The sequence below is a fragment of the Xanthocytophaga agilis genome (genome assembly GCF_030068605.1).
In the GTDB taxonomy this organism is placed as follows: domain Bacteria; phylum Bacteroidota; class Bacteroidia; order Cytophagales; family 172606-1; genus Xanthocytophaga; species Xanthocytophaga agilis.
The window spans coordinates 57,672-115,342 of the sequence record NZ_JASJOU010000008.1; the positions used below are offsets into that span (position 1 = coordinate 57,672).

Genomic DNA, 57,671 nt, shown 5'->3' on the forward strand with positions numbered 1-57,671 from the left:
TATATACCTACGGATAAGCTGGACAAATTTCAGCATTCTATCCTGACTCCATCCAGATTTGTGCTGGTACGCTATCTCTCTGTGATGGCAACACTTGTTTTAGCTCTATGTACTTACTTAATCTGGAAAAAAATACCACCAGCTATACAACTAACAACTGAATGGGCACTATATCTCTATAGATTAATACAAAAGACATATTATAAGACAACTAGTATAGAACGAGTATGTTTACTGAGCTTAGCTCTACTAATTTGTATCTGTAGAATATACTTTCTCACTAAACTCCCACTACATGTAGACGAACGGTTTACCTATCTGTACTTTGTAAGTAAAGGATGGATTGTTTCGGCTATATACTATCCAGGTCCCAACAATCATATTCTGTTCTCTTTACTTTGCACAATATTCAATTTTTTTCTCCAAAGTCCGTTGTGGGTATTACGCCTTCCAGCATTACTATCTGGTGCATTAGCACTTTTTGGGATTTGGGTTCTTATACGTCATTATTTTTCAGCATTCATTGCTATCGGTTCAGTAAGCTTACTGGCTTTCTCACCACAAGTTTTTGGATATAGCATTCAGGGGCGTGGATATAGCCTGCTGCTTTGCTGGATAATACTGGCGACAGGTTGTCTACTTTCAATTCTGTCTGCAAAAAAGATAAGTAGTATTACTTCGTTTCTATTTGTTATCAGCTGTTTTCTAGGATTTTATACTATCCCGATTTTTCTCTATCCATTCGCCGGCCTGAGTTTATATCTGATGCTTTTCTTTCTGACACAAAAAAATATGCATCAACTTATTCGTCTTCTTTGGATGGAAATCTGTGTTGGTATATTAGTAGCTTTAGTGTACCTCCCTGTAACATTGCTCAATGGTTGGGGTGCGGTTACAGCAAATACCTGGACAACCCAGTTGGAATGGCCTACATTTTTGGAGGGTTTACGTACTACCCTTACTGACTTAGCAGACTTTATGTGGAATAGTATTCCTTATTCTACCTGGTTTACGCTGATTATCAGTACAGGCAGTATACTTCTGATCTTAACTCGCCAGATTACTGGTTTCCAGAAACACTGGCTGCAACTGTATCTTCTTACACTATGGATCATCATTCCCATTATGGTTTTACAAAGAGTATTACCTTATGGTCGTATTATGATCTATATCCTGCCTCTGCAATGGCCTGCCATAGCAATCTTAGGACAGCATGTATTTTCTTATTTCCAGTATTATCGTGTTTTTATAATAGGTGGGCTTATAGTATATGCCTTATCATGCATTGACACCTTTCAGCAATTAACGACGCCAGAAGGCAAAGGAATATATAACAGCCTGGACAATGTCAGTCACTGGCTATACGATCATCAGGCAGATGGAGTATTTGTACAATATTATGAATATGGATTGTGTATTTTGTTTCAATATGAAACGAATCACCGAACAATTCAGTTAGATATTGGCGCAGATCGGTTTTCCACGAAAAAAAAATATAATTTTGTCGTGGTTCACAAGGATCATCTATTTCCGGCATCTTTATCAATGTCTTCATATCAGATTGTATACAAAGACACGGATGCCACCATTTATCAATACAAACATTGAAAATGGATTTCAGAATCTTTACTTTTATTAGTTAATTTATGGAAAACCCGGTTATTATTTTTGGTGCAAAAGGTCTGGGACGTGTAGCATTGGATATTTTTCAGAGTAATGAAGTGGTAGTATATGGATTTCTGGACGATGACAAACAGTTACACAATACAGAAATTATGGATATCTCTGTACTTGGAGATACAGATGATGATGGCTTTCTGAAGCTGATTGGCAAAAAATGTGAAGCATTTATAGCGACAGACGACAATAAATTACGAAAGCATCTGGTGGAAGTACTACTGGAGAGACGTAAAACAATGCCTGTTAATGCTATTCACAAACAAGCCTATATTGCCCCTTCTGCATCAATCAGTCATGGAAATTTAATCAGTGCAGGTGTAATCATCAATTCAGCTGCCAGCGTAGGCAGCCATTGCATTTTACATGCTAATACCGTAGTTGACTATGAAGCTACACTTGGTGATCTGGTACAGATAGGCACAGGTAGTATTATTGGCAGTGGTGTAACTATTGAAAGTGGTGCATTTATAGGAAGTGGCGTTACTATTGTTTCAGGAATTACCATAGGCAAAAATGCCCGAATTGGCGCGGGATCTGTAGTTATTGAGAATGTTAAAGCAGGAGCAACCGTATTTGGTAACCCGGCAAAGGTTATCGAAAGATAAATGAATGATGGCTTGATGGATGCAAGTTTTCTTGTACTACTATTCTGCCATTATTCTATTCATAAATCACTCAGAAAATGAAACTCAAAAACTTCAATCTTACTTTCGGAAGTCAACTATTCAAAACTTTCAGTGACGAATCCCGGGTACGCATTTTATTTCTTCTTTATAAAAACAAAGAAATGTGCATATCTGATCTGGAACAAATTCTGGACTTTACACAGGCTAAAACATCCCGTCATGTGTTATACCTGAAAAATTCCGGACTATTGAGTTTCAAGAAAATGGATCAATGGGTATACTATTATCTGAAAGATGAGTTTACTGAGATTGTAGGACAGTTGTTTCAGTATATGAGCAAAGATACCACTTTGCAAAACGACTATGAGACTTTTCAGGTGCTGTATTCTAATCGTGAGTTAGCGATTAACAAACTTCATCAGGATCGGCAACGAATGAAAGAGTTTCGTTTACGTGGGAAAGAATAATCAACCAATTTATTACTTATCTATACCAACAATTTATCATGAAATTTAAGAAGCACGTATTTATCTGCACAAATCAGAAAGAAGCACCTAAGAAGTCGTGTGGAGAAGCAAACGGGATGGCTTTGGTAGAAGAATTTAAAAAAGAATTGAAAGAAAGAGGTCTTCAGATCGAAATCAGAGCACAGCGTGCAGGCTGCCTGGATGCCTGTGCATTTGGCCCAAGTCTGGTTGTATATCCGGAAGGCATCTATTATGGCAATGTACAGCTGACAGACGTAAAAGAAATTGTTGAGGAACATCTGGTAGCAGACCGCCCTGTTCAACGATTGGTTCTGCCCTTTTAAAGAAAGCAATTGCTTTATACATAAACTGTCTATCCGAAATCTCTCTTCCGGATAGACAGTTTTTAGCTTTACTCATCAAGCCTGCTTATCTACCAAACTTATTTTGGCTATCATAAGCCAATCCAAGCCCTACACTGGATAATTTGTTTTCATCAGCTATGGCAGCATTTGGGAACAATAGCTTAAATTCCTGTTGCACTAATGGCACTTCTGTAGTTCCACCAGTAAGTATAACCAGATCAATATCTTCCCGCTTCACTCCTGCTTCCTGGACGCATTGTCTGGCAGAATCAGAAATCTTCTCTACCTCTTCCCGTATAGCATCTTCGAATAATTTCCGTTTGATCTGAATAGAAAAGCTGTTCTCAATAAAGTCAAAAGAGGCATTATATTCTGCCTGCTCGGTTAAGGCAATCTTTGTATCTTCAACACTTGCCAATAATGCATGTCCACTCTCCTGCTCTAACACACGCAACAATCTGCCAAACCGTGTCTTGTCATGTGACTGAAACAACATTTGACGTGTTTGCACTACCATCTTGGTCGTATATAGAAAGTTAATTTTACTCCATTCCGAAAGATCAAAATAGGGTTTTAAAGGCACTTCCAGCCTTTTATCGCCATAGGTAGTTTTATAGCCCAGCTCTGGCATTACAGCAGCCAAACTCAAATCCTTATCAAAATCGTTTCCGCCAATCCGAACACCAGTATTTGCCAGTATATCTGAAGTTCGGTCTGTTTTATGTACATACTGGTTAGACAAACGAATTACTGTAAAATCTGAAGTACCTCCACCCAGATCTACTACAATAGCCAGCTTTTCACCTGATAGCTTGACTTCATGTGCAAATGCAGCCGCAATAGGTTCAAACTGAAAATCTATATGTGCAAACCCTACACTACGAGCCACCTCACGTAATTCGGCCTCTGCTCGTTTATCAGCCTCTGGATCATTGTCAACAAAGTGTACAGGGCGTCCCATAACTACATGCTCTATTCCCTGACCTGCCATACTTTCTGCTTTGGCCTTCAGATTAATCAGGAACTCTGCTATGATCTTTTCAAACTTCATCGGACGACCATTGATGATTGTTCCTTGTTTCATCACAGATGTACCCAGCACACGTTTCAAACTACGCATAAAGCGTCCTTCTTTCCGTTCAAAGAACATGCTAATGGCCGCTTTGCCATAATGAGGTATATTCTCTTTATAAGGATAAAAGATTGCACTGGGAATGGTTACAGACGTTCCTTCTATAGGAACCAAACTGATATTTCCATTATTAGCAACAGCGATACTTGAATTGGATGTTCCAAAATCAATTCCACAGGATATATTTGTCATAGTAGGAGGTTTTAGCAATCTCAGAGAAAACATGTAGATCTGTGGAGTAGTATAAAGACGATGATACCACTATAAATATGAACTCCATATTTATAGTGGTACATGTATTTCAAACTATACCTAATCAAATCTTACCCTTATTTGCAGTAAGTTAACTCAGTAACTTATATTTCAGAGAAACTTGTTCAGTCGAATCCGCTATGCTTTGCAAAAAGGGGGGGCAAAAATAAGAAATATAAATTTATTTTCCTGTATCCATGCCCTATTTTCATTGAATGTGGAGAGAGTGTACACTGAAAAGTAGGCTCAAACTACTTTTTACCAGAACATTTCCTGACTATCTATTTCACCTTCCACTAAGGGTACCAACTGAAGTTGCTTCATTACATCGTATTGCTCTTTACTCATTAGCCCAATACAAGTCCAGTCGCTGACATGAAATTGAGAGAATCGCAACGAACAGGTTGTACGTTCACAGAGAAACAGATTTAGCTTATCACACAATTGATCATCCGAATAGTGGGTATCCTCTTTTTCATAAATAAGTTCCTCTCCATCTATGAGCAGATAGATAAAAGGACCATCATAAGATAGAACCTGAAAATCAAGATCAGGCTTGCAGAAAGTCGAAAATTCGTGAAACACACTTACATAGCTTTCTGTATCGTAGAAAGATTTATAATCCAGAAAACAATAAAACTCTCTTTTTAACAAGCACTTTGCCCAAGTCATATTCTTAAGACTGGTATCCTTAAAAGGCTCATACCATTCCTGTCCCTGAAAATCTTTTTCAAATAACATAGTTGTGAAAAGTCCTGTTTATAAAATAACACTTTGAATCTATATAAACGAAATACGGAAAAGGTAAACGCACTGAATCAAATTACCATTTTATCAGCCGCTTAGGGTAATGACAAAATAAAACCCTCTGCCTTGTGATTAAGACAGAGGGTTTCTATATGTAGTAGAATACTACAGTTTATTTTACAGCTTTTCGCTCAATTTCACGTAAATTTTCCATTTTCTTATTTCTCAGGAAGCCATTAATATCTTCAAAGTGTTCCTTAATACGTTTATTACCAAACTCAAATACTTTATCAGCCAAACCATCCAGGAAGTCACGGTCATGCGATACCAGAATCAATGTACCATCAAAAGCCTTGAGTGCATCTTTCAGAATATCTTTTGTTTTGATATCCAGGTGGTTGGTAGGTTCATCAAGGATCAAAAGGTTTACAGGCTGTAACAACAGCTTAATCATAGCCAAACGCGTTCTTTCCCCTCCGGATAGTACCTTTACCTTCTTATCTATAGTTTCCCCACTGAACATAAAAGCTCCCAGAATATCTTTGATTTTTGTACGAATCTCTCCTACTGCAATCTGGTCAATAGTCTGAAAAACAGTTAGTTCACTATCCAGCTTGGAAGCCTGATCCTGTGCAAAGTATCCAATCATACTATTATGTCCTACCTGAAGTTTTCCTTCAAAATCAATTTCTCCCATGATTGCCTTCACCAGTGTAGATTTCCCTTCACCATTCCGACCTACAAATGCTACTTTCTGCCCACGTTCGATAGTTACAGAAGCATCCGCAAATACCACATGATCTCCATAGCGCTTGGTTAATCCTTCTACCACAACAGGATAGTTACCTGAACGAGGGGCTGGAGGAAACTTCAGATTCAAATGTGAAGTATCCACTTCATCCACTTCAATGATCTCAATCTTTTCCAGCATCTTCACACGAGATTGTACCTGAAGTGTTTTGGAATAGGTTCCTTTGAACCGATCTATGAATTCCTGAATCTCAGCAATCTGCTTCTGCTGATCATCATATTGTTTTTGCTGCTGTTCGCGACGTTCTTTCCGCAACTGAAGATAATGAGAGTATGTCGCTTTGTAATCATATATGCGTCCCATAGTTACCTCTATGGTCCGGTTTGTGATATTGTCAACAAACGTTTTATCGTGGGATATCACAATTACAGCTTTGGCATTATTTACCAGAAATTCCTCCAGCCACTGAATAGATTCAATATCCATGTGGTTAGTAGGCTCATCCAACAGAATCAGATCCGGTTTTTGCAACAAAATCTTAGCAAGCTCGATCCGCATACGCCACCCACCACTAAACTCATTGGTAGGACGGGTAAAATCACTACGTTGAAAGCCTAATCCCATCAACGTCTTTTCTACTTCTGCATCAAAATTGCTATCTTCTATCGAATAGTATTTCTCACTAAGTTCAGATACCTGTTCTATGATCTTGGCATATTCATCTGATTCATAATCCGTGCGTGTCTCCAATGCCAGATTCAACTCATCCATCTGCTTTTTCATTTCCAGTATTTTTCCGAAAGCTTTGGAGGCTTCTTCAAATACAGTACAATTGTCTTCTGTTAACAAATGTTGAGGCAGATAGGCAATTACGGCATCTTTGGGAGCAGATATTTTTCCGCGTGTGGGTTTATTTACACCAGCGATAATTTTCAATAAGGTTGATTTTCCTGCACCGTTTTTACCCATTAAGGCAATCCGGTCATTCTCATTAATATTAAAGGTAATGTTGCTAAAAAGAGCGGCACCGTTAAACTCTACTGTAATCGAATCAACTGAGATCATGAGGATAAAGATTTTAAACTACAAATATAGAGTATATCCTTGGAAATATTCTATTATTGTTTTCAACACAACTGCCTATGTGATAAATTTCCTAAAACCGCATTTGTTTCACCTGACTATCAGGTACATTCAATGTGAAACAGGCGTCTTATTGGAAACAGTACTGATCCAGACTCCGATCAAAACAAATACAGTTCCTGTAACTTGCCACAAAGAAACAGGCTCATGCAAAAAAACAACTGCAATAACGGCTCCCATTACCGGGTCAAGATTGTTAAATATACCTACCTCAACCGCATTCAGGTATTTCATGGCATCATTATACCAGAAATAGCTTAATGCAGAAGCCAGCACTCCCAGATAGAGAATTTCAACCCAGCCTTGCCAGGAAATAACAGGTAATGGCTCATAGGATAATTCTACACCCATCAGAGGAATAAAACATATCGTTCCTATAATAGTAGACCATGTAGTAAGATGTGTAGAATCCAGATGTGCTAATTTTTTGGAAATAATGGTGTAGATTACCCAGCATAATGCAGATAGAATTACCAGGATATTTCCGACAATCACAGAAGACATCCCCCAAATGGAAGCCTGTAAAAAATCAGCAGTTTCTGGATTAGATACAAACCCTATACAAATTACTCCAATAATGGAAATCACCACACCAACAAGTTGAATCGATTGCAGTCTCTCTTTCAAATAAAGAGCAGCCAATACTACCACACCCACAGGGATAAATCCCTGGATCAAAGAACCCATGGCGGCAGAAGTATATCGTAATGCCAGATTAAAGAATGTATAATATAAGGTCACTCCCATAATACTCATACCTATTACTTTATACCAGACAGACCGATTCCAGCCAGGAGACATTGGAAGTGTTTTGTTTCGTTCTTTTACAAACAGAATGATTAGTAAGATAATAGATGCGAGAGCGAAACGCAGAAATGCAAAAAACACAGGTGGAATATGATAAATTCCTGCCTTAGTTACTGAAAATGAACCTGCCCAGACAAGCATTACCAAAGTAACCTTAACAACAGCTTTACTATGTATAGACATAAAAAGTAAGAATACAGGCACAAATATACCTGAAAGTTTTTCTATAGTTGTTACTAACCTAATAATCAACTACTAACAAAATGTCTAGGCTTTTAGTATAAAAGTAAGATATCTCTTCCTGCTAAGTGCTATTTCATCCACCCAATTTGCAAGTATGGAGAGTCATTATTTAGTTCATCGAATAAAGTCTTATGTCTACCGAAAAACGTTTCAGTTTGGTGGGATTTTAAAAGTAGGAATTCACGAAAAGGTTAACTTTAGATATAAGCTTCAACAACTATCATGTAAGTTTTAAATCATTTTTGCACAACTATGAAGTCTATACAACTTGACGCATTAAGCCAGTATTTCCCTCAATTACTTTCTAAATCTATTAATGAGCTTTACCAAAGTTCTTTTGAGCCACAACAAATAGTGTTGTTCTTTGAAGGATGGGAGTTTTATGAACCTTACAATCGTTATATTGATGATACAGAGAGCCGCAATATTGTATGGTTTAATGAATCAACCTATTGCATTAACGGGACTGAGTTGAAATGGCCTGCAACCCTGAATGACTTTATCACTGATTGCCATTCATTTAACGTAGATCTACGCTGGAATCCAGCTATTCAGGAAAGATTTTAGTGACCAATTTATATTTCTATAATAATAATATCCAACTTCCATAACTATCTATTAATCAAGCCTATTATTTTAATAGGCTTTTTTTATGACAGTAGTTAATCTGAACTTCAACAAAACGAAACTGTAAAGTTTCAATATATCCAGACATTTGTTTACTCATGTATTCACCTATAGGCTATGAAGAGGTCTATAGGATGAATACATGAGTAAATACAATTTATTTCCCTGCTACTTTTTTTAACCAGTCTCCTATTGCAGTGAGTGCAGTCGGGTCGATTGTCTGCTCAATAGTACCATATTCGCCAGGAAATCCACTATCAGCTTTCTGAAACAAGTGATTGAGTCCTTCCAGCTTTTGTACCTGATACTTTTTGTTTCCTCCTTGCTTCAATGCAGTTTCAATACCTTTCAAATTGTTATCCGCCAGTACCTGAACATCTTTACTCCCGTTGATAGCCAATACAGGTATACGTACTTGTTTAAGAACAGGAATTGGATCAAAATGGATGAAGTATTTCATCCAGGGAGATTGAGCAAGTTCTACACTTTGTAAAAAGGCATCTTCCGTGATTTCCAACTGTTTTTTACGAGAATCACTTATGCCTGCCGCTTTGTCTTTTATGAGCTGAACAATACCTTCTTTACGTTTTTGTTTATCTGTACTATTGCTCTCAGCAAGTTTGTCGACGGCATCTGATAACTCCAGAATAGTTTTTATTTCGCTATCACTAGCACCCATTTTCTTATAAAAAGTAATTGCCTGGGTTCTGAGAATTTGTTCTCCGGTTATTCCGGGTCCAGCCATTAATACAATAAAAGCTACATCCGGACTTTTGGAAGCAACCATTGGTGCTATCATTCCTCCTTCACTATGCCCTATCAAGCCAATCTTCTGGGGATTTATTTCTTTTCTTGTTTTCAGATAAGCGATTCCGGCTTTGACATCTTCTGCAAAATCAGCACTTGTCGCAGTAGAAAAACTTCCTGTAGATTTCCCTACGCCCCGATCATCCACCCGAAGGACGGCAAATCCTTGTTTTGTCAGATAATCCGCTAATACAAGGAATGGTTTATGGGCAAAAAGTGTCTCATCCCGATCCTGTGGCCCAGAACCTGAAATCAATATCACAACAGGAAAAGCAGTTCCTGTTTGGGGTAAAGTCAATGTTCCGGCAAGTTTAGTATGGGTAGATGGATTCTCGTAAACGACATCCTCTTCTTTATATGGAAAAGGACGTACAGGAAGCTGAGGTCTGTTTACAGTAATTCCCTTTTCGCTCTTCTGCATAACAAGTGGAAAACTGTGTCCATTCTGAGTGAATAGGCCTTGTATCAAAACACTGTCTTTACGATACAACCCTTTATACACAGCCCCTAGCCGATTCATGATCAGAGTCAAACTATCGTTCTGAAATGTAACAATATCAATAGGGATATCTTTAGCACCCTGATCTGGACTATCCAATGTTGCCTTATATCCGTTGGCCTCTGTATGAATATGTGTTACCAATCGCAATTTAATGCCAGATACGGCTAATGTCCCTACCCAGGAACCTTCCACAGGTGAGATTTGCTGGGCCTTCACAGAAAGGCATAAGCAGACCAATAAGAAAAATCCAGGTATACATCTTTTCATACTTGTCTTGTGTGGTTATTTACTGTTTGTAACACTTTCGGTAAGTAATCCAGTAAATTAGCAGAAGCTATATCAGTAAAACTATGGAATAGAACATTGTATCAAGTTATTTTTTTACGAAAGGCTATTTTGTTATACATACTTCAAGTAATCAAGTATAAATACATATTCTTTCCTATAGTTTACTACTCACTACCAACTCTAGCGATCATGAACCTCACCTATCGCCTGGCATTAAAGTCAGATCTGATTACAATTGTACAAATGCTGTCTGATGACAAACTGGGAGCAGAAAGAGAAAACCTTCAGATTCCATTACCAGTATCTTATTTAAATGCATTTGAGGCAATTACCCGTGATCCCAATCAAGAGTTAACTATAGTAGAAAAGGCTGGAGAAATAGTGGCTACATTTCAGCTAACCTTCATCCCTTATCTAACTTATCAGGGAAGTCCCAGAGCCCAGATTGAGGCTGTACGGGTTAAATCTGAGTATAGAGGACAAGGAGTAGGAACTGAAATATTTCAGTATGCTATCCAGCGAGCAAAAGACAAAGGAGCTCATTTGCTTCAGTTAACAACTGATAAAAAACGTCCAGAGGCCAAAAAGTTTTATGAGTCGCTTGGCTTCGTTGACTCACATGAAGGAATGAAACTGCATTTTTAGTAAAGAATGCAACTCTATTAATCAATCAACTGATTTATAATAATCAGTTGATTGATTATCCAATCTATCTATCTGTATTATGTACTTTGAATGTCATAAAATGCAGCACTAAAATTTCGGTTTTCCAGATCTTCTTTTGAGATACCAATATACAAAATTGCCAGACTATTAAAAGGCGTTGCACCTTGGTAAAGAAGTACATGCGAATCGTTTAAAGTCTTCATCTCTGACTCATATTTCTCATTCCAGACTTTGTATTTTTCCGGATCACTGGGAGCACGGCCATGTAGCTTCCATATATTCTGACGAAAATGATAGAACCAGGGGTTGTACTGTGTTTGTTGTGGATGCCCTAGCAAGTTGCTGCTATAGTCATCTGAGCCATCTATTTCTTGTATGGATCTGACTACCTTTTGTAGAGTATCAAAGTCTTCACCCAAATTTAATTTCTCATATTCTGAAGATTTGTATCCAGGTAACGTATGCGATATCTCAAAGCTCATCCTTTTACCATCAGTCGACCTGTTTGACTGAATAGACTCTGGAATGTAAATTAGCTTAAGATCCTCTTTTGCATCCGGATATGCACCATTTGATTGTAATCCTTTGAGAAATACATATAGCATTCCTTCCGTTGGTAATAGATTCTGACTATCAAAAGGAGCAATCTCGGCGAAATTGAGTTGAAACAGAAAGTTATCCTCTCTTCCTATATCTAATACCATATTGTCAGGTGTATCTGGAAAACCTCTGAATTTAGACTGACCAAATTTGGGTTGACCTGCTTCACTTATTACAATAGTAGGTTTCAAGGCTTGGATGACGGATTGCTCTCCTGCCTTCCAGGAATAATGACGAATGCAATCAGTGGCTGCATCCAAAGGTACAGATGCCATAGCTAAGTAGTTATTCTGTCTGAGATAATTAACACAGGCAGAGAGTAAAAAATAAAAATATGACGTCTAAATTCAGAAATTAGTACTTAACCCATACAAAAATATTCAATCAATATCTACACATGTTATATTATCTTTAATTTCCCACTATATACTAATAGTATAGGAATGAAATCCCGAAGTATTATGAGAGATTAAAAGGCGCCAGCAATATTGAAGCAGTTACGCCTTTTTCCTTAAATTTTAGTAATAGATTGTTGATTACCACTGTATCTTCTCTAGTATTATGTTCTGACATATCATTTTTTTGTGTAGGTATAATTTCTATCACAAAAGTATTGTCTGCATGATTCTGAAACAGATAAGTTCCAGAACGATGCTGATTGGGACTTACTATAATGTGGAAGGATAAATTAGATGTAATCTCTAGCTCTCCACTAAACCATTTGTCAAAATTAAACCAGCCATACCGATCTGTCGTATGCTCCTGAAATTTCACACTCCATTGAACAGCCAATACATCAATAATCGCATCAATACTTAGTGAAGATCTGATACCTATATAAAAGCTAGTAGATTCATATCCATAATAAACAAGTTCACTAACTAGCTTTTCAAATGATTCAACTCTTAGATACTCTTCAAAACCATTCCCACGTTCCATATCAAAGAAACAAACTTCCGGCTCTGACCTCACTGTTTCTTCCTGCCAGCCATAGTCGAAACACATATATGAATGTCCATACATACTTGAAACAATAATCAGACGATCCATATGATTAATTTCTGTTTGTGCTAGTTCTTCAATTTCTTCTTCATCCATAAACTCACTTAATTCCTGAAGAACATTTACTACTGAACCAACAAAAATCGGATCAAGTTTGGCATTGTTGTAGAATAATTCCTGTATACCATCTTCGAAAGGATAAGCACGTCTTCTGAGATGGCCGCCATTCTGAATCTTCATCAAATCTCTATACAATTCCGGAAAGCGAAATCCAATAGTGGATTCTATTTTAAGAATTTCCTCTTCTGTTCTTCCTCTGGTACGGTCTGTAAATCCCTTAGCTGGCTGAATCCAAAAATCATCTGTAAGCATTATCAAAAACATTTATGTGTACACAATACATTTTCAAACATAGATTTTTTTTGGAGATTTACAATTTCCTTATTGACTCACATGAAGGAATGAAATTGCATCTATAGTAAATATGTAACTCTATATCATCCACATTACTAGCTTTTTAATCAGCCAGCCATTTCTTTTTCGAATTGTAATGTATTCGTCTCCTCCAAACATTTGGTATATCGAAAATGTATACCAGTTTACCTTTTTATCAATTCTAAAAAGAGGCGTAATACCATAATCTTCAATTGAATTGACATTGTATTTGCGATATTGAGCGTATTGAGCAGTAGTCATAATCAAATATCGGTTCTCAACACCAACCAATTCTTTTAGTGCTGGATTTTCTGTCACAAGGCAAATTGTACGACGGGGCACAGGTCTCCTTTCTTTCATTTTCCGAAGAAACTCAGGCTCACAAGCAAATGTTGTATCATCAAATTGAACAAAACAACTATCTATACCAATGTGCTCTAATAAATATTGATATAATACAGTATACTTATTTCGTTTAGACTTATTTAATGGATTAGTGTCCATACTATCAGAGAGTCCATCGTTGTCTGTATCTGCATCCAGAGGGTTTGTGAAGCATCTTTGTTCCCAAATATCTTCCAATCCATCCTTGTCTGAGTCTTTTCTAAGTTCATCCAGATGAAAAGTAAGTACCCCACAATCTTTGAGTAACTCATACTCTGGAGATATTGCAGGCAAAACAGCTTGCTTCACCATACGAATCTGAGCAACTTCAATCTGAAAAGTAGAATCATTGACAATAAAAGGTAACTGAGAACGAGATTTAAGAAAGTAAAAACTTTCAACAGCTAAACCTGTAAAGTAATGCCTCCACTGCCCATGTTGAAAGATACCGATAGTATAATATCCATCTCTTCCATGATAAAGCATTGCCTTCATAGTACTCACCGAAGTCATCCGAACAATCCAGCTTTTACGTACTGTTTCAATAGTATCAGATTCCTCAAGTTCCCATATCGATTGAAGGCAGGAGTCGCTTTTACTGCCTTTGCTCTGAACAAAAAAATCCTGCGCCATCTGCCCATACTTTTTTCTGATAGGTGTAGGTTCCCAAGCCGATGTGAATGGCACTGAAGTCTGATTGAGAAAAGTAATATCTATTCCAATAAACCGAATAGAATCTATATAACTTTGGGAAACGGGTTCAAACTTTTTACTGTATCGGTGCAAGTGATTATAGTATTTTTCTTTTTCCTTACTTCCCAGGGATACTTTTCGAAAATCTATAGCTCCTTCTATATCCAGAAACCAAGAATATTGGAAATTAATCAGTATAAATGCAGTAATAATACAGAAAAACGTATATTTCATACAGGAGTCAGTTCACATCACATAGATGCAGATGAAGTTACTATTTCACACAATAGGAAGAGATTTTATAGCTGTAAGGAAAGTACCTTTCACAATGCCTTCGAATTAAACTTTTTTATCATTTTTCAATCAAAACATCTGACTAAACAATTTACTAGGCGCCATATGATGAGAACCGGCATATACATCTCTTTGACTATAGTACTCTTCACTATCTTTTCTTTTACAGGTTGTCGACGAAGAGATTCTATTCCTATCGACAATGTGTTTCGTTTTAAAGAGATACTAACTGTAGATGGTCTGCAAAGAACCTATACATTAAATCTACCTCCCACCTATTATACTTCTTCTGATTTTTCACTGGTTATTGCTATGCATGGAGGCGGAGGAAATGCAGACCAGTTTGAAACCACCTCCAAACTAACCGATAAGGCTAATACTGCCGGATTTATTGTGGTGTATCCGGAAGGAGTTCAAAGCGATGGACTGCTGAAAGCTCGTACATGGAATGCAGGTGGATGTTGTGATTATGCCCGTGATCATAACATTGATGATGTAAACTTTATCAGGCAGCTTATCAACCATCTGATAAGTACCTATAAAATAAATCCCAAAAGAGTTTATGCTACAGGGCATTCCAATGGAGGTATGTTGTCTTATCGTCTAGCCTGTGAGATGCCTGAAAAAATTGCAGCCATTGCAACCAGTTCCTGTACAATGGTAGTAAAACAACCTTGCAATCCATCTCGTCCGGTTCCGGTGTTGCATATGCATTCTGTAAAGGATGAACATGTTCCCTATAAGGGAGGTGTGGGTATCAGCAATGCGTATTTCCCTCCAGTTGATTCAGTATTGAATGTATGGTCAGCCATTAATGCCTGTTCTAACCCTGCTCAGGTTCTGGTCAATGACAACAGATACAAGTATACCAAATGGTCAGACTGTGAAGACAATGCAACTATACAGTACTACCTCACCCAAGATGGCGGCCATGGTTGGCCAGGAGGATTACCTGGAGGTCCTAATAGTGATACACCTTCGACAGTAATCAATGCCAATGATTTACTCTGGGATTTCTTCCAGCAGTATCAGCTTCCCTGATAATACGCCAAACTATCTCCTGCTTTAATTACATGAAAGCAGGAGATAGTTATATGCTCCACTCTATATTCCCCACCCATTTTGATTCTGTCACATTTTCAGGCTGGTCTGTCACATTTGTAGGAAATATTCCTTATCCTATAGTAATCTTGGTAAAAGATACGAACAGAAATAGGTTTGTACAGATTTATTACCACTCAATTACTATATCCTATGAAAATCAGATGGAGGGAGCATGAAATACTGTTAGTAACTATACTGACTATTATTACAGCAATCAGTTATATAGCAGACTTACAACGCCTTGTGCCCTGGCAACTGGATGATATCCGCTCTCATTTTGCAAAAGACCATATTCTTTTTAGCCTTATCTGGAACAGATTATTCCCACAAATAGGTGCATTACTGGTACTACACTTCTCTTATCTCTGGATCAATCTGAAAATACTACCCAACATATTGCAGTCAGATACAGATAAAAAATTAGTTATCATAGAGTCCAAATTCGTTTCATTGGAAGTAATTAGTCATCTTTTCCCTAGAAAATACATCTGGGGTATTGTGCAACTGATATTGATTAGCTATTTGCTGGCGTTGGGAGCTAATATAGCCTCTTATTTTGCACGTCCGCATTACGTTAACTATGGAGACTTCAGAATTCTGGCCTTGTTTGGATACAATGACCATCCACTAACAAACTTATTAGCTGGATTTGGCCGGGCACTGACACTAGTATCTATCTACCTGGCATATGTTGCAATACGCGAATTCTGTATTCACTTCATTACCACAACTAGTCGTCGAAGCTCTTATTATATATTGGTGACCAACCAGATTACAGGCTCATTCATTATTTTCCTGTGTGTGCCTTTCTTTCTGGCGGTCTTTCATCTGGTTGGAGATACTCCATTCTTTGAAGTATACTTTGCCTTTATTCCGCCCTGTATTATCACTTATATCTATACAACCTATTGGTTATTTCCACTGAAGGGCCAAAGATCCTTTTTACATTCCAGTGTTATTTTCCGCTTACTGTTTATTTTACTTCCACCCCTGATTTTTACTTTTGTTGCCGTAGAACATTATAATCCATTTATCAGACTCTTTTGGATCAATGTGGGACTTCAACTTTTTATTGTCACTCCTGTTTCATGGGTGTTGTATCAGCAAAAAGAAGACAAAATCCTTCAGCTCAGAGGAGTCGAAAAGGAATTAGTCCGTTCCAAAACAGATCTGCAATTTCTGCGTTCTCAGATTAACCCTCACTTCTTGTTTAATGCATTAAACACATTATATGGAACTGCTATACTGGATGGATCAGAACGGACTGCCGAAGGTATTCAAAAGCTAGGTGATATGATGCGATTTATGCTCCATGAAAACAACCAGGATTTTATTTCCATGCATCGCGAAATAGATTATCTCAAAAACTATATCTCCTTACAAAAACTACGAATTCACTCCTCTTCAGCAATCGAAATTGAAGATACTATTGACTCTCAATACTGTAATCATACCATTGCACCTATGCTCCTGATTCCGTTTGTAGAAAATGCATTTAAACATGGTATAAGTCTGAATGAAAAATCATGGATAAAGATCAAACTGGAATGTGACCAGGAAACTATCCGGTTTGAGGTACGAAACAGTATGCATCTTCATAAAAGTAATGATCCGGAAAAGGAAAAATCAGGTATTGGGTTAAAAAATGTACTGGAACGTCTGAACTTGCTCTATAAACACAAACACCAGTTCAATGCACATGGAGATGGAAATGAGTTTGTTGTTCAACTGGTGATTCAACCTTAAAAAATATATGATGACAGCCATTGTTATAGATGATGAACCCATTGCACTGGAAATAATCAGAAGTCTTTCAGGGAAAGTAGCATTTATTGAATTCGAGGCATATTTCGCCAATGCGTTTGAGGCGGTGGACTTCATACAAAGAAATAAAGTAGACTTGCTTTTTCTGGATATTAAGATGCCTGATATCTCAGGTATTGAGTTTCTGCAATCTCTTGCCAGTCCACCTATGGTTATCTTTACCACTGCCTATAGTGAACATGCTGTGCAAAGTTTTGAACTGGATGCTATTGATTATCTGCTTAAACCCTTTTCGCTATCACGTTTCTTAAAAGCCTGTACCAAAGCCCATGAACAATATGAACTCCGAAAAAATAATGTAATCGCACCACCTGCACCCTCATCCATCTTTATTAAAAGTGGGTACGAACAAATTCGTGTTGCACTTGACGAGATCTGGTATGTTGAAAGCAGTGGCAACTATATGAAGTTTGTACTTGAAAAACAAAAGATAGCCTCTCGACTTACCATGAGTGAAGCAGAAGCCCTTTTACCTGCTTCAGATTTTATACGCATACACCGTTCATTTATTGTTTCAAAAAAGCAAGTTGGCAAAGTTGACAAACGGAGTGTATGGATACGACAAACCGAACTTCCGATTGGAGCAGCGTATGTCCATGAAATTGAAAAAATCTTTCAGTAACCAACTTTAACTTACCAAACGTATGCAAAAGATCATATTTGCCATTTCGATGGCACTGGGAATGCTATGCCCTGTTTTTAGTCAGACTATACCTCAAAAACTGGATAATCTCCTGAATACCTATGCTCAATTGAATCAGTTTAATGGCACAGTACTGATAGCCAAAAACGGAAAGATACTTCTGGAAAAAGGATATGGATTTCAGGATATCCAGACTAAAACACCTTGCAGTACTAAAACTATTTATCAGATTGCCTCTGTAACCAAGACATTTACATCTGCCTTGGTTTTAAAATTGGCAGAACAGAAAAAGCTTTCACTATCGGACAAACTAACCCGATATTATCCCAATCTGCCACATGGTGACAGCATTACTATCGAACATCTGCTCACTCACACTTCTGGCATCCCCAGCATATCCTTAGATACCACAGAGATCAACAAAGAAGAAAACAAACTGGCAAATGAATCAATTATGATCAATGCATTAATGAAAGGTCCAGCTTTGGATTTTGTTCCGGGTAGCAACTGGAACTATAGCAATCTGGGGTATGCATTGTTAGGATACATCATCCAAAAGGTAACCGGATTGTCTTACTATCATGCTCTCCGACACTATATCTTCCAGCCTTTGCAGATGACACATAGTGGATTTGATTTTATCCATCTGGCAGATTCCCATAAAGCCACCGGATATTATACCTATCCAACACGTTCCGAGACAGAATTAGCAACTATTCTGGATTCAGCAGGCCCTTTTGCAGCAGGAGCTATTTACTCTACTGTAGGTGATTTGTACAAGTGGCACAAAGGATTGCAAGATAATCAAGTAATCAGTAAGGCATTACAAGAGAAGGCTTATACTGCGTATAGAAACCGATATGGATACGGCTGGATAGTAGATTCGTTGTTTAATACGCGGATTGTATCTCATAGTGGTGATATATGGGGATTTAAAACTAATTTTACCAGAGTTCCCACCAATGATATCTGTATTGTATTACTTAGTAATATAGAAGACAACGAACAGCTCACCACAATTACCAACAAGATTTTATCTATTCTCTATCAATGGCCTTACAGCTTACCTTCGCCTCCCAAATCCCCTGTCCAACTAAGTATAGATTCATTGAGACACTATACAGGTATCTATAAGGTAGATCCAAAATATAGCAATGCTATGTCACCAGAAATGCTGGAAATAAAGCTTGAAGGCATTAAGCTGATTGCTCAGGCTAGCCGCCAGTCCAGAAAAGGGCCACAATTTGAGATTACACCTCTAACCGGAAAGTATCTTGTATTAAAAGAGATAGGTGCAGAATTAGAAGTAGTGATAGATAATAAAGGAAAGGTATATCAACTATTTTCAGATCAATTCGGATTGAAGATTCCCTATAGGAAGGTTCCTTAAGAAATTATGTACTCATACTGTCCCACTTTTCCAGCAGCCAGACAGCTCGTCCAAAGTTCTGGCTGGCTGCTTTCTCAATCCAGTACTTGGCTTTCGTTAAATCCTTATCCAACATATCACCTTCCATGTATAGTTTTCCCAAATTATATTGTCCATGTGCCTGTCCGTTATCTGCTGTGGGATAATGAAATTCCACCTGACCCTCTATAGTAATATCCCAATAATCCCGTTGATTATGAAAATATACACAAAACAACTCATTGCTTTTCCAGAAACAATTACCAATCCCTTTACACAAAGCAATCTAGCCGCTTACTTCAAATCTATATACGAAAACCTGTCTAGTATTTGTATTCTCAAATCTCACATAGGTCCCCTGCTGCCAATCATATTCAAAATAAATACGGGCCTTCCATTGTTTGTCAGGTGATTTGTACACCTTACCCCAATAATCCCGAAACTCAAAGTTGTTATCCACAATATGTTGATATGCACTAGCAAAGTTTTCAGTCGGCCAATTATACATCTGTGCAGTATAGAGAATTGCCTCCTGAAAACGATCTAAGAAATACCGTTGATACGTTTTATCATCCAAACCACTCATATCGTCAACACGCAAAGATTGGTATACACTCCCTGCATATCCTATATTGTAAGGCACTTTCTTATCTTCTTTCTCATCTACGAACCAGACAATCAGTCGAAAGATATTTTCGGTTGTACGTAGCCTAGTAAAATAGTACTCATATAAATGTCCCAGATGATCAATTAAATGCATTCTTAACAGAGACGGCAATTGGTGAGATTCAAAGCGATATTCAATAGATCGTAAATAAGCAGGCATAGCATTTCTTTATAAGAACTCCATACGAAGAAATACTACGCCTGAATTAATTCCAATTTTATTGTATTACAAGTTTATGATGTACAACCGACTTTCCATTTTTTTACTTCTACTACAAACATTCCTCTCTGTATGGCAAATGAATCTGCTCTTCTTCCTGTATGGCTTTCTCACTCATATAATTGTCTTATTGGAAAGATGAATAGTAAATTAACCATTGTATTGTCTGAGGGATTGTGGTATATCTTTATTCTGTTCTATCTACTTCATCCAGGTATATTCATATATGCTTTTATAGAAAGGCCAAACCAAAGTAATTTTATATGTATTGGGATTGGATCGTCATCCAGCAACTCCATTAATGCATTTTCAAATTCATCCTGAGCATAATGAAAATTGACAGCTTTGAGATTACGTAAATGATAATCAGGATAGCTTATTTTGAGAAGTAATTAAGCATATAGGTTTTGCTAGTTTAAATCCTGATTTTGTTTAATTAAATAATGAATGATTTGTGCAAAATGACCAACTAATAAAATCTTGGAAGTACAATATGTTTGACAATAGTTTGTTTTTCCAAATTCGTTATCTATCATTTAACTTCTAACAAAAAAGACCTCTCAATATATATTGAGAGGTCTTTTTTGTTAAATATCCTGAGATATTCTATTACAAACTTTCAGTTAACAGGCTTATCGAAATTATTTAAAAAACTACTTTTGTTCAATAGATTTTATATTTTTTGAGGGACTCATGACCTCTTCAATAAACTTGTCCCCAAATCTTTTCCCTATTTCCACATACCCTTTTGTAGTAAAATGAACATTATTTTCTATAAAGTCTAAATCATCTGTTTTAATCATAGCAACATTTTTTATATTTACACTATCTTGTCTATTTTTTACCTTTTTCCAAAGCTTATCTTCTCCTTTTCCGATTTGAGCAAAAATAACAGGAAGATCTTCATTATGTAAATCGTGCCTTATGTCCTTAACAAACTTTTCAAAATACACATCCCAATCATTATAATGATCTGTACTATCTCCTTCAGCATCATTCTCACCCTGAAAAAACAATAGTCCTTTTATTTCTCCCTGTGAAGAAGAAGCTAAGGCTCTTTTTAACATAATCTGGTAAAGAGATTGTTCATCATAGCTTTTTTGCCATTGCCCTATATTAGTCCCTCCCCTTGCAACATTTATAATACCGACATAGCTATTTTTATCATAGTCAATTATTTGCTTTGCAAAAGCAATACTTGGACCAATGCGATTACGAACAGGCTCTTTTCCAGGCAACCATAGATAGTTTTCATTGAACATATATACTCGTCCATCTGTATTCACAGGTGTGTAGTCTTCGACATTTCCATCACCTTCCATGTTTGATTGGCCTGCAAGGATAAAAATAGAAAGCTTTCCTCTATGTTCAGGAGCAATTGCTTCTCTTTTCTCTTGTGGTATATAGGTGGGATTTGCTTTCTTTAAAAGATTACCCAGTCCATAATGTTTCTGTGTAATCATCCCCCCAAAGAAAGCTACTGCTATAATAATCAAAAATAGCAGTATGTATAGTTTTTTCATACAAATCGACAAATTCTATATCACTTTATAAGTGACAAAGCACCACCTCGCAATGTCTATCAGAACAAGAGGTGATGCCTTAAAAAATTAATTAAAATTACGATCCGCAAGCTTCACAACCCTCTGGATTATCCAGTGAACAGGTCATATCTTTCATTTTTTGTTCGTAATCCATATCTATCTGAGGAGAAGCTACTTTAGGAGCTTGAGATTCCATCTTGCGTACTTCATCTACAACAGTCTTAGCAGCCGTAGCCAATGCATGATCAGCTTCCGTCACTACAGGTTGTAAAGCAACCTCAGCTTGTTTTTGCAATGTAAACTGTACAGCATCAGCAGCAGCCTTAGTACGCAGGTAATACATACCTGTTTTCAGACCTTTTTTCCATGCATAGAAGTGCATAGAAGTCAGTTTACCAAAGTTAGGATCCTGAATATGCAGGTTCAAACTCTGACTCTGACAGATATATGCTCCACGATCAGCAGACATTTCGATGATTGCCTTTTGCTTGATCTCCCATACAGTTTTGTACAAGTCTTTGATATGCTGAGGAATATCAGCAATATGTTGGATTGAACCTTTACCTGCGATAATCGCATCACGCATTTGTGTATTCCACAATCCCAGACGTACCAGATCTTTCAACAAGTGTTTGTTTACAACTGCAAACTCTCCAGACAATACACGACGAGTGTAGATATTAGAAGTATATGGTTCAAAACATTCGTTATTACCCAGAATCTGAGATGTAGAAGCTGTTGGCATTGGAGCTAATAACAAAGAGTTTCTGGCTCCATGTTTCTTCACATCTGCACGCAATGCATTCCAGTCCCAACGGTTTGATTTTGGTGTAACATCCCACATATCAAACTGAAATATGCCTTTTGATAATGGAGAACCTTTGAAAGTTTCATAAGGTCCATGCTCTTTTGCCAGCTCCATAGAAGCTGTCATTGCAGCAAAGTAAATCGTTTCAAAGATATCTTCATTCAAGCCACGAGCCTCTTCTGATTCGAATGGCATACGTAGCATGATAAATGCATCAGCCAGGCCTTGTACACCAATACCAATAGGGCGGTGACGTTTGTTACTGCGTTCAGCTTCAGGTACTGGGTAATAGTTAATATCAATAATCTTGTTCAGGTTACGTGTAATTACCTTTGTTACATCATATAACTTCTGGTGATTAAACTTACCATCTTCAATGAATTTAGGCAATGCAATAGATGCCAGGTTACATACAGCTACCTCATCTTTTGAAGTATACTCCATGATCTCTGTACACAAGTTTGAAGACTTGATAGTACCCAGGTTTTTCTGGTTAGACTTGCGGTTGGCATGATCTTTATACAGAATATAAGGGGTACCTGTCTCAATCTGAGACTCAATAATCTCAAACCACAGATCCTGTGCTTTAATTGTCTTACGGCCACGACCTTCACGTTCATATTTCTCATACAACGCTTCAAACTCATCGCCATAACAATCAGCCAGACCTGGACATTCATTTGGACACATCAGCGTCCAGGTACTGTTCTGCTCTACGCGTTTCATGAACAAGTCAGAAATCCACAAAGCATAGAACAAATCACGTGCACGTAATTCTTCTTTACCGTGGTTTTTCTTTAATTGCAGAAACTCAAAGATATCCGCATGCCATGGTTCCAGATAGATCGCAAATGCCCCCTTACGTTTTCCACCACCCTGATCTACATAACGTGCTGTATCGTTAAATACTTTTAGCATTGGAATGATACCATTTGAAGTACCATTGGTCCCTTTGATATAGCTACCTGTAGCGCGAACGTTATGAATAGATAAGCCAATACCACCAGCAGACTGAGATATCAGCGCACATTGCTTCAATGTATCATAAATACCATCAATGCTGTCATCCTGAGTTGTCAGCAAGAAGCAGCTTGACAACTGTGGTTTTGGTGTACCTGCGTTGAACAAAGTTGGTGTGGCATGTGTAAACCAACGTTCAGACAATAGGTTATATGTTTCAATAACTTTCTCAATATCGTCACCATGAATTCCTACAGACACACGCATCAACATATGTTGAGGACGTTCAACAACCTTCCCATCCAACTTCATCAGATAAGAACGCTCTAAGGTTTTAAAACCAAAGTAGTCATATCCAAAGTCTCTATCATAGATAATACTGGAATCCAGCAGATCCGCATGTTTCTTAATAACATCAAATGTTTCCTTAGACAACAATCCGGCATTTTCACCTGTCTTAGGATCAACATAAGTATATAGTCGCTTCATTGTATTGAAGAACGACTTACTAGTAATTTTGTGCAGGTTGGAGATGGCAATACGCGCGGCCAGGATAGCATAATCCGGGTGCGTAGTGGTTAATGATGCAGCAGTTTCAGCAGCCAGATTATCCAGCTCAACAGTAGTTACACCGTCATAGATGCCGTCAATAACGCGACGTGCTACAGTAATGGGATTTACATAACTGGTCTCAAGTCCGTAGCAAAGTTTTTCAATACGCGCCGTTACTTTGTCAAATTTGACTGATTCACGTCGCCCGTCTCTTTTAATTACATACATAATTTAGAATAATTTGTGGTTGAAACGGTTTTAATGTTCCTGATTCAAAATGGAAAATCGTTCATTTTCAGTTTTCTTATTTCTATTAAAAACAGAAGTAAGAGGTTGATAGTGGTTTGTTTTTCTGCCTTTCTACAAGGACAGTTTATGGGTTTGTTATGCAAATTGCCCGCACCAGAATACAATTGATCAACCAGAACTTTCAGGATCACAACTCCTGTAAATTATTCACATTGTCGCAAATATATCCTCACTCAGACAATATATTTTATAAAAATATTTTATAAAATATAATACCCGGAATTCCGGATTTATAGAAAAGGTGCCCCGACGCATCGAGGCTCCGTATTGTTCATAGATGGCTGTAGCTGGGGGTATCCCCGCCTTCTCTCCCCAAAGAAGGCACTTATACTTCCTCTTTACAGAGGTTGGGGAGGCTCTTAAAAATCTTCGTCTAGTGTGAACTTGGCTCCGTCTTTTTCTCCTCCTGACAACACTCCAGCTTTTTGGTATTCCCCCACACGTTTCTCGAAGAAATTTGTTTTTCCTTGTAGTGAAATAGCTGTCATAAAGTCGAATGGATTAGCCGTATTGTAATATGGTTCATAACCTAAACGAATTAGCCAGAAATCAGCTACATATTCAATATACTGAGCCATTAACCGGGAGTTCATACCAATCAAATCTACTGGCAATGCCTCTGTAATAAACTCTTTTTCAATGGCTACAGCATCAGTAATGATTGCATAAATCTCATCCTGTGGCAGTTTATTTACTACATATTGAGTATACAATAAACAAGCAAACTCACAATGCAAACCTTCATCACGCGAAATCAGTTCATTCGAAAATGATAATCCTGGCATCAAGCCCCGCTTTTTCAACCAAAAGATAGAACAAAACGATCCAGAAAAGAATATTCCTTCTACAGCAGCAAAGGCGATAAGACGCTCTACAAAGTTCTCACTATTTATCCAACGCAATGCCCACTCTCCTTTTTTAGCCACACAAGGTACTGTCTCTAATGCATTGAAAAGCTTGTTTTTCTCTTTGGGATCTTTTACATACGTATCAATCAGCAAAGAGTAGGTTTCAGAATGGATATTTTCCATCATTACCTGAAATCCATAGAAACATTTAGCTTCAGGAAACTGTACTTCAGCCAGAAAGTTGACACCCAAGTTTTCATTTACAATACCATCACTAGCAGCAAAGAACGCCAGTACGTGGGATATAAAATGCCGCTCTCCATCATTCAATTTTTCCCAGTCTACTAAATCTGGTGACAGATCTATTTCTTCTGCAGTCCAAAAACTTGCTTCAGCCTGCTTATACATTTGCCAGATGTCATTATGCTCAATCGGAAACAATACAAACCGATTTGGATCCTCTGCCAGTAATGGCTCAGGAGCAGTGCCTGAAGATTTACTCATATTTCTTTTCAATTAAAATTAACAGATCATTTTACTATGTCCTTTGGTATCTGATCAAACATCTGTCTAATCAGCAGCGGGCTCTGATTTTCTTGTAACAAACCTACAACATAATGTTCGCTAAACGAACTGAAATTATTTATTTGCAGGTTAATGGGTGGAAGTTTCACTGTACACAAAGCTATTATTTTATCAGATCTTTTTTTCCACTCACACATAAATAATAGTCATTGACTCAGTTGTGAGGTTTGAGTATTACAAATGTAAAAGTGAGCCTAAAGAGATTACCCACAAAATATTGTGGATAACTTGTGGATAAGTGTTAATAACTGTTAATATATTCATAATCAACAATATAACCAACAGACATTTTAACAAAAACTTAACACCAATTATCATATACGGCAATATCTTAGCGATTACACCTCATTTCTTACACTGTAATATCTTTATCTTTTATTGCAGATTTATTCAAACATTTTTTAATCCCTTTCATGTATAGGTTATACATATTTACACCTTACACGAGATAATCCAACCATCACTGAAAGAAATACAATTTATGTGCGTAATACAAAACATTTTATGTAACAAGATTTATTTATTCCCTTCCTCGATACAAATGCTATTCGGATAAGTTTTGTTTAAATAACAAGCTAGAGAAAAATGGAAACATCGGTTACAAGTAAAGTTGTACTATTTCATTTTCTCATTTTCCATTATTTGCCTTACTTTACTTCTAACATTTATTTATACACTTTTGATTCTGAGCATTCTACCCATCCCTTAGCTAAATCATCCCATTGTTATATGTACAACTCAAGACTTTTTTTACTCTTTGTTGCTCTGTTATCCGGTAAAGCTTTTAGCCAGACTCCTACTCCTGAATGGCAAAATCCATCTGTTGTAAGTATCAATACAACCCCTCCACATGCCACACTTATCCCTTATGGAAGTGAAACACAAGCACAGGCGTTTGACAGATCGGCATCTCCTTATTATAAGTCACTGAATGGGATCTGGAAATTCAAGTGGGTTAAACACCCATCACTAGTTCCTTCAGACTTTTTTCTGCCATCTACAGGGGTAATCAACTGGGATAACTTAAAAGTGCCTTCCAATTGGCAGGTAGTAGCAGCTCAGGAAAATCGCCCTTATGATCATCCAATATTCACCAATATTAAGCATCCTTTTCCAGCTACACCTCCTCTTATTCAGACAGATACCAATGCCGTAGGTCTCTATCGCACTAATTTTGGAGTTCCATCAAATTGGAATGGACGTCGCATATTCCTGCATTTTGCAGGTGTTCAATCATCCTGTTATATATGGGTAAATGGTAAATCTGTAGGATATCATGAAGATAGTATGACACCAGCAGAATTTGACATTACAGAATTTGTTCAAAGTGGTGATAACACATTAGCAGTTCAAGTAATCAACTGGTCTGATGCCAGTTATCTAGAAGATCAAGACTTTTGGCGACTATCTGGTATCTTTCGTGATGTATATTTATTTTCTACTCCTCAAGTACACATGCGTAATTTTTATGTTACTACTGACCTGGATCAACAATATAAAAATGCTACCCTTTATATACATACCCGTTTAAAAAATTATCAAAACCGTGAATTAAAATCACATAAAATAAAAGCTACTCTGTACGACACACAAAACAAAGAAATCTGGACTGCAATTGTTCCATCTCCTGAAAAAATATTAGCCAACCAGGAAGTACAACTTGAGTGGACCGCCCGTATAGAAAACCCTTATCTATGGTCAGCTGAGACACCTTATTTATATCTACTAACACTACAACTTATAGATCCGGCTGACAGACCTCAGGAAGCACTAAGTAGCAAAGTTGGATTTCGAAGCATAGAACAGAAAAACGGACAATTACTAGTTAATGGTAAAGCTATTAAATTGAAAGGAGTAAACCGGCATGAATTTGATCCTAATACCGGACGGGTTATTAGCAGAGCCTCAATGGAAAGAGATATCCGGTTAATGAAGCAATTTAATATAAACGCCGTTCGCACTTCTCATTATCCTAATGACCCTATGTGGTATGATCTATGTGATGCCTATGGCCTGTATGTTATCAACGAAGCCAATATAGAAAGTCATGAATTATGGAATAGCAATAATTCACCAGCTCAAAAACCAGAATGGCGTAATGCATTTGTTGCGAGAGGTATTGCAATGGCAGAAAGAGATAAGAATCATCCGAGCATCATCCTTTGGTCGTTAGGCAATGAAACAGGTATGGGTGAAAACTTTAGTGCTATGGCAGAAGAAATCCGTACTATAGATCCTACCCGCCCTATTCATTATGAAAGCCGCCAGCCTGAAGCATATAGAGATCCTACTATGCTTCCCAGTTTTGATATAATCTCCACAATGTATCCATCTGTTGCTTTTATGGTCAAAATGATGGAAGCAGATCCTTCCAGACCTGTTATCGTTTGTGAATATGCTCATGCGATGGGAAACAGTGTAGGCAATCTTCGTGACTACTGGAATGCTATAGAAAAGTATCCCCGAATGCAGGGTGCGTTTATATGGGATTGGGTAGATCAGGGATTACGTATAAAGAAAAATGGTAAAGATTACTTGGATCATTTTAATTATATAGATGGAGCGAATGCAGGTGATGGCATAGTCAATGCAGACCGGACACCTCAACCTGAAATTAATGAAGTAAAAAAAATATATCAGTATATTAAACTGATATCTAAAGATACCATAGAACCTACTCAGACTACTATTCGAATCAAGAACAACTACGATTTCCAGGATTTGTCTGCATTCAAATTGATCTGGCAGGTACAGGAAAATGGCAATATTACTCAAACAGGGGAAATAGAAAATCTAACAGCCTTACCAGGACAGGAGCAAGATATTACAATTCCATTTACTAATCCGTCTATTAAACCTAAAACGGAATACTACTTAACGATCAGTTTTCGATTAAAAAACAAGACAACCTGGGCAGAACCGGAACATGAAGTAGCCTGGCACCAACTACGACTAAATGTTCCCCAAGGTAGTGGTACTACATTATCACTAACAAAAATGCAGCCTCTTACAATCAATCAATATACAAGTCGTATAGAAGTAAAAGGAAGCGATTTCACGATCAATTTTGATAAATCTTTGGGTGTAATGGATATTGTCCGTTATAAAGAACAAAATATAATTACAAAAGGTCTTCAACCTAACTTCTGGCGAGTTCCTACAGATAATGATGAAGGTGGAAGAAATACTAGTTTTGCATCCCGCTGGCGGGCAGTAGGATTAGATAAGACATACTCAGTGCCAGAAAAAGCAATAGTGGAGCAACTCCGTCCACAGGTAGTTAAAGTCACAATGACCAATAAAGTTCAAACAAAAATTAATACATCATCAAGTACACTTTTCCTGCAAACAACTACATATACTATTTATGGAAGTGGAGATATTCAGGTAGAAAATGTATTTATACCACAAAGTACTCTTCCTCCTCTGGCACGTGTAGGTATGCAAATGCAAATACCTGGAAACTTCAATCAGATACAATGGTACGGACGAGGCCCTCATGAAAGTTATTGGGATAGAAAAGAAGGTGCACGTATTGGGAAATATAGTGGAAAAGTAATTGACCAGTTTTTTAATTACCTGATGGCACAGGAAAATGGAAATAAAACTGACGTACGTTGGGCAACAATAACTACCTCAGAAGGAATTGGCTTATTAACAATAGGCGATCCTTCTCTTAATATTAATATACGAGATTATACAGATGAAGCTCTTCTTCGGGCTAAAACTAGTCAGGAACTATCTCATGGATCAACAACTGTAATTAACCTTGATTATCAGCAGATGGGACTGGGGGGTGATGATAGCTGGTCACCTCGTGTGCATTCTGAGTATCAATTAATTTCAAAAACATATATGTATCGCTTCCGGCTGCGACTTATTGATACCAGTCAGGTATCTGTTCAGGATGTAGTTACTACTACCCTACCTTTAATACGAAAATAAAATACAAGAAGCTAATTCACCATTCTCATTACAAGAAGAATGGTGAATTAGCTAAAATTGATAATTTTCTTACACACTTGTTACTATTCATTTCAGTTACTTTTTCTATCTGATTCTATATAAAACTCAAAATAGAATCAGACTATGCAAAAATTTACTCTTACAGGAATACTTCTTTTTCTTGGCTTGTCCTATACTGTGTTTGGCCAATCTGCCCGCAGCTATTTGGTTACCAATGAAGGTGATACTATTTATACAGCGATTAAGTTCACCCAACGTCTTTCAGATAATAATCGTGAGATGTTTGCATTTGTGAAAAACAGAAATGTTCGTTATACTCCAGGTGATATCAAAGCATTCTATAACGGCCTTCAGGAATTTGAAACACAATATCTTGGTTCTACCCCTATATTTTTACTCAGACATACAGCTGGCTATGCCAATCTCTATTATTGTGATGAGGCAGTATTGGCTGATCTAATACAAAACTCTCCACGATTAGGAGATGAAATAGGTTATTCACTGAAAGAAGCTCTTAGCTCGGCTATTAACTCCGTAAAAACGCCTGATTACTTCGGAGGAAAGATTCCTGTGATTTCAGGAGAAGGAAAGGCACTAAAGATATTTGACCCACATATTTCCAAGCGGAAACAAGAACTTGCCACCTATTTTTATGACTTTCCAGGTACAGAATCCCTGCTAAGCCATGAAAAAATCACTCCTGAGACATATGAGCAATTAATTATGGCCTATAATCAATGGAAGCCACAGGCAATGGCTCGAATTGCTGAACAAGAAAAAACAGCAAATGGATTTTAATTCCATATAAAGATACTAAAGCCTATCGCTTTTAATGATACTTAAGATTTAACGGTATGAGTTTATCTCATTCGTTAGTTGTGTTCACTCTGTCTCCAAAGCTCATAGTCTTCACTATGAGCTTTATTTATTGATTAAAGCTAAAGATAAAACACTATTTATCAACGCCTTACCAATGCACTTTATTTTTTATATGCATTCTCTTGATAATCAATCACAAATTTTATTACCTTAGCCCTCTATTTTTATAGAGCTTTTTAACTCTAAAGCCAGCGTTAAAGAAAAACTACGCCAACCAAACTCATCTCATGCATGGCTATCATAACTCAAGAGTTACAACAGATTAGTTCCCGAATGGATAAGATGCGAAAACTTATCCAACAGTACCCACAACATGCAAGTGCTTTATTCCGTGAACATCCTGAATTATGTAGTCAGATCAGGGAAATTGTCCATTTGCTAAGAGAACTTCAATCTGACACACAAGAAATTGAAGAAAACAAGCCTAAAACGCTTAGCTAACATCATCAACTAACTACAAGACAGTGTTAAAAAAGCAGAGCAGAATATACTGTTTCTGCTTTTTTATTGCACATAGGCATTTTTGCATTTTTTTATCTGGAAATAAATCCATATTTCGCGCAAATTTGCACATACTATACATTTTTCAACTGTGACCCGTCTTTATTCTAAGAAAAATCTAAGAAAGCTTTGCTTGCTGGCAGGGCTGTTTCTATCCTTTTATGCATCATATGCAGGAGAAATTATCATTTCTGGTATTTATCAAGGTAAAAACCTTTTCGTACAAAATCCCTTTTCTCCTGATAAGAAAAGTTATTGTGCAGATGAGGTATATGTAAATGACCAAAAAACGATTTCGAACATAAAGTTAGCGGCATTTGAGATAGATCTTTCCTTTCTGGAAATGAACACACCTGTTACTATTCGTATCACTCACAAAGATGGTTGTGCACCTCGATTAATTAACCCACAGGTTATACGACCAAGTGCAGGATTTCAGATTGATAGCATTGAAGTATTGCATACTTCTATTCGCTGGAAAATAACAGACGAAACTCCCAAGTTTGTTTACTACATAGAAAGCCTTCGCAATGGCAATTGGCTTGTATTAGAAAAGCATAACGCTAATGGGCAAGGACAGGCAGTTTATTCAATACCTGTTATGCACTCAAATGGAGATAATAAATATCGAGTAAAAGCTCAAAATACAGATACACATCAGACATTTTATAGCAGAACTATTACTTTTAATCCAGAGACAGCCCCTCCGCCACCTCCAGTAGAAGAAGTGATAACTTTTACGCCTGCCAACCCTACAGATTTGCTTACCCTATCTAAAGAAACTGACTATGAAATAGTAGATTCACAGAAGAAGGTAATTTTGAAAGGAAAAGGACAAAAGATAAATATCAAAACGTTAAAAGCTGGCGCGTATGTATTGAAAACAGGAACACAGAATAATAAATTTGTAAAAAAATAATTCTGTTATACACCTCCAGTAAAACTTTAGCAATTCACCTTTAATCTAGAAAAAATAAATACCAAAAAGAAAGACGCACAATGTACATTGTGCGTCTTTCTTTTTGGTATCAACCTTATAAATAGTTATTTTTCAAGAGGGGCGGTATTACCTTCCATGTCAGGAACACTACCAGGTCCCTTATGGACAGGAACATTGGTTGTTTCTTCTTCATCACCTGCGTCATCCTTCTTTTTATTTCCGTTCAGATATGCCTGATAAGTAGTAGGCTCATCGAATGGACGTTTACCTATCAGATTTTCAAGATCTGACTGAAAAATAATCTCTCTCTTAAGTAATTCTTTTGCAAGGATCTCTAATTGTTCACGCTTTTCGAGCAAAAGATTTTTGGTATGCTGATAAGCTGTGTCAATAATTTTACGAACCTCTTCGTCAATAGTCTTTCCTGTCTCTTCAGAATATGGTTTGTTAAAATTATACTCAGACTGTTTGGAATCATAAAAGGATACATTTCCAATCTTTTCATTCATTCCATAGACAGTTACCATAGCATAAGACATTTTGGTAATATGTTCCAGATCACTTAGAGCTCCTGTCGAAACCTTTCCAAATATGATCTCCTCTGCAGCACGTCCTCCTAAAGTCATACACATCTCATCAAACAACTGCTCATATGTATAAAGGAACTGTTCTCTCGGCAAATACTGGGCATATCCTAATGCAGCTACTCCTCTTGGCACGATACTTACCTTCACCAATGGATTGGCATGCTCAAGGAACCAAGCAGCAACAGCATGTCCTGCCTCATGATAGGCAACAATCTTTTTCTCTTCAGGGGAAATTAACTTATTTTTCTTCTCGAGACCACCAATTACACGATCCACTGCATCCTGGAAATCCTGCATATCTACAGAAGATTTATTGCGACGAGCAGCAATCAAGGCGGCTTCATTACACACGTTGGCTATTTCTGCACCAGCAAAGCCAGGAGTCTGAGCAGCCAGTTTCTTAGGGTCTACATCACTTGCAAGCTTTAATGGTTTCAGGTGTACCTTAAAGATAGACTCCCGTCCATTCAGATCAGGTTTATCAATACTAATCATTCTATCAAAACGACCTGGACGCATTAAAGCAGAATCCAATACATCCGGACGGTTTGTTGCAGCTAAGATGATAACACCTGAATCTGTAGCAAATCCATCCATTTCTACCAGCAAAGAGTTCAGCGTATTCTCACGCTCATCATTAGCACCAGGCATAGAACCCCGACCGCGAGAACGGCCTATTGCATCTATCTCATCTATGAATATAATACAAGGAGCCTTTTCCTTTGCTTGTTTAAACAAATCTCTTACACGTGCTGCACCCACCCCTACAAACATCTCAACAAAGTCAGAACCTGATAATGAGAAGAAAGGAACATTAGCTTCTCCGGCAACAGCTTTTGCAAGCAAGGTTTTACCTGTTCCAGGAGATCCAACTAAAAGAGCACCTTTAGGGATTTTACCACCAAGATCTGTAAACTTCTTGGGGTTCTTTAAAAACTCAACAATCTCTTTAATCTCCTCTTTCGCTTCATCCAGACCAGCGACATCATTGAAAGTAATTTTAACTTTGTTTTCAGCATCAAATAATGTTGCTCTGGAACGTCCAATGTTGAAGATCTGTCCACCAGGGCCTCCAGTAGCAACCCGACGCATAATCATCCACAGCCCTACCATCATCAAAATAAACAATCCCCAGTATAACAATCCTCCTGTAATATCCGCACGACGCTCTACCTTGTATTTGATTCCAGGAAATTCTTTTTGTAATTCCTCTTCAAATACCTTCGCATCAACCACATCAAATTGAAAGTGAGGTCCGGTAGTATAAGGGGTTAATAAACTAGGTTTTGGTATCCTGTCACGATATTTAATGTTTTTTAAGGCTTCATCTTTAAGTGTAATCTCTACAGAGTTCTGTGTAGGGAGAATCGTAACAGCGTTTACATCACCTTCCTGAGCCATAGATTTGAACTCTTTTTTTGTAATTGTACGAGGATCACTCCCACGATTAAAAAACGTGAAGAGTGCGAGCATCACCAGACCCACTACTACCCAAATCTGATAACCTGGCCGTTGAGGAGGTTTGGGAAGGAGTGGCTTCCGGCTATTTCTGTCTTGATTTTCGTTCATTTTCCGTATAAAAAAGATTAATTGAAAAATACTATGTTGTGTAAATTCACTCTCAGAACAATCTTTATAGCAGAGAGTTTCGTGTCTGATCTACTAACACAGGTCAGGACTCAATCCTTGTTGACTGTGCGTCACCCCAAAGATCTTCCAAGGCATAAAATGCCCGGCGATCCTTTTTAAAAACATGAGCTACAACATCTACATAATCAAGGAGAATCCATTCGCGGTTAGCTTTCCCTTCTTTATGCCAGGGATCTTCACCCAGATTCTTATATATTTGCTCTTCAATAGAGTTGGTGATAGAATCTACCTGAGTATCTGAATTTCCTGAACAGATTACAAAATAGTCAGTTACAGCATTCTTTACCTGTCGCAGATCCAACACAACAATATCCTCAGCCTTCTTTTCCTGCATTCCCTGAACAATCAAATGGCTTAATTGTTCAGAGCTCACACCTTTATTTTTTCGTTTCTTGATTAATTGCATTCGAATTTTTTAAAGTTAATAGATTAAAAAATTGAAAAGTAAACAGGTAATAAACATCCCATCTTTTAACTTTGCAACTTTTTAAATGTCTTTATTAAAACAAAAGTAAACAATATTGTACAATAATCCACCCAAAACATTATTCGTTGGCCAAAAGCTCCTGTTTCTGCCAGAATGTCACTCCACTAATGACATTGCCGCAGACTTGATTAATACAGCCAGCACTCCGGAAGGAACTGTTGTGATTACCTCTCAACAAACCCGCGGAAGAGGTCAGCGAGGTAATAGCTGGCATACAGAACCAGGTAAGAACCTAACATTCTCTATTATTCTTAAGCCAACTTTTCTAACAGTTAATCAACAATTTTTGTTAAATATGGCAGTTTCGCTGGCTATACATGAATTTCTCTCCAAATACCTCCCTCAGAATCTAAGCATTAAATGGCCAAATGATATTTATTGGCATTCTCAGAAAATGGGAGGTATTTTAATTGAAAATACTATTCAAGGTCTTTCTCTAACCCATTCAATTGTTGGTATAGGCCTGAATATCAACCAAAAATCGTTTACTGAACAACCCCGAGCAACCTCGCTAAAACTGGCCAGTCAGCCCTTCAGTAATGAAGACGAATATGATCTGGAAATATTGTTATCAGAATTACTCATTGTGTTTGAAAAATTTTATCTCCTCTTACGGAATGGCAAAACTGACAGTCTAAGAACTTATTATCTCCGGAATTTATACAGTTATGGAGAGAAACGATTTTTTGTATCAAATGGAAATCAGTTTGAAGGCACCATTACAGGAGTAGATTCACAAGGTCGTCTGGTTATTGAAAAAGACAATAAACTTTGTTATTTCTTCTTTAAAGAAATCGAATTTGTATTCTGATACATATGAAATATTTCAAAGAACTCTATCTATTTTCTCAACTAACGCTATGACGCAATACCCTGTAAAACAATACTATACTATAAAAGCAAAAAATCTATTCCAAGCTAGTTTATTGTTAAAAACACATATAAAAGTTTCCTTTTAGCGTAAGAATATTTACCTTTGCGCCTCAAAAGGTACTTATAGACAAAATCATCTCTATATTTTCATTATACACTAAAAAACTTTTGAACAATGGTTGAAACAGCTTACGTTCCATACAAAGTTAAAGATATTGCATTGGCAGAATGGGGCCGCAAAGAAATTAAATTAGCAGAAGCAGAAATGCCTGGCCTAATGTCTATCCGTGCTGAGTTTGGTCCATCTAAACCTCTTAAAGGTGCTCGTATAGCAGGCTGTCTGCACATGACCATTCAAACCGCGGTACTGATTGAAACTCTGGTTGAACTAGGTGCTGAAGTAACCTGGTCTTCTTGTAATATCTTCTCAACACAAGATCATGCTGCTGCTGCTATTGCAGCTGCAGGTATCCAAGTGTATGCCTGGAAAGGGCAAAATGCTGAAGAATTTGACTGGTGTATAGAACAGACATTATTCTTTGGAGAAGATCGCAAACCATTGAACATGATTCTGGATGATGGTGGGGATCTTACCAATATGGTGTTAGATAAATATCCTGAACTGATCGGTAATATTGGTGGTATTTCAGAAGAAACCACAACAGGTGTTTTACGTTTGTATGAACGTATGAAAAAAGGAACACTTCCTGTACCTGCAATTAACGTAAACGACTCTGTAACAAAATCTAAATTTGATAACCTGTACGGATGTAAAGAATCATGTGTAGATGCTATCCGCAGAGGTACAGATTTAATGCTGGCAGGTAAAATTGCAGTTGTAGCAGGTTATGGTGATGTAGGTAAAGGATCAGCCCGTTCTCTTGCAGGAGCAGGTTGTCGTGTAATTGTAACAGAAATTGATCCAATCTGTGCCCTTCAGGCGGCAATGGAAGGTTATCAGGTAATGAAAATGGACAAAGCTGCTGAGATTGCAGATATTTTCGTTACAGCTACAGGTAATCACTCTATTATTACAGGTCAGCATTTCAAGAAAATGAAAGATAAAGCTGTAGTTTGTAATATTGGCCATTTCGATACAGAAATTGATATGGCATGGCTTAATGCAAATTATGGAAACACCAAAGAGGTTATTAAGCCTCAGGTAGATAAATATACCATTGATGGAAAAGAAATCATCGTTCTGGCAGAAGGTCGTCTTGTAAACCTTGGTGTTGCAATGGGTCACCCGTCTTTTGTAATGTCAATGTCATTTACTAATCAAACACTAGCTCAGCTGGAATTATGGCAAAATGGCAAAAACTACGAAAATCAAGTATATGTACTACCTAAACATCTTGATGAAAAAGTAGCACGTTTGCATTTAGCTAAAGTAGGCGCTGAATTGGAAGAGTTAACTACTGATCAAGCTGAATACATTGGAGTTGATGTTCAAGGTCCATTCAAAAAAGATCATTATCGTTATTAACAAATAATGAATTGTATCTAGAGCATAAAGAGTCATTGGATGCAACATGTCCGATGACTCTTTTTTTATAAAGCGGAAAATGAACAATTATATGACGGTATGGTTTATCTTATGAGGACAAATTATCAGAGAGGCAATTTTCAGTAGTAACTGATTTTTATGATCTACGTATAAGAAAATAATATGCTTTACACTAGATTCTCTTGAGAAAGCAGACCTTATACTGAATATATTACTGAATGCTACAAATAAATTAATATATTTGTATACCTAATAATAGACAACACCATACTTATTAATAATTATTCGGATGAAGTTCCAGATAGTAATATTAACACTCCTGATTGGTGCATTTACTTTTTTATCTTCCTGTAAAAAAGATGAAGAAAATCCAGAGTCTACCCGCACAGAACTTCTGACCAGTCATTCATGGAAAATAAGTCAGGTACTGGCTAATGGTACACCCGTAACAGATGATGCTATTCAATTGATTCTTGGGAGTGGGTCATCTCTTGCACAGCTTACCAGATCCTCCATTTTGTTTAAGACTGACAGTACATATACGGCAACTGATCAACAAACAGACTCCACCTTTACTGATACCTGGTATTTTACAGATAATGAGACCAAAATCAGATTAGAAGCAGCATCAGATACATTTGATTTTACTATTGATTTACTCTCAAAAGAGAAATTAAATCTTAGTACACGTTACACAGTATCAGGTTTAACTCCTACTATTGTTCTGCAGTTAGTACCATAAGTAAAATCTTTTTACATTCGGAAGTTCTCTTTTTACAATTTTTAGTATTAATAACAAAAGCTATTCAAGTAATTGTTTAGCTGGTACGTTTTGTGGCATCCAATCCAATATACTTCAGAGAATAAACTTATATTATGTTATTTCACGGCGCCTATATTTTACACGAAAATCCTCGCATTGTTAGTCTCTGGGATGATGTAGCCCTTCAGAAAATCTCCTCTCAACAAAAAAAACATGACACATATTTTCTGCTGCATTTACCATGGAACCATGGTAAATTTCAAAAGATGTTGAGAAAAAAATTATTCTTTTCTCAATTAAGTAGTAAAGGATTTATGCCTGTCATGTTTACTAATTCCAAACGGGAAGAATCCTATAGAAAATTATTCCGTATTCCTGGTTTACAATGTTCTGCTTATATTTATACGGATGAAAAAGACTATGGTATATTGAGTGTTGATAAGAAATATGATGCTGTCTATGCAGCTCAACTTATGCCATTTAAACGTATTGAGTTGGCTAAAGAACTGAATAAGGTATTTGTTCTTACCTATACTCCCGGAGCAGGCAAAAGTGGAGAAAATGATTTGCCAAGTTTCTGTCCAGCAATGAAACATGCTGATTACAATAAAACATGGGTTGACCATATTGGTAAAAACCGCTTATTCAATCAGTCCCAAGTTGGATTATGCTTATCAAAAGAAGAAGGCCCTATGTTAGCTAGCCTGGAATATATGCTTTCAGGACTACCGGTAGTAAGTACAGAAAGCGAAGGAGGGCGGGATGAGTATTATGACAAAGAATATTGTCTTATAGTGAATGATAACCCTACCGCAATCCGCAAAGGTGTAGAAGAAATGGTAGCCCGTCAAATAGATCCAAATTATATTCGGGAAAAAACCATAACCAAATTAAACCAGGATCGCCAACGCTATGTTGAGTTTATCAGTGATTATGTACGTAAGAATAGTCATGTTATATTAGATCCGTCAGAACTAATGCATCAGATTTTTGATAAACCTAAGAATAGCTTTATTCCGGTTGATAAACTATAAAACGAAAAGGCCCTTCTGTTAATGAGGTAAAAATCAACCCATTAACAGAAGGTTTTATTTTTCCAGATGACGTAATGCCATATCTTTATAAATGGACAAATCTGGTACAGGAATATTCATTTCTTTAGCTTGCTCATCCCAATAACGCATTTGCAGGTATAACTGGAACCACTCTTCACCTTCAAATGCAGCAGCTTCACTAACACTCATACGTCCTCCCTGAAATTCAAGTGTTTTCTTACTAGCTTCTGAGAGATTATTGTAATAATCCGGATTCTTGAATGTGAGATATCGTTTTGCCTGAACATGAGACTCAACCAACCGGGCTATCTTCTCTGAAAATCCTACCGCTCTCAAATAGTCAGCTCCTAGCTTCTCGTGATCTGTAACACCATATCCATCCATGTGCTCTGTAGTTTCATCAGCACACAAATGTCCAAAATCATGAAAGAAAGCTGCCAGAATAACTTCTTCATCGTAACCCTGTTGTTCGGCTAGCAAAGCGGCCTGAGTCATATGCTCAACCTGCGACACAGGCTCACCTATATAATCATCAGTTCCATGTATTTCATATAATCGAAAAATCTCTTCAACTTTTTGCTTAGTAGTGGTTTCCATATATACAGTTAGAATAATTTAGATGAATAAATAAGTAATGTATAGTCTACTAACTTACAACTTCATGTAACTTTGATTCAAATACATATTCTGCCAGTCCCAATGATAAAGTCATTCCGGCACCACCCAATCCATTGACAATCCATACATTAGATTCCGCTTCTAATATCAGCTCAGTTCCTCCATTTGCGAGTTTAGGATAGATACCATGCCAGCGTTCCTTGATATGTAAATCAGGAAACTGGGTGAAAGTGGCCAAATAGTCTAATACCCACTGATCTATTTCAGATTTGTCAAATGGTTCTGGTGTAAGTCCATATTCATGTGAATCACCTAAAGTCAATTCACCTGCAGCATTTTGAGAAACCAATACGTGTATGCCATATTTCTTATAAGCAGGCATTGTCTGTGCAAACCGTTCATTTAAGGCAGCTAAAGAAGGACAATCCTTGAAAGCAGCATAATGAGTGAGTGTCAAACCAGCACAAAGAGAGGCTCCCATTCGCCATCCATTGCCTTGCGGACTAGTTCTCATCATCTGCAGTTTACACTTTGTAATAGATGAAGAGGCAAATAATTCAGGATATAATGTTTCAAAGTCAGCTCCACTACATATAATTATCCGATCTGCTTGCCATTTTTGGCCACCGGCTTCCAGATAAGAACTATTTACACCAGTAACAGCAGTACCAAAATAAAAATCAATTTCATATTTTTGATGTAGAAAGTCAGGCAATGTAGCTATCACTTCGCGAGGATCCACAATCATTTCCGTTTCGCTCCATAAAGCGCCTATCAATCCCTCCTCTTTTACAGCAGGGCTCTTTTCCAGAATCTTTTTTGTGTCAGTCAATAGCTCACACGTATATCCATTACCACGGTTCTGCTCCACAAACTCTTCCAGAACAGCCCATTCATCATTGTGATAAGCAACATGCAACGATCCATTAGGATTATACCAGAAGCCAGCTTGTTTAGCCAGATCCAGGTAAATCTCACGACTTCTTAATGCACGCTCTAATAATACTCCTGAAGGTTGTCCAACAGGCCATATCATACCAAAATTGCGGATAGAAGCTCCAATAGCCTTACCATTCCGTTCAAAAACGCCAACTTTAAGACCTCGTCTGGCAGCAGTATAAGCCATTGCCAAACCTACAATCCCAGCTCCAACTACTGCAACATCATATCTATTTTGTATATTGTTTGTGGATGAATGAGTCATACTAACATGTTGTTTCTTTTAAGATTGTCGATATTTTATTCATGATAAGGAGAAAATCTGATGCAGATCAGCAAGGGTGTGTATCAGATGCGTATGAGGCTCTCGCTCCAACTCTTCAACAGTATATGCACCAGTAGTTACACCTATTACCCATCCACACCCAGCAGAATCTCCCTGCTGCATATCAGATGCGGTATCTCCTACTTTTGCTACTTGTTTGCTATCCTGCACATGAGTCAGCTCCATAGCTTTAAATATCATATCAGGAAAAGGTCTGCCATTCTCAACTTCATCACTAGTCACACTATTGTCTATCAGGTTCTTTGCTCTCCATAACAATCTTTCAAGAATAGCATCAGTAATCTGACGATCAAATCCTGTATCTACTACCACTTTGACATTATGCCTTTTTAGCAAGGCAAATGTCTCACTTGCACCTTCTTTTTCTTTCACATCCGGACTATTCTGATAATAGTCTGTCATATCCTCTACAAAACGTTGATGAATCTGATCTATCAACTCTTCTGTGATCACTGAAGGGCTTGCATGACGTTCCAGTAATTGTCGGATAGCTACAGGTTTGGGTAAACCCATGAGTTCATTGGCATCTTCAAACGGAATAGCGACCCCATAATCTGCCAATGCTTTTTGTAAGAAATAAGGTACTTTATCTGCACCATCGACAGTGGTTCCTGCCAGATCAAATACAATCAGTTGTGGTAACATAGAATAGTAAAATTAGTGTTTACCTAATGTTTTCAGATAACCAATCAATTCTTCAGGACGATCTGTCTGTAAGGCTGTAATACCCATATCTATTGCTTTCTGCCATTGCTCAGGCTTCTCATCAGGATTTTGAATATCAGGCCACACTTTGATACCCTGTTTTGTAAGAAAAGCCACATTCTCTTTGGTGTAAAACAATACAGATCCGTCCAGAATATCTACCGGATTTTTTACAATCCATTGTTTTAACTCATCATAACTAGTTATAGAATCTGGCATACTGACCATTACAGGTACAGAAGACATTGTTTTCTTCCAATCTTGGACTTCTTCAGGCTCTGTATATACGATAACAGAACCAAGCATTTTGTATTTGTTTAGTAGACTCTTAACCTGTTCCGGCTTGACATCTTTGCAATCCAGATAAAGATTTATTTTTCCCCGAGCTTCTTTTAGAATTTCTTCAAATGTAGGAGGGCTCTGATTAAAAGGATCATTTTTCAGCTTTAAAGCTTTAAACTGAGCCAAAGTCATCTCTGCTATTTTGGCTTCACCATTTGTAGTTCGATGTACGGATGCATCATGCATAATTACCAGATATCCATCTTTTGTAGTGCGAATATCTATTTCAACATAATCAGCCCCAACCCGTATTGCTTCCTGTAAACTTTGAATGGAATTTTCAGGGGCATTCACATGATTTCCACGATGTGCAATTACAATAAAGGGATAACGGGTAGAAGGAAATACGACCGATTTATGTTTTTCAGGAAAGCCATTACACCCAAAGACTGTAAGAGTGACCAGATATGCAATTAACACATTCCAAAGAGTAATGATAGAACAAGTTATGTGATAATATTTCATTTCTGAAAAAGTAGTATAAGAGAATAATGAGCATCTCTACAAAACAGATGTAGAAATGCTCATAAAAGAATTTACAAGAGGAAAATTATTTTAACAACCACATAGCAGTGTTTATATCATCTGTTCCTCCAAATTGAGATTGTAGCGCTGTATTGAGATTCCCTTCATTTGTTGTTTGTTCGGAGGTTGGGTACTGCCATCTTTTGGGAATGCGGGCACTATTACCTGTGCCTACTCCTGTTAAGAAAGCAGGTATACCTGTCCTTCTTTGGTTATAGAATGCTTCAAAACCTGAGTTCTGAAAAAATGATAGATATTTCTGTGTAAGAATTTGGGTTAATCCGTCTGTGTTATTACCCTTATATTTGACAGTAATCTGGTTTAAATAATTGGTTACTGAAGTAGTCACAGAACCTAGTTCATTTTTATTCTGGTCAGCTACAGTAATTGATCCCTCATCTGTAATATCATAAAACTTCATAGAAGCCTTGATACCTTTTACATAGAATTCCTCTGCATCACCGCTTATCCACCCTCTGTTAATCGCTTCTGCAATGTTGAAACACATTTCAGAATAGCCTATAATGATTCCGGGCTCACCTGTGTAGTTACTGTAATATCTCAAACGGTTAATAAAAGAATACTCCCCCTGATTGGCCTTAGAGGACATATCCGTTAGATCTTCACCTGAGCTAGCCCCAACATATGCTTCGAAATCATTGAACTTAACACCTGCATTCAATTTAGCTTGTGCGGGTGCTGCTGCAATAAAAATACGAGGATCTTTTAATGATTTTAATAGGTCTATATGCAACTTGGACATGTTCTGACGGGTAGCATCAAATCCAAAATTCCCAGGGTTTGTGGGATATTGATTATATGTAGCATTGTATGTAAACTGAAGATTGTCTTCCAAACTAGTCATAACCGGATACTGAGTTGGATTATTAATGATAGAAGCAAATTTTTGCTTAATATTTAAATCCGCATCAGATTCTTTCTTGCTTAAACTCATTAATACACGAAGAGTATAGGTATTAACTAGCTTTTGCCACTTCTTCAAAACCTCTACCTTATTAGCACTTCCGTCTGTATCATAGTAAAAGTCTCCAACCAGAGTAGTATTATTTGCAGCAATCAGTTCTGCTAAATCGGAATTAGCCTCATCCAGTAACTTCAAAGATTCTACATATACAGATTTTTGGGTATCATATACAGGTGTTGTTACCTCAAGTCCTTTCAACGCATCAGTCATAGGTATATCTCCTACTCTCTGTGTCATGTATATAAAAAAGTAAGCTCTGAAGAACTTACCCAATGCAGAATATGGATTCACCTCACCAGCACCTGCTGCCAATGCTTCTTCTTCCATCTTTACCACATTTTTTAAAGTAGCATAATTCCATGCAGTAGAAGTCCAGCTGTATTGGTTATTACCATAGTAGTTATAATTAATACAATAGAACTGATTCCAGCGATGTACATCTCCCCAAGGACCCTCTACTCCAGTTGGAGAATAAAGATCTTTTAATACACCTTGCAATACTAAAGAAGCAGGCACCGAAGAAGGACTATTTGTATTCTTTTCAAGTTCTTTAAAATTCTGACATCCTCCGAGAAAAAATATTCCGGAAAGAAGAAGCAATGAATATATATATGTTTTCATGGGTCTGTATTTAAATTTAGTGTCAGGTTAGAGTACAGAAGACAGAGAGATTTACAAACATTCTGTCTTCTGTACAGAAAGTTTATTTTAAAACACTACATTCAGGTTAAATCCGTAACGACGGGTAGTTGGGGTCTGAAGGTTAGAAGAACTCTGACTACCTGCATATTGATCAATATCTACATCTTTTTCTTTTGCAAAGTAAAGAAGGTTACGTCCTACAAAAGATACATTAGCCTGTCTGATAAAAGTCTTAGATAACCATGTAGAAGGAATAGTATATCCAATGACTACTTCTCTTAACTTTCCAAATGTTTTACTGATTAGATTACCCTCTGCAGTAGAGTAATAGCGACTGATATAATCCTGCAGAAAAGTCTTTGTTGTGTTAGGGGCATATTGTAATTCATCATAGTTGGTTACCTTTCCATCTGTTCCATAGTTAATAGCAGCCCCATTTGATATTACAACGCCCTGTCCTATGTAGGATTTTACATTTTGTACGTCATTGGCACGAGCAATACCCATATCACCCTGTACAGTAGCAATATGACGACCACCTCGGAAAGTCTGACGTTTTACATAATCAACCATAACACCTCCTACCCGACCATCAAACTGAAAACTCAATGTAACTCCTTTGTAATTGAATTTGTTATTAATTGACCACACCCAATCAGGATTCGAATATCCCAGAAATTGATTTATAGTAGTTTGAATAGGTCGTCCACCATTATCATTGATAATCTTACCGTCTGGGGTTCTTACGAATGCCTGGTCATAGTATTTATCTACACGATCACCAATTTTATAGAATGTATTTAATGACTTTTCATTACCATAAAACTCTTTATAAATTTCTTTATACGTTGACCAGTTAGCAACAACATCCCATGTAAATCCATTATTTGTTTTTATAGGAGTACCTGTTACAGCTATTTCCCAACCTGTTTTTTGCGTTTTAATTCCATTAACTAAAGCATAATCATAACCTGTAGTTTGTGAAATAGGTAAACTGAATATACGCGGTCCATTGTTGTTTGTATAGTAGGTCAGATCAAATCCTAAACGGTTTTGTAGAAAACGGATATCCAGACCAGCCTCAAACGAAGAAGTGGAAGTAGGCTTTAGATTAGGGTTATTTAACGTATTTGTATATACAGCATATGGTTGGTTGTTATAATATTTACTTAATGAATAAGATGCAGAATTGACATAACTTGGTCCATCATACGAAGAATAATAAGCAGCACCATAGCCAATAGGATATCCGGCAGGGCCAATTGTAGAAGAAGTGCCACCATCTTTCACATTAGCATAAGATCCTCTTACCTTTAGAAAAGACATCACAGAAGGCAGATCTACATAATCAGAAATAACTGTACTTGCTGTAACAGACGGATAGAAGTAGGTGTTATTCTTGGCAGGCAATGTAGAAAGCTTATCTACACGACCTGTTGTAGACAAGTTAAGAAAACCTTTGTAGGACAGATCAAGAGAGTAATAGCCACTACCTACCTGCATCTTTGAGTTAAAATTATAAACTTGGACAGCATTGCGGGAGTTACTGAAATTATACACTCCAGGCGTATTGAGATAATCTGTTGTAGCAAAGGTAGAAGTATAATTAAATGTACGAAGACTACCACCAGCAAAGGCTGTTACATTCAAACCAGGTAATACATCTTTACTAAACCGTAATAAAAGATCTGTATTATTCTCGAATAGATTTCTGCGGTCTTCCCTATAATCTCCCATACCTAGTTCTCTATCATACGAAATAGCAGAATAAGGCATCTTCTCTGTTCTCAATACATTCCATGTAGTTACCTGAGTACGGAGAGTTGCCTCCAAATAGTCAGTCAGCTTATAGCGCAATGATGTATATCCATATACATCGTTTTTGTAATGTCCACGTAACCATTCTTTTACAACAAACCATGGGTTATTATAACGTTGATACTCTGCATAAATCTGTGCTGTTCCCTCCTTACCAGGCTGCCAGTATGACCCTCCCTTATCTGGATTAAAGTCATCAATATTCCAGTCGGCGCCACCCCATATAGTAATATTGTAAATCAAACTATTGGGCCCATAATTTACATCCGTAATATTAGGAGTGCTTTGTCTGTTGTAATTAATACTGGATTCCAAACGGAGCTTAGGAGAAAAGTTTATCCCGTTTGCCATGTTGAAATTGGTAATATTCAACTGAGTATTAGGAATAATGCCTTTCTGATAAGAATTAGAAACGGAAAATCGCAGATCATACTTGTCATTACTAGATGATATAGAAATATTGTTAGTAGATAAGATCCCGGTTTGAATAAATCTATTCAGGTTATCTTTACCACGAGCTATAAAAGGAGTAGGCTGTCTATCACTGGTAAAAACAGCACCATTAGGAAATGTAGTAGTATACGTTTGTCCAGGAGTAACCGGACTATCATATTGTGGCAATAATTGTCCATTCAATGCGGGTCCCCAAATGTCATAATCTCCATCATTCTTCCCAGCACCTTTGCCATTGCCAAACGCATATACACCATGATCTCCGGGACCATACATATTCTGTGTTTTAGGGATAGCATTAAATCCCCGATCAAACATGGTACTTGAATTAAACTCTATAGAAAATCCTCTTTTATCAGAAGAACCTCTTTTAGTAGTAATCAGAATAGCACCATTCTTACCTCTGGAGCCGTAAAGAGCAGAAGCATTAGGGCCTTTTAGTACAGTATATGTTTCAATATCATCAGGACTTACATTCCATGTATCTGAGTTAACAGGTACACCATCTACAACAAAAAGCAAATCTTCATTTCCTCTAAGTACTAGTTGAGGACGGCCCAGCATTTCAGCAGAAGCTCCAACAGTCAAACCTGCCACCTTACCCACTAATGAATTGATAGGGTTAGGCTCACGGGCTTTAATCAGATCTTCCCCTTTTACTTCTTGTGTAGCATACCCAATAGTTTTTGCATCTTTTTTAATACCTAGGGCTGTCACAACTACTTCCTGCAATGCCTTTGTATCAGCCACCAAAGGCACATCTATTACGGCTCTGTTGCCTATAGTTATCTCTTGTGACAAATAACCTATAAAGGAAAATATCAGCATCTCTTTTCCCTCAGGAACCTCAATAGAGTATTTACCATCAGCACCAGTAGTTGTACCTTTTGTTGTACCTTTAACAACAACAGATACACCTGGTAAACCAGCATCTTCTTCTGTAGATGTCACCTTTCCTGTAATAGTCCGGGTTTGTGCATAGCTATCATATACCCCCAGAAAAAATACACAGAAAAGTGTAAACCCCACACACCTCTTTAGCAAAGAAAATGGGTTGTGTAAATAATTTTTCATACATTTGGTCGTTTTTTAATGAATAGTGGTATTTGTTAAAAACAAAGAAAGCCCTGGATCACTTTTTAACTGAAAAGTGACCTGGTGTTCATGGGAAGATGGACAAACAAAGGCTTTTGCATTAACCGGGGTTGTTGCCGCAATCCCGGTTTTTTTATAGCCTTATGAGAATAGGAAGTCTTTTATTTTATCATAGATTGTTAGATAGAGAAGGGTAGTTTGTTTTAAGTATGGTTCAAAAGTATAAACTCTAAGTTTACTAATATACAACTTAATTTTAAATCATTGTTAAATTTTGCCCCTGGTGGCAACTCAAGTTTAACTACATTAAACTATTCTTCATATTTGCATGAGACAAGAGATACCTTTTCACTGATAACCTTCAATGCACCAGTACACAAAACAATTGCATGAATAATCAAATATTTATACGAATTGGGAAGAAAATACGCGAGATAAGAAACCAGCAACAGATTAAACTGCAGGAACTAGCAGAAGAGTCACAAATAAGTAAGGGCCTACTATCACGTATTGAAAATGGACGCACTATTCCCTCTTTGCCTGTACTTCTATCCATAGTCAGATCATTGAAGATTAATCTGGACGTTTTTTTTGAAGGCCTTGACCTACCCGAACAACAAAAATATATTCTTCGTCGCAAATCAGAATATACTCCTTTTGAGAAAGAAGAAGGCTTTGGGTTCCTTTATCATTCCATTTTAACCTCCAGTATTCCATCTGTCACAGTTGAGGCGGTTATTCTGGATCTTCAGCCCGGCTCCCAAAGAGATCCAGTTATAACAGATGGATATGAATTCAAGTATCTGTTAAAAGGTGAGATAGAATATCAATTAGGAGATGACGTTATTGTAATGCAGGAAGGAGATTCTTTATTTTTTAATGGTAAGATTCCGCATGTACCTATAAATCGTACAACTATACCTGCCTCTCTTCTGGTCATATACCTTCTTTTGCCAACGGGTAGTACTGGGAATTAGGGTAACAACCACTATATTTACATAAAGAAGATCTGAATGGTAAGCATTTGCCTATATAAGGACAGATCTCTTCAGATAGCACAATCAGCAGTCATACCCGAATGGATATAAAAGACCTGTTTCTGACCCCAATATATTTATTGTTTATCTATGCAGTTGCATTTATGATAAACAACCGAATCCGCAATAAAGTCATCCGCCCATATTTTATCCCTGCACTCAATGTAAAGATTATAGGAGCTATAGCATTGGGACTCATTTATCAGTTTTATTATTATGGAGGTGATACATACAATTATTTTAAAGATAGTAAAGTTATATGGGAAGCGTTTCTGGACTCTCCATTCAAAGCCATTAGTATTATATTCACGGATAGGCAGTATGATCCCAGCATCTATGAGTATGTAAGACGTATTTATTTCTATGTTGACCCCAATTCCTTTCATGTTGTTCGTCTTTCCGGCTTTTTTGGATTATTCACATTTCATACCTATAGTCTGATTGCTATATTTTTTGCCATTACATGTTTTTCAGGTATGTGGGCATTATACAAAGTCTTTTATGACTTATATCCTCACCTACATAAAAAGCTAGCATATGCTATATTCTTTATTCCATCTGTTTTTTTTTGGGGTTCAGGCCTTTTGAAGGATACAATTACATTAGGAGCATTGGGATGGATGTTTCACGCGTTTTATTTTGGCATTATCAAACGACAACATATAGTAACTAATATTGTGGTTATGTTTGTAGCCATTCTGGTTGTACAAGGTATTAAAGTGTATATTCTGCTCTGTTTTCTACCTGCTGCATTCTTTTGGATTTTTATGGAATATAGAGCACGCATCCGTTCTGGCCTCTTACGGTTTATTACACTTCCCATTGTTATAGCCATATCAATACCCATCAGTTATAGGGCTATTACAAAGATTACAGAAGAAAATACACGTTACCAACTGGATAATATTACAGCAACCACGAAAACCACCGCAGAATGGTTACGTACTGTTGGAACCAATCAAGGCGGATCTGTATATTCACTAGGCGAATTTGATGGTACATGGACAAACATGATTTCCAAAGCTCCAGTTGCGATTAATGTAAGCTTGTATCGCCCTTATCTTTGGGAAGCACGAAACCCTGTAATGATTTTGTCAGCCCTAGAAGCTGCTTTTTTTCTATTTCTTACTGTACGGATCTTTCTACAAATCAAGTTAAGTCGCTTATTTCATATACTTACCTCTCAGCCTATCTTATTATTCTGTATCATCTTTGCCCTTACTTTTTCATTTGCAGTTGGAGTGAGTAGCTATAACTTTGGTACTTTGGTACGATATAAAATACCTATGATGCCTTTTTTCCTGTCAGCACTATACATCATTCAAAGTCAGGCAATCAAAAAGAAGAAGAAAAAACGGAGAGATCCATTTATGGCAGCTCAGCCCAATAACGTTGTTGCAACAACTTAAGGAACAGAATTGTACAAACCAGATAAAATCCCAGAAGCACTATTGACTAAACAGTAAATAACTTAAGAAAATTATCTCTATTTCCTGTTACAGAATATATCCTCTCTATCCTTTCTCTGGAAGCTTTCCCCATTTGAGTACGTAATTCAACATCATGGATCAATAACTTCATACAATCTATCCATTCCTGAGGTTCGGAGCATAGAAAACCATCAGTCCCATGTTGGATGATATCTACATTTACACCAACGGGAGAAGCCAATGAAGGAATTCCTAAAGACATATATTGCAATGCCTTAAATCCACACTTACCACGACTCCACAGATCATCTGTTAATGGCATCACACCTACATTCATTCTCAGCAGATCATCAGCTTCTGTAGCTTTTATCCAGGGTATATACTGTAATGAATTAAGGTCAAAGTCAGGCTTACGATCTGATATAACCAAGAAGGTAAAGGAGTAATCTTCTTCTAGTTTCTTCAAAACTGGCAACAAAAACTCCAGATATCCAATAGTAGAATGAGTTCCTGTCCAGCCAATAACAAAGCTGTCAGTATTTTGTTCTTTTAAGCGATTGTGTAAATTTTTTGTATCAATAGTTGTAGGGTTAATAATAATACTATTTGTATCACTTCCATTGGCTCCCTTAGCATTTCTGGCAAAATCTGCTAGGTATCTATTGCCAGCACTTATCTTCCAGGCCCATCGACAAATACTCTTTGTTTTATGGTGCCACTTTATACCTGCTACAATGCCATTATTCTCAGAGGTATTCGGTAACCATATAGCATCGTCAAAGTCAAAAATGATGCGTTTACGAAATATTTTTGCAATGATCCACTCAATAAATGGTGGACCAACAGGGGTAGCCTCTCTATGGATAAAAACAAAGTCGTATTTATGTATAGAAAACAATAATCCTATTCGACGTAAAAACCCCTTGCCAATTCCTTTTATTTTCTTCCAAGTATTACCTGGTTTATAGAGAATATTCCATGTCTCTTCATCCATAAAGGGAGCTAGCTGATACTGCAAACCATTTTCTGGTAAGAACTCCAGATACTGTTCAAACCGGAATCGTTGAGAAGCAGCGGTGCCCGATGGGTAAGGGAATATAAAAAGAATGGAACGGATAGCTTTTGATTTCTTTTCAGGCATTAGCAGTAGATAGTTTCTGATATACTTCTTCATATAAATCAACTCCTTTCTCCAGATCAAAATAATCAAGGGCCGTCTGACGTAAAGACTCAGGAGAAATCTTACGAATTTCATCAAGCCGACTGATTACTCTATCATATTCAACATCTGTAAAAGCGCTGACTAACTCTCCTGGTGAATAATTCTCCATCAGATAGTTAGCGTCTCCTACATTAGCATTACATAGTACAGGAATACCCATAGACAGGATCTCACCCATTTTTGTTGGAGAGGATGCTTTTTTTGAGAAAGAGGGTTTAATAAAAAATAATGAAATATGGCTTTCTACTAACCGAAGTGGGACTTCCCTTCTCTCAGCTTTCACAATTCGGATGTGGTCATTTGATAATTCATATTTTCGTGCATTATGCAAGATTATTTCAGGATCATCTGGAGTGATAAACAGAAAACGAGCATGTGGATACTGAAGCAGAATCCGCCTAAAGAAATGTAACATCTCGTCAAGCATATACCATGTACCTAGGGAACCCAGATATGAAATCGTTAATTCATTTGTCTCTGTTACTTCATCTTTGCGCTGAAACAGTTGTGTATCAACACAACAAGGTATTACCTGAATAGGAATAGTACTAAAGCCTGACCAGGAATGAATCTCTTGTTTTGCATTGAATGTAAGTGATATTGTATAGTCTGCAAGTTGCAGAAACTCCTTCTCTTTCTTCTTGAAGAATTGATAAACGCTTCTAAAAAGTGGATTCTTCAAATTCCAGATACCACCTTCTATTCGTTCGTCTGCCCAAAAACCTCGCATATCAAAGATAAAAGGAATCTGAAACTTCTTTTTCAGAAAAGTGCCTACCAGGGCTGTGATATAACTACGGCAATGCACTATCTGAAAATGTTTTTTCTCATGAAGGCTAACCGCCTTGTGCCGCATCTTCCTCACATCCCAAAGTGTAGATACTACAGGTGGCTTTTTGGTATAGAAAATGGGTTGCCAGTCAATTTTTTTCTCAAATGGTGCAATAAGTCCCTTAATTATGTCTTTTCTCTTTTCATATGCCTCTGGTTTCTCAGTACTAATAATAGTAAACTGATAGCCACGTTTAGCAAGTCCAATGATATAAGGCAACACTTGTGACTGCCCCAAAGGATCAGTTAAGCCATCATAACTAAGATAAAGAACAGAGGTAGGTATAGTAGGTGTTATAGTATGAATAGTATCTGAGGGCATACAAAGAAGAAATCATTTTAGAGGGCAAATATATCCTTTTTACAATTCATCCTACCTGCCTCTAACTGATTAGAGATCATTGTACGGGTAATAAAAAAGCGCCAATATAAATTGGCGCTCTGGAGAAATAGCAGGATCAGGTATTTTTCTCTAACCAACGGTGTAGGATAATAAGTGTCCACAATCGGTTATATACATATTTTTTTCCGGCAAAAAACTCTTTTTTCATTGTACTCACAATTTCTTTGTTGACATACCCATGGCGTTCTATAACTTCATCGCTTAAATAAGTATCTATCAGATAACGCAGATCTGTCAGCAACCAGTCATACAATGGAATAGAGAAGCCTTGTTTTGGTCGGTTGAATAATTCGGATGGAAGATATTTATAAAGAATCTGCTTTAAGATATATTTGGTAGTACCTCCATTATTTTTTAATTCAGGCGAGATATTTAAAGCCAGCTCAACCAATCTATGATCTAGTAAGGGTACACGTGCTTCAAGGCCATACTGCATACTAGCTCTATCCACCTTTGTAAGCAAATCGTCTGGCAGATACATTACCATATCAAACAAACTCTGCGTTTCTGATGCCGTTAATAGGCGATTCTCTACGACAGGAGGCAAACTCGATTTGGAAAGAAATCCTTTCCCATTTACCCAAGGCTCTCCTACCAGCTTTTTCAGATCAGGATAAGAGAAATATCCTTGTTCCTTACAAAAAATATGACTGGATATATCGTCTTCAGAAAAATATTCCAACAACTCTGCTGCTTTCTGGTATCGGGCTTCTTTTCCTACAGCTAATAGAGATGCCAGAGGTTTTCGCAAAAGTTTAAGCCAACCCTGTGATAGCCGATCTGCCCATTGGTACATACCATACCCATGAAAAAGCTCATCTCCGCCTTCACCTGTTAATACCACCCCTACATACTTACTTGCCATCTGAGAAACAAGCATAGTTGGAATAGCAGATGAATCAGCATAGGGTTCATCATAAATATCCAACATTGTTTCCACTAAGTCTTTTGCATCCTGTACAGAAACAATAAACTCATGATGATTGGTATGTAAATGCTCGGCTACCTCTCTTGCATAAGGAGCTTCATTATGACGCGATTCTTTAAATCCAATAGAAAATGTATTGATAGGATGTGAAAGCTGACGAGCTGTGAGAGCAGCTACTGTACTGGAGTCAATTCCACCACTAAGAAATACTCCAACAGGAACATCGCTGATCAATTGATACTTAACCGAACTGAGTAATAACTCTTCTACACGCTCCATTGCCTGATGCTCATCCGAAATAATTTCCTTGCCAATATTCTCAGTTATCTTCCAGTATTTCTGTTCTTCCAATACATTATCGGAAATTTTTAGCCAGCTACCCGGAGATAGTTTGTAAATATTCTGATAAATGGTGTATGGGGCAGGAATGAAGCCACGATGTAGAAACTCGGCAATAGCAGGCTTATTTAGAATTTTGGATATGGGGAGCGTCAATAAAGCTTTCAGTTCAGAAGCAAAAGCCAGTTTACTTCCATCCCAATAATAAAATAAAGGCTTGATACCTAGTCTATCCCGACACAACCACAGTTCTTTTTTATGTTTATCATACACCGCAAAGGCAAACATGCCATTGAAATAATTTACACAATGTATGCCATCTTTTACAAAAGCTTCAAGAATGATCTCTGTATCAGAAGTTGTCTGTGGTGTAATACCATACTGATTGGTAACCTCTTTGTAGTTGTATACTTCACCATTATAAACAATAACAAATCGATCATTGTTGCTGTAAAATGGTTGGTTTGCACCTTCAGATAAGTCAAGAATACTTAACCGGCGATGCCCTAAGCCACAAATTTCGTCTAAAAAGTGTCCTTCAGCATTGGGTCCCCGATGACGAATAGCGCCAGTCATCTTCCGCAAATCAGATTCAGAAAAAGCTTGTTGAGTTGAATAGAACCCTGTAATACCGCACATAGCTGTAAATAAATAGTTATCCTGACGTAGTACTTTTTAACGCACTATAGCTTGGGTTGACATTTATAAAGTACCGAAAAAGTAACCGTGATTTCAGTAATAATTGAGTCAATTACCTTACAAAGGTAAGGTTTTAAGAAATACAATCTATACCTTATCCGTCGCTCTATATGTTAACCTGTATTTTAACAATTTAGTATATGGAAAACATATTTTCTCCCCGATCAGGAAAAAGTATAGTTTGTCAAATTTGTTACAATCTTTGTCAAGCTTATTTTATAAGCTTTTTCCATAAACATATAAGTCCTTAACCTCTTCTTTCTCTACTACAATTACCTGAGCGCCCAATTGTATAGTCCCACCTTTAATAATCTTTGCTGTTATACCACCATGCCCTCTCATAGCATTGTATCCTCCTGGTCCCAATACTTCTTCCATTCGTGAGCATGGCTGACATAATCCTGTCATTTCCAGAAGAACATCTCCTATATAAAATTGTTTATCTTTTAGTGCAAGTAGATTGAGACCTTTCACCACAATATTACGCCTAACCAGAGCTGGATTAATCTCGTCTACAGATAAGAAGGAGGCAACAGTTGACAAATGTTCTTCCTGAATCAGTGTAACCTGACGGTTGCTGGTAGATCGCCCCTGGTAATGATCACCTACTAATCCTTTCCCAGCAATCGCTTCAACCTGATCTACTGCCTGAACAGGAAATCTTCTCTCCGGACGTAGGCCTATCCATGTAATAATACCAGCTTTAGGAAAATGGCCCATTAATTGGCCTATAGCAGAATCTTTGGGAAGGTTCATTTATTGTAAAACCAGTTTCTAGTTAAATCATAAAGTTTCTTAGAACCTAATCAACTAAGTATATCGGCTAAAGAAAACTGTACTATTCTGAAAATGCAAAAAAGTATCAAAAAGTTCTTTTTCAGCAACATATAAAATAAAAAGGAATTTACAAAAAATGCGCCTTCACTCCGATGGTATAGGAATGAAGGCGCATAATCAGAAAATAAATAGCATGTAGAAAAACTTCCACAATGTATTTATTTGATAAATATTATTGAGGCACAGAATATTGATATCCTGTTTCTTCGGCTATCCGTTTGGCACGTTGCTGATACAATTCAGGAGAATTAGGGGCAAATGTTCCCAATCCATCTACATACCTGTTGAACATACAGAAGGCGGCTGCAATCAGAACCGTATCATGAATTTCCAGGTCTGTAGCTCCTGCATCCTTTGCCTGTGAGATTTGTTCTTCTGTAACATGTTTCCCTCCCTGTTGTACACTTTTAGCAATGGTCAGTAAAGCTTTCATTTTATCGGAGATAGGAGCTGACAGATAATCCGTCTTTACTTGTTGTACAATCTCCGAGTCCGGATAGTAGTATTGGGCCACAGCCCCATGAATACTCTGACAGAAAAAGCAATCGTTGAGATATGAGACAAAAGTTGCGATCAACTCCCGCTCTCCTTTTAAGAGACCTTCATCAATACGTAACAACGCTTCTGCTAAAGCATTTAAAGGTTTTGCTGTATAGGGACGAAACGCCATAAGTCCCCGAATACCAGGTAATTCTTCAGGAAGTTGGATATGAGCCATAAGGATAAGTACGTTTAATGTATATTAGACTGCGGCAGAAACTGGTTTAGGCATTACATATCCTATGGTACCCATACGTTCCCCCATCTGAGCATAGGCGCTTATGTCGTCTTTTGCAGGAGCAATAGTTGCCAATCCATCTACATATCTGTTGAACATACAAAAAGTAGCAGCGATTAATACAGTATCATGAATATCCCGATCTGTCGCCCCAAAACTCCGGGCCAGTGCAACATCGTCCGTTGATACGGTACGGGCATCTTTCTGAACTCTTCCGGCAATGGTCAATAGGGCTTTAAGCTTATCAGAGATAGGTGCATTCTGATAATCCTCCAATACCAGATCTACTGTCTGTTGTTCGTCTTTGTATAGGTACCGTGCAGCGGCTGCATGGCTACAGGAACAGAAAACGCAAGCATTTAGAAAGGATACATACGTGGCAATCAACTCCCGCTCAGCAGGACTTAATGGGGACTCACCTCTCAGTAAGATCTGGGCTAACTCATATAAAGGCTGGCCCGTGTCTGGACGAAATAAAACCAGACTCCGAATACCGGGTACTCCTTCTGGCAAAGAAATGTGTGGCATGGTATACTCTGTTTAGAAGTTGTAAGAATACTGTTTTATCACTAGGAAAGTATTATTTTAGTATCGTTCTGTCTTTGGATGGAAGGTCTGCCAGCTATGCCAGAACTCCTGATAGGCGTTCACAGGTCTGAGACCAGCAATTTTACTGTCATTACTCACTGATTGGCCACTAAGTAAAAATGACTGATCACCAGAAAATAAGGTATCGTTCTTCACAGTAAAGAGAGCCTCTGAAGTTGGGCGAGCAAAGGCTGTAAAGCTTTTGTTGTCGTTAGCCAGTACCAGCACTATAGGCTTATTGCCTATGGTTTCATTGATAATCCGTTCTTTCTTCAGACGATTCCAGTCAAAGGCTTTGCTATATTTATCTATCTCAATCCCTACTACCCATGACTTATCTTTCCAGGAAAGACTGTCCGTCCGTGTCAGATCACCTTTACTTTTGCCATCTTCATAGGTAAGTAACCCTTTGTATTTTTCTTCAGCGGCTACATCGGGTTGCATAATCAGACTTTTCGGATGGAGAGCTAACCATTGGGACAAGGTCATCTGTTCTGAAAGCAGTTCTGTTAAAGCTTCACCTTTCCGTTCACCTGTGATAGCCTCCCCTGTAGCCTGCCGCCACCAACTGCCGGTAGCAGCATCTTCAAACATGGCATTGAAGTGGTCCATTCCTACTAATCGGAAGGTTTCAGGTTTACCATTCACAGCGGGATCGAAAATTCGACCTGTACGACATACCGAGCAATATGTCACCATTATAGGCTTGCCTCCTACTGTATCTAGCACCTGATGGTGATAGGCAATCAACTGAATGGGATAGGCTCTGGCTTCTCCATTCAATACAATTCCAGTTATCAGTTTTTCTGTTTTGACTTTATTCTCCTGTTTATTCAGCATTTGTAGCTTTTCTGGCTGATAAAACATATGATCAGCAGACATACGGAAATTGAAGAAGTAGATTACTCCCAGCAAAACAAC

At 37.5% G+C, this 57,671-nt stretch carries 48 protein-coding genes (2 of these 48 cut by a window edge); 20 read left to right on the forward strand and 28 right to left on the reverse strand.

Annotated elements, in window-relative coordinates; genetic code table 11:
- From QNI22_RS21760 to QNI22_RS21775, 4 genes are all read left to right on the forward strand, one after another.
- Positions 1–1,608, forward strand: the 3' portion of a protein-coding gene (locus tag QNI22_RS21760; protein ID WP_314513960.1) for a hypothetical protein. It extends 156 nt beyond the left edge of the window; 1,608 of the gene's 1,764 nt are visible here — the last part of the coding sequence; its start codon lies off the left edge, out of view; the stop codon is at positions 1,606–1,608.
- A gap of 38 nt (positions 1,609–1,646) precedes the next feature.
- Positions 1,647–2,285, forward strand: a complete 639-nt coding sequence (locus QNI22_RS21765; RefSeq protein WP_314513961.1) for an acetyltransferase — start codon at positions 1,647–1,649, stop codon at positions 2,283–2,285.
- 77 nt (positions 2,286–2,362) lie between these two features.
- Positions 2,363–2,773: an ArsR/SmtB family transcription factor gene (locus tag QNI22_RS21770; RefSeq protein WP_313985642.1), complete on the forward strand. Its 411-nt coding sequence runs from the start codon at positions 2,363–2,365 to the stop codon at positions 2,771–2,773.
- Between the two features lie 38 nt (positions 2,774–2,811).
- Entirely contained in the window at positions 2,812–3,117 is a 306-nt protein-coding gene (locus QNI22_RS21775) for a (2Fe-2S) ferredoxin domain-containing protein (protein ID WP_313998835.1), read from the forward strand.
- A gap of 85 nt (positions 3,118–3,202) precedes the next feature.
- Here the strand turns inward: QNI22_RS21775 and QNI22_RS21780 are convergent, their stop codons facing one another.
- The 4 genes from QNI22_RS21780 to QNI22_RS21795 form a co-directional block, all read right to left on the reverse strand.
- Positions 3,203–4,462 carry an Hsp70 family protein gene (locus tag QNI22_RS21780; protein WP_314513962.1) on the reverse strand — a complete coding sequence of 420 codons (1,260 nt, stop codon included), beginning with the start codon at positions 4,460–4,462 and terminating at the stop codon, positions 3,203–3,205.
- 318 nt (positions 4,463–4,780) lie between these two features.
- Positions 4,781–5,263, reverse strand: coding sequence for a hypothetical protein (locus tag QNI22_RS21785; RefSeq protein WP_314513963.1), 483 nt, complete (start codon positions 5,261–5,263; stop codon positions 4,781–4,783).
- Between the two features lie 178 nt (positions 5,264–5,441).
- The gene (locus QNI22_RS21790; RefSeq protein ID WP_314513964.1) at positions 5,442–7,085 is read right to left on the reverse strand and encodes an ABC-F family ATP-binding cassette domain-containing protein; all 1,644 of its coding nucleotides are present in this window, start codon (positions 7,083–7,085) and stop codon (positions 5,442–5,444) included.
- A gap of 129 nt (positions 7,086–7,214) precedes the next feature.
- On the reverse strand, positions 7,215–8,153 hold the full coding sequence (locus tag QNI22_RS21795) for a DMT family transporter (RefSeq protein ID WP_314513965.1): 939 nt from the start codon (positions 8,151–8,153) through the stop codon (positions 7,215–7,217).
- A gap of 312 nt (positions 8,154–8,465) precedes the next feature.
- On the opposite strand from QNI22_RS21795, the gene QNI22_RS21800 reads away from it, so the two are divergent.
- A complete protein-coding gene (locus tag QNI22_RS21800) occupies positions 8,466–8,780 on the forward strand; it encodes a hypothetical protein (protein ID WP_314513966.1) in 315 nt (104 codons plus the stop codon).
- Positions 8,781–8,997: 217 nt separating this feature from the next.
- On the opposite strand, the gene QNI22_RS21805 is transcribed toward QNI22_RS21800, so the two are convergent.
- A complete protein-coding gene (locus QNI22_RS21805) occupies positions 8,998–10,416 on the reverse strand; it encodes an alpha/beta hydrolase family protein (RefSeq protein WP_314513967.1) in 1,419 nt (472 codons plus the stop codon).
- Between the two features lie 210 nt (positions 10,417–10,626).
- Between QNI22_RS21805 and QNI22_RS21810 the strand changes: the two genes are divergently transcribed.
- Positions 10,627–11,082: a GNAT family N-acetyltransferase gene (locus QNI22_RS21810; protein WP_314513968.1), complete on the forward strand. Its 456-nt coding sequence runs from the start codon at positions 10,627–10,629 to the stop codon at positions 11,080–11,082.
- Between the two features lie 77 nt (positions 11,083–11,159).
- Here the strand turns inward: QNI22_RS21810 and QNI22_RS21815 are convergent, their stop codons facing one another.
- From QNI22_RS21815 to QNI22_RS21825, 3 genes are all read right to left on the reverse strand, one after another.
- On the reverse strand, positions 11,160–11,978 hold the full coding sequence (locus QNI22_RS21815; RefSeq protein ID WP_314513969.1) for a DUF1963 domain-containing protein: 819 nt from the start codon (positions 11,976–11,978) through the stop codon (positions 11,160–11,162).
- Between the two features lie 184 nt (positions 11,979–12,162).
- Entirely contained in the window at positions 12,163–13,077 is a 915-nt protein-coding gene (locus QNI22_RS21820) for an SMI1/KNR4 family protein (protein WP_314513970.1), read from the reverse strand.
- 120 nt (positions 13,078–13,197) lie between these two features.
- On the reverse strand, positions 13,198–14,451 hold the full coding sequence (locus QNI22_RS21825) for a hypothetical protein (RefSeq protein WP_314513971.1): 1,254 nt from the start codon (positions 14,449–14,451) through the stop codon (positions 13,198–13,200).
- 165 nt (positions 14,452–14,616) lie between these two features.
- Between QNI22_RS21825 and QNI22_RS21830 the strand changes: the two genes are divergently transcribed.
- The 4 genes from QNI22_RS21830 (at position 14,617) to QNI22_RS21845 (ending at position 19,472) form a co-directional block, all read left to right on the forward strand.
- Positions 14,617–15,552, forward strand: coding sequence for an extracellular catalytic domain type 1 short-chain-length polyhydroxyalkanoate depolymerase (locus QNI22_RS21830; protein WP_314513972.1), 936 nt, complete (start codon positions 14,617–14,619; stop codon positions 15,550–15,552).
- 213 nt (positions 15,553–15,765) lie between these two features.
- Positions 15,766–17,361 (forward strand): sensor histidine kinase, encoded by a 1,596-nt coding sequence (locus QNI22_RS21835; RefSeq protein WP_314513973.1) that lies wholly within the window; start codon positions 15,766–15,768, stop codon positions 17,359–17,361.
- Between the two features lie 7 nt (positions 17,362–17,368).
- Positions 17,369–18,061, forward strand: coding sequence for a LytR/AlgR family response regulator transcription factor (locus QNI22_RS21840; protein WP_314513974.1), 693 nt, complete (start codon positions 17,369–17,371; stop codon positions 18,059–18,061).
- A 22-nt stretch (positions 18,062–18,083) separates the two neighbouring features.
- The gene (locus QNI22_RS21845; RefSeq protein ID WP_314513975.1) at positions 18,084–19,472 is read left to right on the forward strand and encodes a serine hydrolase domain-containing protein; all 1,389 of its coding nucleotides are present in this window, start codon (positions 18,084–18,086) and stop codon (positions 19,470–19,472) included.
- Positions 19,473–19,476: 4 nt separating this feature from the next.
- Here QNI22_RS21845 and QNI22_RS21850 read toward each other — a convergent pair whose 3' ends face one another.
- The 5 genes from QNI22_RS21850 to QNI22_RS21870 form a co-directional block, all read right to left on the reverse strand.
- Entirely contained in the window at positions 19,477–19,770 is a 294-nt protein-coding gene (locus QNI22_RS21850) for an SEL1-like repeat protein (RefSeq protein WP_314513976.1), read from the reverse strand.
- 6 nt (positions 19,771–19,776) lie between these two features.
- The gene (locus QNI22_RS21855; protein WP_314513977.1) at positions 19,777–20,316 is read right to left on the reverse strand and encodes a hypothetical protein; all 540 of its coding nucleotides are present in this window, start codon (positions 20,314–20,316) and stop codon (positions 19,777–19,779) included.
- A 713-nt stretch (positions 20,317–21,029) separates the two neighbouring features.
- Complete coding sequence (locus QNI22_RS21860; RefSeq protein WP_314513978.1) at positions 21,030–21,899, reverse strand: sialate O-acetylesterase; 870 nt, start codon at positions 21,897–21,899, stop codon at positions 21,030–21,032.
- 97 nt (positions 21,900–21,996) lie between these two features.
- A complete protein-coding gene (locus QNI22_RS21865) occupies positions 21,997–24,468 on the reverse strand; it encodes a ribonucleoside-diphosphate reductase subunit alpha (protein ID WP_313998870.1) in 2,472 nt (823 codons plus the stop codon).
- 440 nt (positions 24,469–24,908) lie between these two features.
- Complete coding sequence (locus tag QNI22_RS21870) at positions 24,909–25,901, reverse strand: ribonucleoside-diphosphate reductase small subunit (protein WP_313985595.1); 993 nt, start codon at positions 25,899–25,901, stop codon at positions 24,909–24,911.
- 810 nt (positions 25,902–26,711) lie between these two features.
- Here QNI22_RS21870 and lacZ point away from each other — a divergent pair.
- The 4 genes from lacZ (at position 26,712) to QNI22_RS21890 (ending at position 32,247) form a co-directional block, all read left to right on the forward strand.
- A complete protein-coding gene (gene lacZ, locus QNI22_RS21875; RefSeq protein ID WP_314513979.1) occupies positions 26,712–29,927 on the forward strand; it encodes a beta-galactosidase, LacZ type in 3,216 nt (1,071 codons plus the stop codon).
- A gap of 144 nt (positions 29,928–30,071) precedes the next feature.
- Positions 30,072–30,746: a hypothetical protein gene (locus QNI22_RS21880; RefSeq protein ID WP_314513980.1), complete on the forward strand. Its 675-nt coding sequence runs from the start codon at positions 30,072–30,074 to the stop codon at positions 30,744–30,746.
- A 312-nt stretch (positions 30,747–31,058) separates the two neighbouring features.
- The gene (locus QNI22_RS21885; protein WP_314513981.1) at positions 31,059–31,268 is read left to right on the forward strand and encodes a hypothetical protein; all 210 of its coding nucleotides are present in this window, start codon (positions 31,059–31,061) and stop codon (positions 31,266–31,268) included.
- Between the two features lie 151 nt (positions 31,269–31,419).
- Positions 31,420–32,247, forward strand: coding sequence for a hypothetical protein (locus tag QNI22_RS21890; protein WP_314513982.1), 828 nt, complete (start codon positions 31,420–31,422; stop codon positions 32,245–32,247).
- 125 nt (positions 32,248–32,372) lie between these two features.
- Here QNI22_RS21890 and ftsH read toward each other — a convergent pair whose 3' ends face one another.
- Together ftsH and rsfS are read right to left on the reverse strand one after the other, a co-directional pair.
- Positions 32,373–34,424, reverse strand: coding sequence for an ATP-dependent zinc metalloprotease FtsH (gene ftsH / locus QNI22_RS21895; RefSeq protein ID WP_314513983.1), 2,052 nt, complete (start codon positions 34,422–34,424; stop codon positions 32,373–32,375).
- Positions 34,425–34,527: 103 nt separating this feature from the next.
- Positions 34,528–34,911, reverse strand: coding sequence for a ribosome silencing factor (rsfS, locus tag QNI22_RS21900; RefSeq protein WP_313985579.1), 384 nt, complete (start codon positions 34,909–34,911; stop codon positions 34,528–34,530).
- Between the two features lie 115 nt (positions 34,912–35,026).
- On the opposite strand from rsfS, the gene QNI22_RS21905 reads away from it, so the two are divergent.
- The 4 genes from QNI22_RS21905 (at position 35,027) to QNI22_RS21920 (ending at position 39,169) form a co-directional block, all read left to right on the forward strand.
- Positions 35,027–35,803: a biotin--[acetyl-CoA-carboxylase] ligase gene (locus tag QNI22_RS21905; protein WP_314513984.1), complete on the forward strand. Its 777-nt coding sequence runs from the start codon at positions 35,027–35,029 to the stop codon at positions 35,801–35,803.
- Positions 35,804–36,040: 237 nt separating this feature from the next.
- Positions 36,041–37,351 carry an adenosylhomocysteinase gene (gene ahcY, locus QNI22_RS21910; RefSeq protein ID WP_314513985.1) on the forward strand — a complete coding sequence of 437 codons (1,311 nt, stop codon included), beginning with the start codon at positions 36,041–36,043 and terminating at the stop codon, positions 37,349–37,351.
- A 310-nt stretch (positions 37,352–37,661) separates the two neighbouring features.
- Positions 37,662–38,114 carry a hypothetical protein gene (locus tag QNI22_RS21915; RefSeq protein ID WP_314513986.1) on the forward strand — a complete coding sequence of 151 codons (453 nt, stop codon included), beginning with the start codon at positions 37,662–37,664 and terminating at the stop codon, positions 38,112–38,114.
- Between the two features lie 134 nt (positions 38,115–38,248).
- Positions 38,249–39,169 carry a glycosyltransferase gene (locus tag QNI22_RS21920; RefSeq protein ID WP_314513987.1) on the forward strand — a complete coding sequence of 307 codons (921 nt, stop codon included), beginning with the start codon at positions 38,249–38,251 and terminating at the stop codon, positions 39,167–39,169.
- 54 nt (positions 39,170–39,223) lie between these two features.
- On the opposite strand, the gene QNI22_RS21925 is transcribed toward QNI22_RS21920, so the two are convergent.
- The 6 genes from QNI22_RS21925 to QNI22_RS21950 form a co-directional block, all read right to left on the reverse strand.
- Entirely contained in the window at positions 39,224–39,787 is a 564-nt protein-coding gene (locus QNI22_RS21925) for a phosphonate degradation HD-domain oxygenase (RefSeq protein ID WP_314513988.1), read from the reverse strand.
- Positions 39,788–39,836: 49 nt separating this feature from the next.
- Positions 39,837–41,012 carry a TIGR03364 family FAD-dependent oxidoreductase gene (locus tag QNI22_RS21930; protein WP_314513989.1) on the reverse strand — a complete coding sequence of 392 codons (1,176 nt, stop codon included), beginning with the start codon at positions 41,010–41,012 and terminating at the stop codon, positions 39,837–39,839.
- A 39-nt stretch (positions 41,013–41,051) separates the two neighbouring features.
- The gene (locus QNI22_RS21935) at positions 41,052–41,738 is read right to left on the reverse strand and encodes an HAD hydrolase-like protein (RefSeq protein WP_314513990.1); all 687 of its coding nucleotides are present in this window, start codon (positions 41,736–41,738) and stop codon (positions 41,052–41,054) included.
- Between the two features lie 12 nt (positions 41,739–41,750).
- Positions 41,751–42,605 carry a glycerophosphodiester phosphodiesterase family protein gene (locus QNI22_RS21940; RefSeq protein ID WP_314513991.1) on the reverse strand — a complete coding sequence of 285 codons (855 nt, stop codon included), beginning with the start codon at positions 42,603–42,605 and terminating at the stop codon, positions 41,751–41,753.
- An 85-nt stretch (positions 42,606–42,690) separates the two neighbouring features.
- The gene (locus QNI22_RS21945; RefSeq protein ID WP_314513992.1) at positions 42,691–44,271 is read right to left on the reverse strand and encodes a SusD/RagB family nutrient-binding outer membrane lipoprotein; all 1,581 of its coding nucleotides are present in this window, start codon (positions 44,269–44,271) and stop codon (positions 42,691–42,693) included.
- 87 nt (positions 44,272–44,358) lie between these two features.
- Positions 44,359–47,637, reverse strand: coding sequence for a SusC/RagA family TonB-linked outer membrane protein (locus QNI22_RS21950; RefSeq protein WP_314513993.1), 3,279 nt, complete (start codon positions 47,635–47,637; stop codon positions 44,359–44,361).
- A 410-nt stretch (positions 47,638–48,047) separates the two neighbouring features.
- On the opposite strand from QNI22_RS21950, the gene QNI22_RS21955 reads away from it, so the two are divergent.
- Positions 48,048–48,635: a helix-turn-helix domain-containing protein gene (locus QNI22_RS21955; protein WP_314513994.1), complete on the forward strand. Its 588-nt coding sequence runs from the start codon at positions 48,048–48,050 to the stop codon at positions 48,633–48,635.
- 101 nt (positions 48,636–48,736) lie between these two features.
- Positions 48,737–50,104: a hypothetical protein gene (locus QNI22_RS21960; RefSeq protein WP_314513995.1), complete on the forward strand. Its 1,368-nt coding sequence runs from the start codon at positions 48,737–48,739 to the stop codon at positions 50,102–50,104.
- A 46-nt stretch (positions 50,105–50,150) separates the two neighbouring features.
- Here the strand turns inward: QNI22_RS21960 and QNI22_RS21965 are convergent, their stop codons facing one another.
- From QNI22_RS21965 to QNI22_RS21995, 7 genes are all read right to left on the reverse strand, one after another.
- A complete protein-coding gene (locus QNI22_RS21965) occupies positions 50,151–51,266 on the reverse strand; it encodes a glycosyltransferase (protein WP_314513996.1) in 1,116 nt (371 codons plus the stop codon).
- A complete protein-coding gene (locus QNI22_RS21970) occupies positions 51,259–52,500 on the reverse strand; it encodes a glycosyltransferase (protein ID WP_314513997.1) in 1,242 nt (413 codons plus the stop codon). The genes QNI22_RS21965 and QNI22_RS21970 overlap by 8 nt, the downstream gene beginning before the upstream one ends.
- A gap of 136 nt (positions 52,501–52,636) precedes the next feature.
- Positions 52,637–54,487 carry an asparagine synthase (glutamine-hydrolyzing) gene (gene asnB, locus QNI22_RS21975; protein ID WP_314513998.1) on the reverse strand — a complete coding sequence of 617 codons (1,851 nt, stop codon included), beginning with the start codon at positions 54,485–54,487 and terminating at the stop codon, positions 52,637–52,639.
- Between the two features lie 276 nt (positions 54,488–54,763).
- Positions 54,764–55,303 carry an MOSC domain-containing protein gene (locus QNI22_RS21980; RefSeq protein WP_314513999.1) on the reverse strand — a complete coding sequence of 180 codons (540 nt, stop codon included), beginning with the start codon at positions 55,301–55,303 and terminating at the stop codon, positions 54,764–54,766.
- 253 nt (positions 55,304–55,556) lie between these two features.
- Positions 55,557–56,102, reverse strand: a complete 546-nt coding sequence (locus QNI22_RS21985) for a carboxymuconolactone decarboxylase family protein (protein ID WP_314514000.1) — start codon at positions 56,100–56,102, stop codon at positions 55,557–55,559.
- A 24-nt stretch (positions 56,103–56,126) separates the two neighbouring features.
- Positions 56,127–56,690, reverse strand: a complete 564-nt coding sequence (locus tag QNI22_RS21990; RefSeq protein ID WP_314514001.1) for a carboxymuconolactone decarboxylase family protein — start codon at positions 56,688–56,690, stop codon at positions 56,127–56,129.
- A gap of 57 nt (positions 56,691–56,747) precedes the next feature.
- Positions 56,748–57,671, reverse strand: partial view of a DUF3179 domain-containing (seleno)protein gene (locus QNI22_RS21995; RefSeq protein ID WP_314514002.1) — the 3' portion only. The gene runs 225 nt beyond the window's last position; 924 of the gene's 1,149 nt are visible here — the last part of the coding sequence; the start codon falls outside the window, past its right edge; it ends in the stop codon at positions 56,748–56,750.

Coding starts and splice junctions, on each gene's coding strand:
- QNI22_RS21765 (WP_314513961.1), top strand. CDS start 1,647: ATGGAAAACCCGGTTATTATTTTTGGTGCAAAAGGTCTGGGACGTGTA.
- QNI22_RS21770 (WP_313985642.1), top strand. CDS start 2,363: ATGAAACTCAAAAACTTCAATCTTACTTTCGGAAGTCAACTATTCAAA.
- QNI22_RS21775 (WP_313998835.1), top strand. CDS start 2,812: ATGAAATTTAAGAAGCACGTATTTATCTGCACAAATCAGAAAGAAGCA.
- QNI22_RS21780 (WP_314513962.1), bottom strand. CDS start 4,462: ATGACAAATATATCCTGTGGAATTGATTTTGGAACATCCAATTCAAGT.
- QNI22_RS21785 (WP_314513963.1), bottom strand. CDS start 5,263: ATGTTATTTGAAAAAGATTTTCAGGGACAGGAATGGTATGAGCCTTTT.
- QNI22_RS21790 (WP_314513964.1), bottom strand. CDS start 7,085: ATGATCTCAGTTGATTCGATTACAGTAGAGTTTAACGGTGCCGCTCTT.
- QNI22_RS21795 (WP_314513965.1), bottom strand. CDS start 8,153: ATGTCTATACATAGTAAAGCTGTTGTTAAGGTTACTTTGGTAATGCTT.
- QNI22_RS21800 (WP_314513966.1), top strand. CDS start 8,466: ATGAAGTCTATACAACTTGACGCATTAAGCCAGTATTTCCCTCAATTA.
- QNI22_RS21805 (WP_314513967.1), bottom strand. CDS start 10,416: ATGAAAAGATGTATACCTGGATTTTTCTTATTGGTCTGCTTATGCCTT.
- QNI22_RS21810 (WP_314513968.1), top strand. CDS start 10,627: ATGAACCTCACCTATCGCCTGGCATTAAAGTCAGATCTGATTACAATT.
- QNI22_RS21815 (WP_314513969.1), bottom strand. CDS start 11,978: ATGGCATCTGTACCTTTGGATGCAGCCACTGATTGCATTCGTCATTAT.
- QNI22_RS21820 (WP_314513970.1), bottom strand. CDS start 13,077: ATGCTTACAGATGATTTTTGGATTCAGCCAGCTAAGGGATTTACAGAC.
- QNI22_RS21825 (WP_314513971.1), bottom strand. CDS start 14,451: ATGAAATATACGTTTTTCTGTATTATTACTGCATTTATACTGATTAAT.
- QNI22_RS21830 (WP_314513972.1), top strand. CDS start 14,617: ATGATGAGAACCGGCATATACATCTCTTTGACTATAGTACTCTTCACT.
- QNI22_RS21835 (WP_314513973.1), top strand. CDS start 15,766: ATGAAAATCAGATGGAGGGAGCATGAAATACTGTTAGTAACTATACTG.
- QNI22_RS21840 (WP_314513974.1), top strand. CDS start 17,369: ATGATGACAGCCATTGTTATAGATGATGAACCCATTGCACTGGAAATA.
- QNI22_RS21845 (WP_314513975.1), top strand. CDS start 18,084: ATGCAAAAGATCATATTTGCCATTTCGATGGCACTGGGAATGCTATGC.
- QNI22_RS21855 (WP_314513977.1), bottom strand. CDS start 20,316: ATGCCTGCTTATTTACGATCTATTGAATATCGCTTTGAATCTCACCAA.
- QNI22_RS21860 (WP_314513978.1), bottom strand. CDS start 21,899: ATGAAAAAACTATACATACTGCTATTTTTGATTATTATAGCAGTAGCT.
- QNI22_RS21865 (WP_313998870.1), bottom strand. CDS start 24,468: ATGTATGTAATTAAAAGAGACGGGCGACGTGAATCAGTCAAATTTGAC.
- QNI22_RS21870 (WP_313985595.1), bottom strand. CDS start 25,901: ATGAGTAAATCTTCAGGCACTGCTCCTGAGCCATTACTGGCAGAGGAT.
- lacZ (WP_314513979.1), top strand. CDS start 26,712: ATGTACAACTCAAGACTTTTTTTACTCTTTGTTGCTCTGTTATCCGGT.
- QNI22_RS21880 (WP_314513980.1), top strand. CDS start 30,072: ATGCAAAAATTTACTCTTACAGGAATACTTCTTTTTCTTGGCTTGTCC.
- QNI22_RS21885 (WP_314513981.1), top strand. CDS start 31,059: ATGGCTATCATAACTCAAGAGTTACAACAGATTAGTTCCCGAATGGAT.
- ftsH (WP_314513983.1), bottom strand. CDS start 34,424: ATGAACGAAAATCAAGACAGAAATAGCCGGAAGCCACTCCTTCCCAAA.
- rsfS (WP_313985579.1), bottom strand. CDS start 34,911: ATGCAATTAATCAAGAAACGAAAAAATAAAGGTGTGAGCTCTGAACAA.
- ahcY (WP_314513985.1), top strand. CDS start 36,041: ATGGTTGAAACAGCTTACGTTCCATACAAAGTTAAAGATATTGCATTG.
- QNI22_RS21915 (WP_314513986.1), top strand. CDS start 37,662: ATGAAGTTCCAGATAGTAATATTAACACTCCTGATTGGTGCATTTACT.
- QNI22_RS21920 (WP_314513987.1), top strand. CDS start 38,249: ATGTTATTTCACGGCGCCTATATTTTACACGAAAATCCTCGCATTGTT.
- QNI22_RS21925 (WP_314513988.1), bottom strand. CDS start 39,787: ATGGAAACCACTACTAAGCAAAAAGTTGAAGAGATTTTTCGATTATAT.
- QNI22_RS21930 (WP_314513989.1), bottom strand. CDS start 41,012: ATGACTCATTCATCCACAAACAATATACAAAATAGATATGATGTTGCA.
- QNI22_RS21935 (WP_314513990.1), bottom strand. CDS start 41,738: ATGTTACCACAACTGATTGTATTTGATCTGGCAGGAACCACTGTCGAT.
- QNI22_RS21940 (WP_314513991.1), bottom strand. CDS start 42,605: ATGAAATATTATCACATAACTTGTTCTATCATTACTCTTTGGAATGTG.
- QNI22_RS21945 (WP_314513992.1), bottom strand. CDS start 44,271: ATGAAAACATATATATATTCATTGCTTCTTCTTTCCGGAATATTTTTT.
- QNI22_RS21950 (WP_314513993.1), bottom strand. CDS start 47,637: ATGAAAAATTATTTACACAACCCATTTTCTTTGCTAAAGAGGTGTGTG.
- QNI22_RS21955 (WP_314513994.1), top strand. CDS start 48,048: ATGAATAATCAAATATTTATACGAATTGGGAAGAAAATACGCGAGATA.
- QNI22_RS21960 (WP_314513995.1), top strand. CDS start 48,737: ATGGATATAAAAGACCTGTTTCTGACCCCAATATATTTATTGTTTATC.
- QNI22_RS21965 (WP_314513996.1), bottom strand. CDS start 51,266: ATGCCTGAAAAGAAATCAAAAGCTATCCGTTCCATTCTTTTTATATTC.
- QNI22_RS21970 (WP_314513997.1), bottom strand. CDS start 52,500: ATGCCCTCAGATACTATTCATACTATAACACCTACTATACCTACCTCT.
- asnB (WP_314513998.1), bottom strand. CDS start 54,487: ATGTGCGGTATTACAGGGTTCTATTCAACTCAACAAGCTTTTTCTGAA.
- QNI22_RS21980 (WP_314513999.1), bottom strand. CDS start 55,303: ATGAACCTTCCCAAAGATTCTGCTATAGGCCAATTAATGGGCCATTTT.
- QNI22_RS21985 (WP_314514000.1), bottom strand. CDS start 56,102: ATGGCTCATATCCAACTTCCTGAAGAATTACCTGGTATTCGGGGACTT.
- QNI22_RS21990 (WP_314514001.1), bottom strand. CDS start 56,690: ATGCCACACATTTCTTTGCCAGAAGGAGTACCCGGTATTCGGAGTCTG.